At 63.3% G+C, this 57,038-nt stretch carries 49 protein-coding genes and 1 pseudogene (1 of these 50 running past the window's edge); 30 read left to right on the forward strand and 20 right to left on the reverse strand.

From position 1 onward, the window contains the following. From QZ190_RS17810 to QZ190_RS17855, 10 genes and pseudogenes are all read left to right on the forward strand, one after another. Positions 1 to 227: pseudogene (locus QZ190_RS17810) on the forward strand (3-deoxy-manno-octulosonate cytidylyltransferase); the annotation flags it as partial. Between the two features lie 106 nt (positions 228 to 333). Then, on the forward strand, positions 334 to 990 hold the full coding sequence (adk, locus tag QZ190_RS17815; RefSeq protein WP_291919152.1) for an adenylate kinase: 657 nt from the start codon (positions 334 to 336) through the stop codon (positions 988 to 990). Positions 991 to 1,306: 316 nt separating this feature from the next. Then, on the forward strand, positions 1,307 to 1,978 hold the full coding sequence (lexA, locus tag QZ190_RS17820) for a transcriptional repressor LexA (RefSeq protein WP_291919155.1): 672 nt from the start codon (positions 1,307 to 1,309) through the stop codon (positions 1,976 to 1,978). Positions 1,979 to 2,089: 111 nt separating this feature from the next. Continuing rightward, positions 2,090 to 2,413, forward strand: a complete 324-nt coding sequence (locus tag QZ190_RS17825) for a hypothetical protein (RefSeq protein WP_291919157.1) — start codon at positions 2,090 to 2,092, stop codon at positions 2,411 to 2,413. 154 nt (positions 2,414 to 2,567) lie between these two features. Beyond that, a complete protein-coding gene (locus QZ190_RS17830) occupies positions 2,568 to 3,575 on the forward strand; it encodes a D-2-hydroxyacid dehydrogenase family protein (protein ID WP_291919159.1) in 1,008 nt (335 codons plus the stop codon). 133 nt (positions 3,576 to 3,708) lie between these two features. After that, positions 3,709 to 5,229, forward strand: a complete 1,521-nt coding sequence (locus QZ190_RS17835; protein ID WP_291919161.1) for a 3-hydroxyacyl-CoA dehydrogenase — start codon at positions 3,709 to 3,711, stop codon at positions 5,227 to 5,229. Positions 5,230 to 5,233: 4 nt separating this feature from the next. Then, entirely contained in the window at positions 5,234 to 6,013 is a 780-nt protein-coding gene (locus QZ190_RS17840; RefSeq protein WP_291919163.1) for an oxepin-CoA hydrolase, alternative type, read from the forward strand. A gap of 57 nt (positions 6,014 to 6,070) precedes the next feature. Beyond that, positions 6,071 to 6,790, forward strand: a complete 720-nt coding sequence (locus QZ190_RS17845) for a Crp/Fnr family transcriptional regulator (protein WP_062405217.1) — start codon at positions 6,071 to 6,073, stop codon at positions 6,788 to 6,790. 64 nt (positions 6,791 to 6,854) lie between these two features. Next, positions 6,855 to 7,940, forward strand: a complete 1,086-nt coding sequence (locus QZ190_RS17850; RefSeq protein ID WP_291919166.1) for a phosphotransferase — start codon at positions 6,855 to 6,857, stop codon at positions 7,938 to 7,940. A gap of 40 nt (positions 7,941 to 7,980) precedes the next feature. Further along, positions 7,981 to 9,240, forward strand: coding sequence for an acyl-CoA dehydrogenase family protein (locus QZ190_RS17855; RefSeq protein ID WP_090141808.1), 1,260 nt, complete (start codon positions 7,981 to 7,983; stop codon positions 9,238 to 9,240). Between the two features lie 133 nt (positions 9,241 to 9,373). Here QZ190_RS17855 and QZ190_RS17860 read toward each other — a convergent pair whose 3' ends face one another. Then, positions 9,374 to 10,360: an Hsp33 family molecular chaperone HslO gene (locus tag QZ190_RS17860; protein ID WP_291919169.1), complete on the reverse strand. Its 987-nt coding sequence runs from the start codon at positions 10,358 to 10,360 to the stop codon at positions 9,374 to 9,376. 66 nt (positions 10,361 to 10,426) lie between these two features. After that, positions 10,427 to 10,951, reverse strand: coding sequence for a gamma carbonic anhydrase family protein (locus QZ190_RS17865; protein ID WP_089961063.1), 525 nt, complete (start codon positions 10,949 to 10,951; stop codon positions 10,427 to 10,429). Positions 10,952 to 11,037: 86 nt separating this feature from the next. Between QZ190_RS17865 and QZ190_RS17870 the strand changes: the two genes are divergently transcribed. Then, positions 11,038 to 11,814, forward strand: coding sequence for a ferritin-like domain-containing protein (locus tag QZ190_RS17870; protein WP_291919173.1), 777 nt, complete (start codon positions 11,038 to 11,040; stop codon positions 11,812 to 11,814). Positions 11,815 to 11,817: 3 nt separating this feature from the next. Here the strand turns inward: QZ190_RS17870 and xerD are convergent, their stop codons facing one another. Then, positions 11,818 to 12,726: a site-specific tyrosine recombinase XerD gene (gene xerD / locus QZ190_RS17875; protein ID WP_291919175.1), complete on the reverse strand. Its 909-nt coding sequence runs from the start codon at positions 12,724 to 12,726 to the stop codon at positions 11,818 to 11,820. Between the two features lie 10 nt (positions 12,727 to 12,736). Further along, a complete protein-coding gene (locus tag QZ190_RS17880) occupies positions 12,737 to 13,711 on the reverse strand; it encodes a tripartite tricarboxylate transporter substrate binding protein BugE (protein ID WP_291919177.1) in 975 nt (324 codons plus the stop codon). 152 nt (positions 13,712 to 13,863) lie between these two features. Here QZ190_RS17880 and QZ190_RS17885 point away from each other — a divergent pair, with 152 nt between their 5' ends. Then, positions 13,864 to 14,772 (forward strand): AEC family transporter, encoded by a 909-nt coding sequence (locus QZ190_RS17885; protein ID WP_291919179.1) that lies wholly within the window; start codon positions 13,864 to 13,866, stop codon positions 14,770 to 14,772. Positions 14,773 to 14,823: 51 nt separating this feature from the next. Here QZ190_RS17885 and queG read toward each other — a convergent pair whose 3' ends face one another. Then, positions 14,824 to 15,924, reverse strand: a complete 1,101-nt coding sequence (gene queG, locus QZ190_RS17890) for a tRNA epoxyqueuosine(34) reductase QueG (protein ID WP_291919180.1) — start codon at positions 15,922 to 15,924, stop codon at positions 14,824 to 14,826. 45 nt (positions 15,925 to 15,969) lie between these two features. On the opposite strand from queG, the gene tsaE reads away from it, so the two are divergent. Both tsaE and QZ190_RS17900 read left to right on the forward strand, forming a co-directional pair. Next, a complete protein-coding gene (tsaE, locus tag QZ190_RS17895; protein ID WP_291919258.1) occupies positions 15,970 to 16,467 on the forward strand; it encodes a tRNA (adenosine(37)-N6)-threonylcarbamoyltransferase complex ATPase subunit type 1 TsaE in 498 nt (165 codons plus the stop codon). After that, complete coding sequence (locus tag QZ190_RS17900) at positions 16,457 to 17,857, forward strand: N-acetylmuramoyl-L-alanine amidase (protein WP_291919182.1); 1,401 nt, start codon at positions 16,457 to 16,459, stop codon at positions 17,855 to 17,857. The genes tsaE and QZ190_RS17900 overlap by 11 nt, the downstream gene beginning before the upstream one ends. Before the next feature lie 53 nt (positions 17,858 to 17,910). Here QZ190_RS17900 and QZ190_RS17905 read toward each other — a convergent pair whose 3' ends face one another. From QZ190_RS17905 to QZ190_RS17920, 4 genes are read right to left on the reverse strand one after another with little or no spacing between them, the layout of a single operon-like run. After that, positions 17,911 to 18,582: a transaldolase family protein gene (locus QZ190_RS17905; protein WP_291919184.1), complete on the reverse strand. Its 672-nt coding sequence runs from the start codon at positions 18,580 to 18,582 to the stop codon at positions 17,911 to 17,913. Beyond that, on the reverse strand, positions 18,579 to 19,793 hold the full coding sequence (locus tag QZ190_RS17910) for an ROK family protein (RefSeq protein ID WP_291919186.1): 1,215 nt from the start codon (positions 19,791 to 19,793) through the stop codon (positions 18,579 to 18,581). Before QZ190_RS17910 ends, QZ190_RS17905 begins: the two co-directional genes overlap by 4 nt. Before the next feature lie 20 nt (positions 19,794 to 19,813). Continuing rightward, positions 19,814 to 20,254, reverse strand: coding sequence for an RbsD/FucU domain-containing protein (locus QZ190_RS17915; RefSeq protein WP_291919188.1), 441 nt, complete (start codon positions 20,252 to 20,254; stop codon positions 19,814 to 19,816). Continuing rightward, positions 20,248 to 21,045 (reverse strand): ATP-binding cassette domain-containing protein, encoded by a 798-nt coding sequence (locus QZ190_RS17920; protein ID WP_291919189.1) that lies wholly within the window; start codon positions 21,043 to 21,045, stop codon positions 20,248 to 20,250. Before QZ190_RS17920 ends, QZ190_RS17915 begins: the two co-directional genes overlap by 7 nt. Before the next feature lie 167 nt (positions 21,046 to 21,212). Here QZ190_RS17920 and QZ190_RS17925 point away from each other — a divergent pair, with 167 nt between their 5' ends. From QZ190_RS17925 to QZ190_RS17935, 3 genes are all read left to right on the forward strand, one after another. Next, positions 21,213 to 22,217, forward strand: a complete 1,005-nt coding sequence (locus QZ190_RS17925) for a sugar ABC transporter substrate-binding protein (RefSeq protein ID WP_291919192.1) — start codon at positions 21,213 to 21,215, stop codon at positions 22,215 to 22,217. A 160-nt stretch (positions 22,218 to 22,377) separates the two neighbouring features. Further along, positions 22,378 to 23,322: an ABC transporter permease gene (locus QZ190_RS17930; protein ID WP_291919194.1), complete on the forward strand. Its 945-nt coding sequence runs from the start codon at positions 22,378 to 22,380 to the stop codon at positions 23,320 to 23,322. Between the two features lie 21 nt (positions 23,323 to 23,343). Next, positions 23,344 to 24,276 (forward strand): carbohydrate kinase family protein, encoded by a 933-nt coding sequence (locus QZ190_RS17935; RefSeq protein ID WP_291919196.1) that lies wholly within the window; start codon positions 23,344 to 23,346, stop codon positions 24,274 to 24,276. A gap of 71 nt (positions 24,277 to 24,347) precedes the next feature. On the opposite strand, the gene QZ190_RS17940 is transcribed toward QZ190_RS17935, so the two are convergent. Then, positions 24,348 to 25,556: a pyridoxal phosphate-dependent aminotransferase gene (locus tag QZ190_RS17940; protein ID WP_291919198.1), complete on the reverse strand. Its 1,209-nt coding sequence runs from the start codon at positions 25,554 to 25,556 to the stop codon at positions 24,348 to 24,350. A 101-nt stretch (positions 25,557 to 25,657) separates the two neighbouring features. On the opposite strand from QZ190_RS17940, the gene QZ190_RS17945 reads away from it, so the two are divergent. Beyond that, positions 25,658 to 25,930, forward strand: coding sequence for a hypothetical protein (locus tag QZ190_RS17945; protein ID WP_291919200.1), 273 nt, complete (start codon positions 25,658 to 25,660; stop codon positions 25,928 to 25,930). On the opposite strand, the gene recD is transcribed toward QZ190_RS17945, so the two are convergent. From recD to recC, 3 genes are read right to left on the reverse strand one after another with little or no spacing between them, the layout of a single operon-like run. Then, positions 25,918 to 28,101, reverse strand: a complete 2,184-nt coding sequence (gene recD / locus QZ190_RS17950; RefSeq protein ID WP_291919202.1) for an exodeoxyribonuclease V subunit alpha — start codon at positions 28,099 to 28,101, stop codon at positions 25,918 to 25,920. The two genes, QZ190_RS17945 and recD, sit on opposite strands and share 13 nt — an antisense overlap. Next, the gene (gene recB, locus QZ190_RS17955; protein WP_291919204.1) at positions 28,101 to 31,835 is read right to left on the reverse strand and encodes an exodeoxyribonuclease V subunit beta; all 3,735 of its coding nucleotides are present in this window, start codon (positions 31,833 to 31,835) and stop codon (positions 28,101 to 28,103) included. The genes recD and recB overlap by 1 nt, the downstream gene beginning before the upstream one ends. Next, the gene (recC, locus tag QZ190_RS17960) at positions 31,832 to 35,335 is read right to left on the reverse strand and encodes an exodeoxyribonuclease V subunit gamma (RefSeq protein WP_291919205.1); all 3,504 of its coding nucleotides are present in this window, start codon (positions 35,333 to 35,335) and stop codon (positions 31,832 to 31,834) included. The genes recB and recC overlap by 4 nt, the downstream gene beginning before the upstream one ends. 346 nt (positions 35,336 to 35,681) lie before the next feature. On the opposite strand from recC, the gene QZ190_RS17965 reads away from it, so the two are divergent. Next, on the forward strand, positions 35,682 to 36,662 hold the full coding sequence (locus QZ190_RS17965; RefSeq protein ID WP_291919207.1) for a tripartite tricarboxylate transporter substrate binding protein: 981 nt from the start codon (positions 35,682 to 35,684) through the stop codon (positions 36,660 to 36,662). A 2-nt stretch (positions 36,663 to 36,664) separates the two neighbouring features. Here the strand turns inward: QZ190_RS17965 and QZ190_RS17970 are convergent, their stop codons facing one another. Further along, a complete protein-coding gene (locus tag QZ190_RS17970; RefSeq protein WP_367114251.1) occupies positions 36,665 to 36,985 on the reverse strand; it encodes a hypothetical protein in 321 nt (106 codons plus the stop codon). 359 nt (positions 36,986 to 37,344) lie between these two features. Between QZ190_RS17970 and QZ190_RS17975 the strand changes: the two genes are divergently transcribed. The 5 genes from QZ190_RS17975 to QZ190_RS17995 all read left to right on the forward strand — a co-directional run bounded on the left by QZ190_RS17975 (position 37,345) and on the right by QZ190_RS17995 (position 41,705). Then, a complete protein-coding gene (locus tag QZ190_RS17975) occupies positions 37,345 to 37,575 on the forward strand; it encodes a CopG family transcriptional regulator (RefSeq protein WP_291919211.1) in 231 nt (76 codons plus the stop codon). A gap of 9 nt (positions 37,576 to 37,584) precedes the next feature. Then, positions 37,585 to 38,007: a type II toxin-antitoxin system VapC family toxin gene (locus tag QZ190_RS17980; RefSeq protein ID WP_291919213.1), complete on the forward strand. Its 423-nt coding sequence runs from the start codon at positions 37,585 to 37,587 to the stop codon at positions 38,005 to 38,007. 104 nt (positions 38,008 to 38,111) lie between these two features. After that, positions 38,112 to 38,747: a flavin reductase family protein gene (locus tag QZ190_RS17985; RefSeq protein WP_291919215.1), complete on the forward strand. Its 636-nt coding sequence runs from the start codon at positions 38,112 to 38,114 to the stop codon at positions 38,745 to 38,747. Positions 38,748 to 38,870: 123 nt separating this feature from the next. Further along, the gene (locus QZ190_RS17990) at positions 38,871 to 40,544 is read left to right on the forward strand and encodes a long-chain fatty acid--CoA ligase (protein ID WP_291919217.1); all 1,674 of its coding nucleotides are present in this window, start codon (positions 38,871 to 38,873) and stop codon (positions 40,542 to 40,544) included. Between the two features lie 120 nt (positions 40,545 to 40,664). Then, positions 40,665 to 41,705, forward strand: coding sequence for a S1C family serine protease (locus tag QZ190_RS17995; protein ID WP_291919219.1), 1,041 nt, complete (start codon positions 40,665 to 40,667; stop codon positions 41,703 to 41,705). A 186-nt stretch (positions 41,706 to 41,891) separates the two neighbouring features. On the opposite strand, the gene QZ190_RS18000 is transcribed toward QZ190_RS17995, so the two are convergent. From QZ190_RS18000 to QZ190_RS18010, 3 genes are read right to left on the reverse strand one after another with little or no spacing between them, the layout of a single operon-like run. Continuing rightward, the gene (locus tag QZ190_RS18000; protein ID WP_291919220.1) at positions 41,892 to 42,686 is read right to left on the reverse strand and encodes a crotonase/enoyl-CoA hydratase family protein; all 795 of its coding nucleotides are present in this window, start codon (positions 42,684 to 42,686) and stop codon (positions 41,892 to 41,894) included. 20 nt (positions 42,687 to 42,706) lie between these two features. Beyond that, positions 42,707 to 43,708, reverse strand: a complete 1,002-nt coding sequence (locus QZ190_RS18005; protein WP_291919222.1) for an acyl-CoA dehydrogenase family protein — start codon at positions 43,706 to 43,708, stop codon at positions 42,707 to 42,709. A gap of 12 nt (positions 43,709 to 43,720) precedes the next feature. Next, a complete protein-coding gene (locus QZ190_RS18010) occupies positions 43,721 to 44,878 on the reverse strand; it encodes an acyl-CoA dehydrogenase family protein (protein WP_291919224.1) in 1,158 nt (385 codons plus the stop codon). 343 nt (positions 44,879 to 45,221) lie between these two features. Between QZ190_RS18010 and QZ190_RS18015 the strand changes: the two genes are divergently transcribed. Continuing rightward, on the forward strand, positions 45,222 to 46,910 hold the full coding sequence (locus tag QZ190_RS18015) for an amidohydrolase family protein (RefSeq protein WP_291919226.1): 1,689 nt from the start codon (positions 45,222 to 45,224) through the stop codon (positions 46,908 to 46,910). Positions 46,911 to 46,921: 11 nt separating this feature from the next. Further along, positions 46,922 to 47,887, forward strand: coding sequence for a tripartite tricarboxylate transporter substrate binding protein (locus tag QZ190_RS18020; RefSeq protein WP_291919228.1), 966 nt, complete (start codon positions 46,922 to 46,924; stop codon positions 47,885 to 47,887). Positions 47,888 to 47,990: 103 nt separating this feature from the next. Here the strand turns inward: QZ190_RS18020 and QZ190_RS18025 are convergent, their stop codons facing one another. Beyond that, positions 47,991 to 49,190, reverse strand: coding sequence for a CoA transferase (locus tag QZ190_RS18025; protein WP_291919230.1), 1,200 nt, complete (start codon positions 49,188 to 49,190; stop codon positions 47,991 to 47,993). 141 nt (positions 49,191 to 49,331) lie between these two features. Here QZ190_RS18025 and QZ190_RS18030 point away from each other — a divergent pair, with 141 nt between their 5' ends. The 3 genes from QZ190_RS18030 to QZ190_RS18040 are packed head-to-tail and all read left to right on the forward strand — an operon-like array spanning position 49,332 to position 52,864. After that, positions 49,332 to 49,925 carry a lysophospholipid acyltransferase family protein gene (locus tag QZ190_RS18030; RefSeq protein ID WP_291919231.1) on the forward strand — a complete coding sequence of 198 codons (594 nt, stop codon included), beginning with the start codon at positions 49,332 to 49,334 and terminating at the stop codon, positions 49,923 to 49,925. 6 nt (positions 49,926 to 49,931) lie between these two features. Beyond that, on the forward strand, positions 49,932 to 51,845 hold the full coding sequence (locus QZ190_RS18035) for a PhoX family phosphatase (protein ID WP_291919233.1): 1,914 nt from the start codon (positions 49,932 to 49,934) through the stop codon (positions 51,843 to 51,845). Positions 51,846 to 51,871: 26 nt separating this feature from the next. Next, positions 51,872 to 52,864, forward strand: coding sequence for a glycerophosphodiester phosphodiesterase (locus QZ190_RS18040; RefSeq protein WP_291919234.1), 993 nt, complete (start codon positions 51,872 to 51,874; stop codon positions 52,862 to 52,864). 98 nt (positions 52,865 to 52,962) lie between these two features. Here QZ190_RS18040 and QZ190_RS18045 read toward each other — a convergent pair whose 3' ends face one another. Beyond that, positions 52,963 to 55,143: a TRAP transporter permease gene (locus QZ190_RS18045; protein ID WP_291919236.1), complete on the reverse strand. Its 2,181-nt coding sequence runs from the start codon at positions 55,141 to 55,143 to the stop codon at positions 52,963 to 52,965. A gap of 162 nt (positions 55,144 to 55,305) precedes the next feature. After that, positions 55,306 to 56,259, reverse strand: a complete 954-nt coding sequence (locus QZ190_RS18050) for a TAXI family TRAP transporter solute-binding subunit (RefSeq protein WP_291919237.1) — start codon at positions 56,257 to 56,259, stop codon at positions 55,306 to 55,308. A 177-nt stretch (positions 56,260 to 56,436) separates the two neighbouring features. Here QZ190_RS18050 and QZ190_RS18055 point away from each other — a divergent pair, with 177 nt between their 5' ends. Next, positions 56,437 to 57,038: the 5' portion of a D-amino acid dehydrogenase gene (locus tag QZ190_RS18055; protein WP_291919240.1), read on the forward strand. The gene runs 616 nt beyond the window's last position; the window shows 602 of its 1,218 coding nt (coding positions 1–602); it begins with the start codon at positions 56,437 to 56,439; the stop codon falls past the right edge of the window.

Raw genomic sequence — 57,038 nt, forward strand, 5'->3', positions numbered from 1 at the left:
GCCCGCCCCCCCTGCGACATGTGGGCATTTACGCCTACCGCGCCGGTTTTTTGGCGCAATTTCCCCTGCTTCCCCCGGCACCCATCGAGCAACTTGAGTCTCTGGAGCAGCTGCGCGCCCTGTGGCACGGGCACCGCATTGCCGTGTACACCACCGACCAGGCCCCCGGTCCTGGGGTCGACACACCCGAAGATTTGCAACGCGTTCGCGCCCTGCTCGGGGCGTAAGCCTGGCTAGAGCCTTGCGTGATATTCTCACCGCAGTTGTCTGTCACACCATGGGCCCCTTCGAGGCTTGGCAGACCCACTCCATGACAAGCGATAAGGAACTTCCATGAGACTGATTCTGTTGGGCGCACCCGGCGCAGGCAAAGGCACCCAAGCCACTTTCATTTGCCAGAAATACAACATCCCCCAAATTTCGACCGGCGACATGCTGCGCGCCGCCGTCAAGGCCGGCACCCCGCTGGGCCTGCAGGCCAAGGCCGTCATGGAGTCTGGCGGTCTGGTCAGCGACGACCTGATCATCAACCTGGTCAAAGAACGCATTGCCCAAGCCGATTGCGCCAACGGTTTCCTTTTTGACGGCTTCCCCCGCACCATTCCCCAGGCCGATGCCATGAAGGCTGCAGGCGTCAAGCTCGACTACGTGCTTGAAATCGACGTGCCCTTTGACGCCATCATCGAACGCATGAGCGGCCGCCGCTCACACCCCGCCTCAGGCCGGACCTACCACGTCAAGTTCAACCCGCCCAAAGTGGCGGGCGTGGACGACGTGACCGGTGAACCTTTGGTGCAACGCGCTGACGACCAGGAAGAAACCGTCAAGAAGCGTCTTCAGGTCTACAGCGACCAGACCCGCCCCTTGGTGGACTACTACTCCAACTGGGCCAAGGCCGATGCCGCGTCCGCCCCCAAGTACCGCGCCATCAGCGGCACAGGCAGCGTCGAAGAGATCACCGCCCGCGCCTTTGCTGCCTTGGCCCCATAAACCACCGCACGCAGCAACAGGCTGCCGCCACCCATCAAAGCCCCTTTCAGGGGCTTTGTTGTTGGTGCACGACACACCGTGGCACCCAGCACGCCCCTAGGTCTGATGACATCCTGCACCACTGCGCCACAACGCTCAGCCTCTCTGGCCTGCCTTGAAAGCCGCTGGACACGCCCTCGGCTGCGATGCATCGGTCTGGCTTGTTCATCTTGAATTTCAGGCTTTTTTTCACGGCAAGCTTGCACAACCTGGAAAACTGTTTAAAAATACAGGCACTGGATGAAACAACAGCCCCAGTCCCCACCAGGAGACCGCCATGATCGACAGCCCCAAACTCACCGCCCGGCAACAAGAAATTCTGGAACTGATCCAGAACACCATCGCCAACACTGGCGCGCCCCCAACCCGCGCCGAAATTGCCAGTGTGCTGGGCTTCAAATCGGCGAACGCGGCCGAAGAACACCTCAAGGCCCTGGCCCGCAAGGGCGCGATCGAGTTGGTCAGTGGCACCTCGCGTGGCATTCGCCTCAAAGGCAGCTCGCGCAGCAGCTTGCGCGCACCTTCTGATTTGTTCAGCCTGAGCCTGCCCGGCTTGGGTCAGCTGTGTTTGCCTTTGGTGGGTCGCGTGGCTGCGGGCTCGCCCATCCTGGCGCAAGAACACGTCGACCGGACCTACCAGCTCGAAAGCAGCCTGTTTGCCCAGCAACCCGACTACCTGCTGCGCGTGCGCGGCATGTCCATGCGCGACGCGGGCATCATGGACGGCGACTTGTTGGCCGTCAAATCGACCAAAGAGGTGCGCAATGGCCAGATTGTGGTGGCCCGCTTAGGCGATGAAGTCACGGTCAAACGTCTGCACAAAACCGCCTCCGGCATCGAACTGCTGCCCGAAAACCCCGACTACCCGACCATCGTGGTGCACCCCGGCGAGCCCTTTGACATTGAAGGCCTGGCCGTAGGCCTGATCCGCAACACCTTCGTCATGTGACGTTTTCAGTCGTGGCCTCAGGTGGCGGGCGCTGTTCATCAGCCCTGAAGCTGTCGACTTTCTCCATCAATCCTGCCTGTGTCCAACCTCCATGCTTTTGAAAGGTTTCACATGGGAATCGCTCTGCTTGCCCTTTCAGGTCTGTTCAAGAACCTGCCTTCCTTCACCACCCGCACCACCGTGCAGGCTTTGCCCAAAAGGCAAACGGTGCGGCTGCACCCGGAGTGGGCCGTTCGGTCCACGTCTTGCGCACAACCCTCTCACGGCAAGGCGCAGGTGGCTGCACGCCAACCCAGTCTGCGCGTGGTCCAAGTGCACGAAAGCGGTCAAAGTGCTGCAGGCGCAGGACGCATGGTGATCTCAGGACGCATGGCCGACGTCTGCGCCGAACTCGATCGCCTGGTGGCCATGGAAGCGCGCCAGCGGCCTTCCTGAAGCTTGGCCATTGGCCAGCTGAAACCCAGAGCGCCCGACTGGCGCAGTTGGGTTTGAGCTGGTGCTTGGGTTTGAGCAATCGCCACCTCCAAAGCTGCACTGATGTGTGCCTGGCAGCGCCAAGTCGGGCACATGACAAGGCACAATGGCGGACATGAACATTGTGATCCTTGACGACTACCAGGATGTCGTCCGCAAACTCGACTGCGCTGCCAAACTCGAGAACTACCCCGCCAAGGTGTACACCAACACGGTCAAAGGCATTGGTCAGCTCTCAGTGCGCCTCAAAGACGCCGATGTGATTGTGCTGATCCGCGAACGCACCGGCCTCAACCGCGCCCTGATCGAGAAGCTGCCCCGGCTCAAAATGATTGCCCAAACGGGCCGTGTGGGCAGCCACATCGACCTCGCAGCCTGCACCGAACGCGGTGTGGCCGTGGCCGAAGGTGTGGGCTCACCCATCGCCCCCGCTGAACTCACCTGGGCGCTGGTGATGGCGGCCACCCGCAGGTTACCGCAATACATCAGCAGCCTTAAGCACGGCGCGTGGCAGCAATCGGGCCTCAAATCCAGCTCCATGCCGGCCAACTTTGGCCTGGGCACCGTGCTCAAAGGCAAGACCCTGGGCATCTGGGGCTACGGCAAAATCGGCCAACTGGTGGCGGGCTACGGCAAAGCTTTCGGCATGCATGTGCAGATCTGGGGCAGCGACGAATCGCGCGTGCGCGCGGTCAAGGACGGGCATGCTGCAGCCACCAGCCGAGAAGCTTTTTTTCAAAGCTCGGACGTGCTGAGCTTGCACCTTCGGCTGAGCGAAGCCACCACCGGCATCGTCACCAGCGATGATCTGGGCCTCATGAAACCCACGTCCTTGCTGGTCAACACCTCGCGGGCCGAACTGGTCGAAACCAATGCCCTGATCGGCGCCCTCAACCGGGGGCGTCCCGGCATGGCCGCCGTCGACGTGTTCGAGTCCGAACCGATCTTGCAAGGCTCTGCCTTGCTGCGGCTGGAAAACTGCATTTGCACGCCCCACATAGGCTATGTCGAAAAAGACAGCTACGAGCTGTATTTCGGTGCGGCATTTGACAACGTCATCAACTTCATCAAGGGCACGCCCACCAACATCGTCAACCCGGGGGCCCTTCAGGTGCGGCGTTGATGTCCTGCAGGGTCCCAGCCCCTGCGCACTGACGCCATAATCTGCCCTTGGGTGTCCGGCCTGCAAAGGCCATGGCCAACACGACCGGACTGTCCTGCCATCAGGCCTTGTGCCTTGTTTTCACACATTCAACATGACCCTTGCATTCCAACAAGTCGCCATCATTGGCGCAGGCGCCATGGGGCGCGGCATTGCGCAAATCGCCGCGCAAGCGGGCAGCCAGGTCTGGCTGTACGACACCCAGCCCGAAGCCATTGCCAAAGCGCGTGACGCCGTGTTCCAGCAATGGGACAAGCTGCAGGAAAAAGGCCGCCTCACAGCAGAAGCCGTGGCGGGCCACAAAAGCCGCTTGCTGGGTGCCACCAGCCTGCAAGACCTGGCCGGATGCGATCTGGTGGTCGAAGCCATCGTCGAAAAGCTCGACATCAAGAAAAGCCTGTTTGCCGATCTGGAAAAAGTGCTGGCCCCCACGGCCGTGCTGGTGACCAACACCTCCTCGCTGTCGGTGACCGCCATTGCCGCCGCCTTGCAGCGCCCCGCCCAATTTGCGGGCTACCACTTCTTCAACCCCGTGCCCCTCATGAAGGTGGTCGAGGTGATCGCGGGCCTCAAAACCGATCCGGCTGTGTGTGAGCGGCTGACCGAGTTTGCCCGCCAGATGGGCCACACGCCCGTGCAAGCGCAGGACACGCCCGGCTTCATCGTCAACCACGCGGGCCGCGGCTATGGCACCGAAGCCCTGCGCATCGTGAGCGAGGGCGTGGCCGATTTCGCCACCATCGACCGCATCCTGCGCGACCAGGTCGGCTTCAAACTCGGCCCCTTCGAGCTGTTTGACCTGACGGCTTTGGACGTGTCGCACCATGTCATTGAAGCCATCTACCACCAGTACTATGAAGAGCCGCGCTACCGGCCCAACGTCATCACCGCACAGCGTCTGGCCGGTGGTGTGGTCGGCAAAAAGGTCGGCGAAGGCTTTTACAAATACGTGGACGGCGCAGCGCAAGTGCCCGCCGAACCACCCGTGCCCGTGGTGGAAAACATCCCGCCCGTCTGGGTCTCACCCCGCGCCACCCGCCGCATGGAGCTGCTGCAACTGCTCAAGGACCTGGGCGCGAAAATTGAAACCGGCGCATCGCCTTCACCCGAAGCACTGACCATCGTGGCCCCCCTGGGTTTTGACATCACCACCGTGGCCGTGGTTGAGCGCCTGGACCCGGCCCGCACCGTGGGCATTGACATGCTGTTTGTGGATGCGTCTACCAAACGCCGTGTGCTCGCCACCAACCCCGCCACGCGCGCCGACATGCGCGATGCGGCCCATGCCCTGTTTGCCCGCGACGGCAAGGCGGTGTCGGTGATCCGGGACAGCGGCGGTTTTGTCACGCAGCGCGTGGTGGCGACCATCGTCAACATCGCCTCCGACATCTGCCAGCAGCGCATCTGCAGCCCTCAAGACCTGGAGACCGCCGTCACCTTGGGCCTGGCCTACCCCATGGGCCCACTGGCCATGGGCAACCGCCTGGGACCGGACAGCATCCTGGAAGTCTTGTTCAACCTGCAAACCGTTTATGGTGACCCCCGTTATCGCCCCAGCCCCTGGCTGCGCCGCCGGGGTGCGATTGGCCTGTCGCTCATGCACACTGAAGACTAAAAAAATGACCGCCCAACTGCTCAGCACCAGTGAAGGCAGGACCTTGGTCCTGACCCTCAGCAACCCGGAGTTTCGCAACGCCCTCGGGCCCGAGATGTACGCCGCGGGCGTTGAAGCCCTGAGCGTGGCCGAATCGAGTGCCGATGTGCGCAGCGTGGTGATCACCGGGGCGAATGGCATCTTCAGCGCAGGCGGCAATTTGCAGCGCCTGCAAAACAACCGCCAGTTGCCGCCCGAGCACCAAGCGCAAAGCATCGAAGGCCTGCACAACTGGATCGAAGCCATCCGCACCTTCCCCAAGCCGGTGATCGCCGCCGTGGAAGGCCCGGCGGCCGGTGCCGGTTTTTCGCTGGCCCTGGCCTGCGACATGATCGTGGCCGCGCGCAACAGCGTGTTCGTGATGGCCTACAGCTCGATTGCCTTGTCGCCCGATGGCGGCGGCAGCTGGAGCCTGTCGCGCACCGTGCCACGACAGTTGGCCACCGAGCTGCTGATGTGCGGCGAGCGCATCAGCGCCGAGCGCCTGCAGCAGCTGGGCGTGGTCAATCGCCTCGCGGATGCAGGCCAAGCCTTGCAGCAAGCTTTGGATCTGTGCGAACAACTCAACGCCCGCGCCCCCAACGCACTGGCCAGCATCAAGGAGCTGCTCAGCGACGCGGATGGCAGCAGCTTGAACGCGCAACTGGCGCGTGAGCGCAATGAATTTGTCAAAAATCTGCACCACCCCAACGCAGGTATTGGCATTGGGGCGTTTTTGAACAAGCAAAAACCCGAGTACGAATAAAGCGACTGGTCCCCCAGGCGACAAAAATCCGATCATCAGTCACTCAAAGGACAGAGCATGGACGAACCGATTCTGACAATGGAGGAACGAGAGGCGATCAACAGTGGTCGCTGGTTCTCCAGTCTTTCACCTTCACTTCGACACGACATACTTCGATGCGCTTACGTCAAACGTCACAAGGACGGCGATATGCTCGCTGCGCGGGGAGATCCGCCCGAGCAGTGGATCGCCTGCGCCAAGGGCGCGGTGCGTGTGAGCTCGACCTCGGTGTCGGGCAAGCAGATCACCTTGACCTATGTGGAGCCGGGCATCTGGTTCGGCGACGTGTCGATCTTCGACGGGGATCGGCGCACGCACGACTGCTACGCACACGGCGAAACCACCACACTGAACGTGGCCAAGGCCGACTTCAAGAAAATTCTCACGCAGCACGTCGAGTTTTACGACGCCATGCTGCGCCTGCATGCGCGGCGCATTCGCCAGCTCTACGGCTTGGTGGAAGACCTCAACACCCTGCCCTTGCGGGCCCGGCTGGCCAAACAGCTCAACCACTTGCTGCGCAGCTACGGCGTGCCCAGCTTGTCGGACGCCAAGGCGATTCGCATCAGCTTGCAGCTGGCCCAGGAAGAACTGGCCCAGCTGCTGGGTGCATCGCGCCAGCGGGTCAACCAGGAACTCAAGCAGATGGAGCGCGAGCAAATCATCCGCATCGAGCCCGGTGGCCTGGTGGTGCTGGACCGCGACGCGCTGCTGCTGATCGTGAACGCGGACCACTGACACGCCCCATTTCCACCCTCTCGCCGCTGTCTGCGGCGGCCACTGATTTCCGACGGGTCCACCCATGAGTGCTTTTGATCATTTTGTGGGGACCCGGCCTGTCACCGGCACCCACGCATTCGACATCCCTGCCCTGGAGGCCTGGCTCAGCGCCCGGCTGCCTGGTTTTGTGGGCCCCTTGAGCGTGGAAATGTTCAAGGGCGGGCAATCCAACCCCACCTACAAGCTCATCACCCCCTCGCGCCAATACGTGATGCGGGCCAAGCCCGGCCCAGTGGCCAAGCTGCTGCCCTCGGCGCATGCCATTGAGCGCGAATTTGCCGTCATGCAAGGCCTGCACGACACGGGCGTCCCCGTGGCCCAAATGCATGTGCTGTGCGACGATGAATCGGTGATCGGTCGTGCGTTTTACGTCATGGAATTCGTGCAAGGTCGTGTGCTCTGGGACCAGTCCCTGCCCGGCATGACCCCTGCCGAGCGCGGCGCGATTTACGACGAAATGAACCGGGTGCTGGCGGCGCTGCACAAGGTCGATGTGGCCAAGCAAGGCCTGTCCAGCTACGGCAAGCCGGGCAACTACATCGAGCGCCAAATCGGCCGCTGGAGCAAGCAGTACGCCGCCTCCGTCACCCAGCCCATCCCCGAGATGGACCAGCTGATCGAATGGCTGCCCAAAAATATTCCGGCCAGCGCCAAGGACGAGTCGCTGGTCGGCATCGTGCACGGCGACTACCGTCTGGACAACCTGATGTTCCATCCCAACGAAGCGCGCGTGCTGGCGGTCTTGGACTGGGAGCTGTCCACCCTGGGACACCCCCTGGCCGACTTCAGCTACCACTGCATGGCCTGGCACATCAGCCCCGGCACTTTCCGGGGCATTGGTGGGCTGGACTTGGCCGCTTTGGGCATCCCTTCTGAAGCCGAGTACATCCGTCGCTATTGCGAGCGCACCGGCTTCACCACGCCCGAGGCTTTGGCCAAAGACTGGAACTTTTACCTCGCCTACAACATGTTCCGCATCGCGGCCATTTTGCAAGGCATTGCCAAACGTGTCGAAGACGGCACCGCGTCCAGTGAACAAGCCAAAACATCGGGTGCGGGTGCCAAACCCATGGCCGAGTTGGCCTGGCGTTTTGCCTGCAAAGCCTGAACTTTTTTACCCCCCGAACCACAACCCCAGGAGAGAGACCATGGATTTTGAATACACCCCCAAGGTCAAAGACATGCAGGCCCGTTTGTTGGCCTTCATGGACGAGCACATTTACCCCAACGAGGCGCGGTTCTTTGAAGAGATCGCTGAAAACCGTGCCAAAGGCAACGCTTGGGTCCCCACCAAAATCGTCGAGGAACTCAAGCCCAAGGCCTTGGCCGCCGGATTGTGGAACCTGTTTTTGCCCAAGTCCACCCGCGCACCCCAAGGCCTGTCCAACCTCGAATACGCGCCGCTGTGCGAGATCATGGGACGCGTGCCCTTTGCCGCAGAAATCTTCAACTGCTCGGCACCCGACACCGGCAACATGGAAACCCTGGAGCGTTACGCCAGCGAAGAACTGAAAGACACATGGCTTGAGCCATTGCTGCGCGGCGAAATCCGCTCGGCCTTTTTGATGACCGAGCCCGATGTGGCCTCTTCAGACGCCACCAACATCGAGTGCGAGATCCGCCGCGACGGCAACGACTACGTCATCAACGGCCGCAAGTGGTGGTCGTCAGGCGCGGGTGACCCACGTTGCGCGGTTTACATCGTCATGGGCAAAACCAACCCTGACGCTGGCCGTCACGAGCAGCAGTCCATGATCGTGGTGCCCGCCAACTCGCCCGGCATCACCGTGGTGCGCGCCCTGTCGGTGTTTGGTTACGACGATGCGCCACATGGCCACATGGAGGTGGTGCTCAAGAACGTGCGTGTGCCAGCCGAAAACATTTTGCTGGGCGAAGGCCGTGGCTTTGAAATCGCCCAAGGCCGCTTGGGCCCTGGCCGCATTCACCACTGCATGCGCACCATCGGCATTGCCGAACGTGCCCTGGAGCTGATGTGCAAACGCCTGAACGAGCGCGTGGCCTTTGGCCGCGAAGTGGCCCGCCAGACCGTGTGGCAAGAGCGCATCGCAGAGTCGCGTTGCATGATCGAGCAGGCCCGCCTGCTCACGCTCAAAGCCGCGCACATGATGGACACCGTGGGCAACAAGGTCGCCAAGGCCGAGATCGCGATGATCAAGATCGTGGCCCCCAACATGGCCTGCCAGATCATCGACTGGGCCATTCAGGCCCACGGCGGTGGTGGCGTGTCGCAAGACTTCCCGCTGGCCTATGCCTACGCCCACCAGCGCACCCTGCGCTTGGCCGACGGTCCGGACGAGGTGCACCGCAACTCGCTGGCCAAGCTGGAACTGGCCAAACAACTGGCCATGCCGGGCGACGTCCGCATGCCTGTGACACGCGGAAGCTGAAATCCCGCGCTGGCGGGGTCAGGGCGCAAGCCCTGCTCGCCTCTGGCGGCCAACCCGGCTCAGCATCGCTCACGACGGCGTTGCTGGGCCGTGTCTTTTGTGGGGCTGACCGTCCAGAATCAGCGCCGCAGACTCAGTGCACCGAGCCCGCAGACAAGTCGGGCGGCAAGCCCGTGAAAAGCCCTGCCGCATCCACCGGATCAAACCGGTATTGCGCACCGCAAAAATCGCAACCCACTTCCACCTGCCCCTGCTCGGCGATGATGCCTTCGACCTCTTCGGTGCCGAGGCTGCGGATCATGTTGCCCACGCGCTCGCGGTTGCAACGGCAGGCAAAGCGCGGGCCGGTCTCGCCGATGAAGGGTTCGAAACGTGCGAGGGGCTCTTCCCAATACAAACGGTGCAAGATGGTTTCTGCATCCAAGCCCAGCAGCTCTTCACGCTTGAGGCTTTTGGTCAGGATCGAAATGCGGCTGAAGTCTTCGCTTTGGCCCAGCACCGACTCTCGCATGAGTGAGTCGGTCTTGCCGGCCAGGTTGCCTTCGCCTTCGATGGGCAAACGCTGGATCAGCAAGCCCGCCGCCACCTTGTCGTCGGCGGCCAGCACCAGCACGGTGTCCAGCTGCTCGGACTGCAGCATGTAGTGCTCCAGCACCTCGCTGATGTTTTCCAGCTTTTCACCCCGGTCGCCAAACAGCGGCACCACGCCTTGGTAAGGCTGCTGGCCGGGCAAGCGGTCTTGCGGGTCCAGGGTGATGGCGCAACGGCCTTCGTTGTTCACATTCACCATCTGGCTCAGGGTGGCGTTGTCGGCCACCTCGCCCACCTGGGTGCAGGTGGCGCGCAGGCTCAAATCCGGTTGCACCTCGACCACGCCGAGCTTGACCGGACCGTCACCAAAAATCTGCAGCACCAAAGCACCGTTGAACTTGATGTTGCCCTGCATCAGCACGCCGGCCGCGGCCATCTCGCCCAGCAACTGGCGCACGGGCGCGGGGTAAGCGCCGGTTTCGGAGTTGGCAGCGCGCCGAGCCAGGATGTCTTGCCAGGCATCGGTCAGGCGCACGAGCATGCCGCGTACCGGCAGGCCTTCGAAAATGAATTTATGGAGTTCGGACAAAGTGCAATCAACAGCCCCGTGGGGCCGATCCTCAAAAGTTAAAAAGCGTTCGCGACAACCAACCCATCAGCTGATTTTTTTCAGGCCCGCCTTGAAGCGGCGGGCGTTCTCGACGTAATGTTTGGCGCTTTGGCGCAGACCTTCGATTTGCTCGGGGCTGAGTTCGCGCACCACCTTGGCAGGCGTGCCCATGATCATGGAGCCATCGGGGAATTCCTTGCCCTCGGTCACGAGCGAGCCGGCGCCCACCAGGCAGTTCTTGCCAATCTTGGCACCGTTGAGCACCACCGCGCCAATGCCGATCAGCGACTCGTCACCGATCGTGCAGCCGTGCAGCATGACCATGTGACCCACGGTGACGTGCTTGCCGACCTTGATCGGCTTGCCGTGGTCGGCGTGCATCACGCTGCCGTCCTGGATGTTGCTGCCCTCGCCGATCTCAATCGTCTCGGTGTCCCCGCGCACGGTCACACCAAACCAGACACTGGCGTCGGCCGCGATCTTGACCGCGCCCATGACCTGCGCGTTGTCGGCCACCCAGGCTGTCTCGGCAAGTTCGGGGGTTTGATCATCCAGTTGGTAAATGGCCATGGCGGTCTCCTGTCGGTTGGGTTTTCTTGAAAACCTACAATTGTAGGGATGCCCACCACCTGCCGTGGGCGCTGTCAGCGATCACCATGCACACCCTGCGCACCGCCGCCCTGATCCCTTGGGCGCAAACCGACCCGAACCTGAAGGCCCAGGCCACTTTGGCGCTGGACCTGAGCCTGCCCGTGGGCACGCTCGACAGCCTGAGCGCGCCCTCTGTTGGCCCCGGCCGCGCTGCCCGCCCGCTGCTGGTGCCACACACACAGCTCAAAGCCAAATCCATGGCCACGCCCGAGGGCCGGGCCATTTTGGTGCATTCAATCGCGCACATCGAGCTCAACGCCATCGACCTGGCGCTCGACGTGGTGTGGCGCTTTGCGGGCATGCCCGAGGCGTTTTATACAGACTGGGTGCGCATTGCCCAGGAAGAGGCCAAGCACTTCAGCTTGCTGCGCAAGCACTTGCTGGACATGGGTTTTGACTACGGCGACTTTCCGGCCCACAACACCTTGTGGGACATGGCCGAACGCACAAAGGACGACATTCTGGCCCGCATCGGCATCGTGCCACGCACCATGGAAGCGCGGGGCCTGGACGCCTCGCCGGGCGTCAAAAACAAACTGGTCAGCGTGGGTGACCACCGCGCGGGCGAGATCCTGGACATCATTCTGGAAGAAGAAATTGGCCACGTGGCCGCAGGCAACCGCTGGTACCGCTATCTGTGCGAACAGCGCGGCCTGGAGCCGGTGCGCACCTATGCCGAGTTGATCGCGCAATACGACGCCCCCAAACTGCGCCCGCCCTTCAACATGGCGGCGCGGCGGCTGGCGGGGTTTGAAGAGGCCGAGTTGGCAGCCTTGAGCTGAACTTCACCCCCTGGGGTGATGCTGCGCATGCAAGGTCTTGAGCCGCTCACGCGCCACATGGGTGTAGATGGTGGTGGTCGAGATGTCGGCGTGGCCCAGCAGCATCTGCACCGCCCGTAAATCGGCCCCGTGGTTGAGCAAATGCGTGGCAAAGGCGTGGCGCAAGGTGTGGGGCGACAAAGGCGCGGTGATGCCGGCCTGGATGGCGTAGCGCTTGACCAAGCTCCAGAACATGACACGCGACATGGCGGTGCCGGGGGTGCTGCCACTGGTGGTCACAAACAGGTCTTCCGTCTGGCGTTGGCTCAGCATGGCCGGTCTGGCTTGGCCCATGTAGCGCTGCAACCAGTCACGCGCCTCTTCGCCAAAAGGCACCAGCCGCTCTTTGCTGCCCTTGCCCATGATGCGAAGCACGCCTTCGTTGAGCGACACATGCAGGGTTTTGAGGCTGATCAACTCGCTCACGCGCAGCCCACTGGCATACATCAGCTCCAGCATGGCCCGGTCGCGCAGGCCCAGGTCGGTGGCCACATCGGGCGCACGCAACAAGGCGTCGACTTGCGCCTCGCCCAAAGTTTTGGGCACGCGCAGCGCTTGTTTGGCGGCCAGCATGCGCAAAGTGGGGTCAGCTTGTATGAGGCGCTCACGCAGCGCCCACCTAAAAAACCGCTTGAACACGGTGAGCCTGCGGTTGGCCGACGTGGCCTTGGTCTGGCCATGTCGCTCGGCAAAGTAGGCTTGCAGGTGATGCTCCTGAGTCGCGTCCAGCGCCAGCCTGTATGTCAAAAACAGCCAGGTGGCGTAGAGCGACAAATCCAGACGGTAGGCCGCCAGGGTGTTGGCGGCCAATCCGTCCTCCAACCAGAGGGCCTCGGCAAATCGGTCGATGGCACTCTGGCTGGCCTCGTGCATGGACTAAAAATCAGTCCAGCTTGAGTTTTTGCTGGTCCACGACTTTCTTGTAGACCTCGAACTCGGCCTTGATCTGGGCCGTGAACTCTTCGGGCGTGTTGGCCACCACCAAAGAGCCGGTGTCGTTGATGCGCTTGGTCACGCCCGGCTCTTGCAGGGCTTTTTTCACGCCCGCGCTGATCTTGTCAACCACCTCTTTGGGCAGGTTTTTAGGGCCCAGGATGCCGTAGTAAGCCATGCGGTTGACGGGCTCCAGACCGACATCCTTGAAGGTGGGCACATTGGGCAGCTGCGACAGGCGCTGGGGCGCAGCCACCACGATGGGCACCAAACGGCCAGACTGGATGAAAGGCAGGGCTGAAGGCAAGTTGTCAAAAATGATCGGCACCTGGCCGGCCACGGTGTCGTTCAGGGCCGGGCCCGCGCCGCGGTAGGGGATGTGCGTGATGAACACACCCGTCAGGCTTTTCCACAACTCGGTTTGCAGGTGGCCAATGCCGCCCGTGCCCGACGAGGAATAGGAGTATTTGCCAGGGTTCTTCTTCAACTCGGCCACAAAACCCGCGTAATCCTTGGCCGGGAAGCTGGGGTGCACCGCGATCACGTTGGGCGTGGCCGCAATGTTGATGATGGGCGTGAAGTCGGTCAGGACGTTGTACGGAATCTTGGGGTTGATGGCCGGGTTGGCGGCCGTGGTCGACACGGTGGCCATGCCCAGGCTGTAGCCATCGGGCGCAGCGCGGGCGGTTTCGGTCGCGCCCACCACACCGCCACCACCGGCCTTGTTCTCAACGATCACGCTTTGGCCCAGGGCTTTGCCCAGAGGCTCGGCAATCACGCGGGCCACGATGTCGGTGGTGCCACCCGGTGCAAACGGCACCTGCAGGCGAATGGTTTTATTGGGGTAGGCCTGCGCCCACACCGATCCGCTGGCCAACACGGTGACAGCCAAACCGGCTGCAGAAACCAAACTACGACGCTTCATTGATAAAACTCCTTAAAAGATCGAACATGATAGGCAAAAAATGGGGTCTGGCGTGAGGGGGGAAACCCACAAAGCCCGTGCACCACACCAGAAGAAGACGCAGGCGACAGCCCCACCCCAAGGACAAGCCAACACTCGGTTATCCTCGCAGCGTGAACTTTGCGCAACTTCTCTTTCCCGACTTCTCCCTGATTTTGTGCGGCTATTTGCTGTGCCGCTTGACGCCGTTGGGACGCTCAGTTTGGCAGCCGGTCGAAAATCTCGTTTATTTTTTCCTATTTCCGGTCCTGCTGTTTCACTCCATCCTGAAAAGCCCCATCGATTTGAGTGCGGCTTCGAGTTTGATCGGCGCCGGGCTGAGTCTGGGTGTTTGCGCCATCGCCCTGTCCTACAGCCTGCCTTACTGGCCCTTTCTGGGCAAAAGGCTGGACCCACGCGACCATGCGGCCAGCGCACAAGTGGGTTTTCGCTTCAACTCCTTCATCGCCCTGGCGCTGGCTGAGCGCTTGGCGGGCCCCGAGGGCTTGCTGATGATTTCGATGCTGATTGGGGTCTGCGTGCCCTTGTTCAACATCGGGGCGGTGTGGCCCATGGCCAGACAGGCGAACACAGGCTTTTTGCGTGAACTGCTTCGCAACCCATTGATCATTGCCACCTGTTCAGGCTTGGTGGCCAACCTGCTGGGCTTGCGCATTCCGCAATGGCTGGACCCCACCATCGGCCGCATTGGCGCTTCCTCGCTGGCCTTGGGCCTGATGGCCGCTGGGGCCGGCATGCAACTGGGCACCTTGCGCCAAGGCAAGCTGCTGGGCCTGAGCGTGCTGAGCGTCAAACACCTGGCTTTGCCCCTGATCGCGCTGGGCATGTCACAGCTTTTCGGACTCAATCCGGTCCAGACCACCGTGCTGCTGGCCTTTTCGGCCCTGCCCACTGCGTCGACCTGCTACGTGCTGGCCGCCCGAATGGGCTACAACGGGCCTTATGTGGCGGGTCTGGTCACGCTGTCCACCTTGGCCGGGATGTTGAGTTTGCCGTTTGCGCTGGGCGTGCTGCGCGGCTGATGGCCGCCGGCTGACCGCGCTCGCGCGGGCGCAGACCAGACCGCCAAGGGGTCAGGCCCTCGCCAAGGACCAGGCCACCTGCTCTTGCACCACCACATCCGGGTGAGCAGCATGCGAGTGCAAGGCAAGCAACAAAACCTGGCGCTCAGCTTCGGGCAAAGCCGTCGATGCCAAGGCATTGCCTGCGGCCAAAGCCAGATTGCGCAACCAGCGGGCGTGGCCGATGCGGCGGATGGCGCTGCCCTCCGTGCGGCGCAAAAATTCAGCCTCGTTCCAATTCATCAGTTCGGCGATGCGGCCCGCGCCCAAGCCTTCGCGGGCCTGCCAGTCGGGCAAGGGGCTGAGCTGCGCGAATTTGTTCCAGGGGCAGGCCAACTGGCAATCGTCGCAGCCATAAATGCGGTTGCCGATCAGCGGGCGCAGCGCCTCGTCGATGGGCCCGGCGTGCTCGATCGTCAAATAAGAAATGCAGCGCCGCGCATCGAGTTGGTAAGGTCCCACGATGGCCTGGGTGGGGCACAGGTCCATGCAGGCGGTGCACTGGCCGCAATGCGCCGACACGGCGGGGGTTTCGGGCAGCGCCAAGTCCACAAACAACTCGCCCAGAAAAAACATCGACCCGGCCTCGCGTGAAAGGACCAGCGTGTGTTTGCCGCGCCAACCCAAGCCACTGCGCGTGGCCAGCTCGGCCTCCATGACCGGGGCCGAGTCGGTGAACACCCGGTGGCCAAAGGGGCCAATCGCCTCGGCGATGCGGTCCTGCAGTTTTTGCAGGCGCGAGCGCAAAACCTTGTGGTAATCGCGCCCCCGGGCATAGAGCGAGACCACCGCCTCGCCCGGCTGCAGACTGCGGGCGTTTTCGCGGGCCAGCCAGTCGGGCGGCGTGTCCTGCGGCAAATAATCCATGCGGGCGGTGATCACGCTGACCGTGCCCGGCACCAGCTCGGCCGGCCGGGCGCGCTTCATGCCATGGCTTTGCATGTAGCCCATGCTGCCGTGAAACCCTGCGGCCAACCAAGCTTGTAATCCGGGCTCTGCCGAGGACAAATCGATGCCACTCACGCCAATTTGGGACAATCCCAATTCACGCGCCCAGATCTGGATCTGGGGCCACAGTTCAAGAAGGTCGATTTGAGTACGTTCAGCAGTCACCCGCCGATTGTAGAAAGCCCCGCCACCCCAGCGCATTGGGAGGGCTTGTGGCCCAACGAGGCCGCCACGCAGGCCTTTGCCGCGCAACTGGCGCAAGGCCTGCGCCAATGGCCGGGCGGGCGCGATGCGCGCATTGAACTGCGCGGCAACCTGGGCGCGGGCAAAACCACTTTCGTGCGCCACCTGCTGCGCGCAGCCGGGGTGGCGGGCCGCATCAAAAGCCCGACCTACGCCGTGGTCGAGCCGCACCAAGCAGGCACAGGAGAAACGGCCTGGCCCATCTGGCATTTTGACTTTTACCGATTCAACGACCCGCAAGAATGGGAAGACGCGGGCTTTCGCGACATCTTTGCCGGGCCGGGCCTCAAACTCATGGAATGGCCCGACAAAGTGGCCGGGCAGCTGCCCCCGCCCGACTGGGTGATTGCGCTCGAAGCCATCGACGAAGACCAGCGCCAAGTGCGCATCAGTGCGGGCACAGCGCTTGGCCAGCAATGGCTGCAGGCCTGGCCCCTTGCAGGAGCACATGACCATGCGGTCTGACCGCCGCAGCCTGCTCAAGGCGGGCTTTCTGGTGCTGAGCCTGGGCGCCGCGCAGCTGGCGCGTGGGGCCAACATGCTGGCCGTGCGGGTTTGGCCCGCCCCCGACTACAGCCGCGTCACGCTCGAATCGGACGCGCCCATCCAAAGCACACAGACCTTCATCGCTTCGCCGCCGCGTCTGGCGGTGGACATCGAAGGCATGCAACTGAACGCCGCTTTGCGTGAGCTGGTGGGCAAGGTGCAGGCCTCGGACCCCAACATCGCCGGCATCCGCGTGGGCCAGTACAGTGCCAACGTGGTGCGCCTGGTCATCGACCTCAAACACCCCATTGCGCCCCAGGTCTTCAGCCTGCAACCCGTGGCCCCTTATGCACACCGCCTGGTGCTCGACCTCTACCCCAGCCAGGCCATTGACCCGTTGGAGCAATTGATCCAGGAACGCATGGCGGCCCAAACCCCGTCTGCCGTTGGCAACCTGCCCGGGGCCTCCGCCACGGTCAACGACCCCTTGGGTGATCTGATCGCCCGGCAAACCCAGCCCGGTGCAGCCGCTGTGCCTGTGCCCCTGCCCGCACCGACGACCCGCCGCCCCGACATGAGCGCCAGCGACGGCCCCTTCATGGACAACCCGACTCGCCCAGGCAGGACACCCACCCTGCCCCGCACAGACCGGCTGATCGTGGTGGCGCTGGACCCGGGCCACGGCGGCGAAGACCCCGGTGCCATAGGCCCGGGCGGCACCCGAGAGAAAGACGTGGTGCTCAAGATCGCCAAAATGCTGCGCGATCGCATCAACACCAGCAGCGTGGGCGGCAGCCCCCTGCGGGCCTTCTTGACACGCGACGCCGACTTCTTTGTGCCCCTGCATGTGCGCGTGCAAAAAGCACAGCGCGTGCAAGCCGATCTGTTGGTCAGCATCCACGCCGATGCTTTCTACACCCCCCGCCCACAAGGCGCGAGTGTGTTTGCGCTCAGCCAAGGCGGGGCCAGCAGCGCCGCCGCCCGATGGATGGCGCAAAAGGAAAACAAGGCCGACGTGATCGGCGGCGTGAACCTGGGCGGGCAAGACAGCCAGGTGCAACGCGCCTTGCTCGACATGAGCACCGCTGCGCAAATCAAGGACAGCCTGACACTGGGCAACAGCTTGCTGCGCGAGATCGGCAGCGTGGGCAAGTTGCACAAACCCCGCGTGGAGCAAGCCGGTTTTGCCGTGCTCAAAGCCCCCGACATCCCCAGCGTGCTGGTCGAGACCGCCTTCATCAGCAACCCGGAAGAAGAAGAAAAACTGCGCAGCGAGGCCTACCAAAAGCAACTCACCGATGCCCTGCTGCGCGGTATCCTGCAGTATTTCTCACGCAACCCGCCGCTGGCGCGCAACCGGGGCATTTGACCCGCCATGTCGGCGTCCAAGGCACCCAAGGCCCCGAAATCCGCAGGTCGGGCCTACAGAACAGACGCCTGACTTGCCGCCACATCCCGATCGAACTGCGCCATGGCTGCCAGCGTCAAAGGGTCGGTGGCCAACTCGGCGGCAAACTCAGGGCGCACCGTCACCGCATGCGCACCCGCAGCGATCAGGCGCGAGAGCACGTCGGCCGACTTGATGCTGGCAGCCAGCAGCTGCAGACCGTCGGCCTGCACAGCCACACAAGCGCCAATCAGTGACCACACATCGCGCCCATCGGCTTGCAGCCGCCCCACATAAGGGGCCACAAAATTGGCCCCTTGCGCCTGCGCCCACAGCAACTGCATCGGGTTGGACAAACCCGTCAACAGCGTGGGCACGCCCCAGGCTTGCACCTCACGCAGCACCGGCTGCCAGTCGGGGTGGCAGGGCAGCTTGATCGTCAAGCGCACACGGGCCTGCACCGCAGCGGGCAACAGCACTTCAAGCCATTGCGCGGCTTCGCCCACATCGGCGCGCGGCAGCTGCAGCATCAGCTCGGGCAAACGCGCCTGACCCGCCTGCGCCACCAGCTGCAAATAGCCGGGCAGGCTGACGGGCAAACCCGCTTGCATGACCAGCGTGGGGTTGGTGGTCACGCCTTGCACGGGCGGGCAGCCGGGGGGCAAGGCCCACTGACGGGCGTCGGCGCTGTCGAGGTAGAGCTTCATGCGGCGTCCTGCTTGAGAAAAATGTCCTTGTCCGGGAAAAACTGGCTGTGCAGCGGCAGCAAGGCACCGCCCAAAGCGCGGGCGTGCGCCCCTACCTGCCCCGCCAACAATTGCGGCTGGTGCATGCCGTCAAAACGGTAAGCCTTGAGCGCCTCTTGCGTGGCGGTCATCAGGGCAGTCATGAGCGGCGCGCCCAGCGAGCCGTCCATCACCACCGCGTCCAGGTCGAGGAATGCGGCAGAACTGGCCACCGTCATGGCCAGCGCTTGGCTGGCCTGCGCGATCCACGGCGCGGTCAACTCGGCGTATTCAGCGTTCATAATGGCCCCTTCGTGCTTGAGCAAGGGGTTGTGCCCCGCCGCCAACAAGGCTTGCTCCAGCTGCCAACCCGAGGCTTTTTGCAGCAACTGGGGCGGCATGCCCGAGCCAGCGGAGGCCAGACCGACGGGTAAGGAACCAATCGCCCCGGCATTGCCACGCTCGCCGTTCATGATGTGGCCCGACAACACCAGGCCACCGCCAATGAAGGTGCCCACAAAGACGTAAAGAAAACTGCGCACACTGCGGCCATGGCCTTGCAGCAACTCGGCCACGCAGGCGGCGGTGGTGTCCTTGGCAAACACCACAGGCAAATGGGTCAGGCGCTGCACTTCAGCCGTCAGGTCGATGTGTTCCCAGCGGGCCAGGGCTTGCGCGGCTTGCCCACCCATGATGTCGGCCCATTTGTGCAGCGACAGCGGGGCCGTCAGGCCCACGCCCACGGTGCGCTGCCACAACTCGCCCATGCGTTCTTTGAGTGTTTGCAGGCCCTCGGCCATGGAGGCGAACAACTGGTCTGGGTCGGGGTAGTCGTAATGCACCTCCAAGCGTTCCACCGGTTGACCGCAAAAGTCGGCCACCAGCAGCTCCAGGTTGCGCCGCCCCACCTGAATGCCCACGCTGAACGCGCCTTGCGGGTTGAGCGACAGCGGCACCGAAGGCTGACCGATCTTGCCGCGCACCCGGTCTTGTTTGAGCAGCAGGCCGTCGTCGAGCAAGCGCCCCACGATGATGGCCACGGTTTGGGTGGACAGCTGGGTCAGGCGGGCCAAGTCGGCCTTGGGGATGGCCCCGTGGTGCCGAATGGCCTGCAGCACGATGCGCTCGTTGAACTGGCGCATGCCGACGTGGTTGGAGCCGCGCATGGCTGCGCTGGAGGTGGCGCTGTTCATGAAAGCCTGTGGTGCCTTGGTCAAACGAGAATCACGCCCTTGCAGAACAAGGCGTTGCCATAAGCCGTGCCTTCACCGCTTTGCACGATCAGGCTGGCCCCTTTGATTTTCTCGTAAAAGGCGTAGCGCTCGACGGGCTCGACCTGTGCGGGCTTGAAGCCTTCGGCCACGACCAGATCCACCACCGCCTGCTGTGCCGCCGTGCGGTGACCGTCAGCGCTGTGGCACACGCGCATGAAAGCGGCCGGTTGCGCCACATCGACGGCCAGCGGCAACACCGACAGCACCGCTCGGCTCACGCGCTCCAAACTGTGTCCGGGAATGCGCACCACCGGCTTGCCCTGACTCAAAAAGTCGGCCGTGAAGTTCGCGTCCACCACCGCCACCCATTCGCCGTGGCCCATGGCGCACAGGTGCATGAGCAACTCGGGCGTGAGCAGCGGGTCGATGCCTTTCAGCATGTGACGGCCTCATTGACTTCTGAAGACCGCAAGCCAGCCGGGTCGATCGCCCCGGTGATCAGGCCCACGATTTCTTCGGGGCTGGTTTCATGGGTCAGGCGGCTGCAAATGATGCGGCCTTGGCGGAACACCCAGATGCGGTCGACCAAGTCGAACACTTGGCGCAGGTTGTGGCTGATGATGACCAGCGGAATGCCTCGCTGCTTCAAACCCTTGATGATTTCTTCGACCCGGGCCGTCTCTTGCACACCCAAAGCGGCCGTGGGCTCGTCCAGGATGATGAGTTTTTTGGCAAAACCAGCCGCGCGGGCAATTGCCACACACTGGCGTTGGCCACCCGACATGCCGCGCAGGCTCTCGGACATGTCTTGAATCTTCACGCCCGTGGTGGCCAGCATGGCCGCCGATTTCTCGCGCATGGCCTTGTGGTTCAGGATGGACAGTGGCCCCAGATTCAGGCGCGTGATCTCGCGGCCCAAAAAGATGTTGGCCGGCACATCCAGGTCTTCGGCCAGCGCCAGGGTTTGGTACACGGTCTCGATGCCCTGCTCGCGGGCATCCAGCGGCGAGTCAAAGTTGACCTTGCCGCCATCCAACAAGATGTCGCCCGAATTGGGCTGCTCGGCCCCGGTGATCAGGCGCACAAAGGTGCTTTTGCCCGCACCGTTGTCGCCCACGATGGCGGCGTGCTCACCCGGCAGCAGGCGAAATTGCGCGTCGGTCAGCGCTTTGACGCCGCCGTAATGCTTGGTCAGTTTCTGAATTTCAAGAACAGGTGTGTGTGTCGACATGGCGGCTACTTTGACAGTGAATGGACGCAAGCATGCCGGAACACATGCCGATGCGCATTAGTAAAACTACTAGGTTTACTTAGTCGACTTTTTCGTTTCCAATCCGTTTGCGGTCAGAAAACGCGCTTTCACGACCGAACACAACCTCAACAACGGAGATAAACCCCATGATCAGCAAACGCACACTCGGCCGCATGGCCCTGGCCGCCACCGTCGCCGCCAGCTTGATGGCCTGCGGCAAAAAAGAAGAAGCCAAGCCCGCAGCCGCCGCGCCAGCTGCCAGCGAGCTGACCATCGCCTACATCACCAACGGCAACACCAACGAGGGCTGGACACTGATCAACGGTGGCGCCCAAAAAGCGGGTTCCGTGCCCGGTGTCAAATTCATTGAACTGGCCGCTGAAAAAGGCGAGCTGTCCAAGCAGCTGGCCATCGTCGAAGACATGATCACCCGCAAGGTCAGCGCCATTGCCATCGCCCCGGTGGACTCCGCAGGCATCGCCCCGGCTGTGAACAAGGCCCTGGCCGCAGGCATCCCCGTCATCGCTGTGGACACCGGCATCACCGGTGCCAACATCACCTCGTATGTGGCCACAGACAACATCAAAGCCGCCAACGTGCAGGGCAAGTGGGCGGCCGAGCAAATCCAGGACGGCGACACCGTGATTTATGTCACCGGTGATCTGGGCCAGTCCACCGGACAAGAGCGCAAAAAAGGCTTTGTGGACGCGCTCAACGAAATGCGCAAGAACGTGAAGATCGTGGAAGTGGCCACCACTTGGGACCAGACCATGGCCCAAAACGGCGTGGAGTCGGCCCTGCGCGCCAACCCCAAAGCCAAGGTGATTGCCTGCGCCTGGGACGGCGGTGCCTTGGGTGCCAAAGCCGCTTTGATGGCCGCAGGCAAAAAGCCCGGCGCGGTCATGATTGCGGGCTTTGACGGCTCCCCTGGCGGACTGGACATGATGAAAGACGGCTGGCAACAAGCCAACGCCGCGCAGATGCTGGCCAAGATCGGTGAAGTGGGCGTGCAAACCGCCATTGCCGCAGCCAAAGGCGAAAAAGTCGAAGCCCGCATCGACACCGGCTCCTTTTTGGTGCTGCCTTCCAACGTGGACCAGTTCGCTGCCGACTCCGGCGTGGGCCAGTTCATGAAAGTCAAGGCCAAATAAGTCAAGGCCGAGAAATGGCCCGCCCGGACCTGCGTGTTCGGGCTGGCCTTTTGATGTAGGAGCCCACCCCTTTGGGCGAATGAGCGTTTGTTCGCCCACGACCATTCGCCCACAGGGGTGGGCTGCTACAAAAGAGACATGCAATGAACATCGAGAATTTATGAAATCCATCACCCGACAAGAGTGGTTCGGAGCGCTGGTCGCAGTGCTTGTTTTGGGCGTCTTGCTCAGCTTGGCCTCGCCCTACTTTCTGACCACCGGCAACCTGTCCAACATCCTGGTGCAGGCCTCGGTGATTGCCCTGCTCGCGGGTGGACAAACCTTTGTGATCCTGACCGGCGGTGTGGACCTGGCCGTGGGGGCCCTGACCGCCTTGGCGGGGGCCGTGGCGGGTTACATGATGGTCAAACTGGGCGTCAACCCCTACCTGGCCATGCTCGTGGCGCTGGCCATTGGCGCTGCCGTGGGTCTGTTCAACGGCTACCTGGTGGCCTTCGTCGGCATCCCGGCCTTCATCGTCACCTTGGGCGGCCTGACCCTGTGGCGCGGCCTGGCCTTTGATTTGACCGGCGGCTTTGACAACGCGGGCCTGCCCGCACCCTTCCCTTTCATCGGCTATGGCGATGTGTTCGGCATCCCCATGCCGACTTTGATCACGGGCATCTTCTTTGTGGTGATGGCCTTCGTTTTGTCGAGCACCAAGATCGGCCGCTATGTGTATGCCATGGGCTCCAACGAAATGGGCGCGCGCCAAGTGGGCATCAACATCCGCTGGTACAAGCTGGGTGTCTACGTCATCTCGGGCCTGGCCTGCGCCATGGCGGCCATCGTGCTCATGGCCCGCATGGATTCGTCGAGCGGCAAGATGGCACAAATGTTTGAGCTGGACGCCATCGCCGCTGTCATTTTGGGTGGCACCTCGCTCTTTGGCGGGCGCGGCAGCATCTGGGGCAGCTTGTTGGGCGCGGTGCTGATCACCATGATTCGCAACGGCATGAACCTGATGGAAGTCTCGCAATTCAAGCAAATGATGGCCATCGGTGCGGTGGTGATCATCGCGGTGTGGATCGACGTGGTGCGACGCAAACACCTGCTGAAAAAATAAATTCTTCTCTTTGCCTCTCTCATGACCACTCCGATTTTTGTCCTGGGCGAAGCCCTGATGGACTGCATCGCCCAGCCCGACGGCCAACTGCGCCCCCTCATGGGCGGCAGCCCCTTCAACCTGGCCCGTGCCGCTGCGCTGCGCGGTGCCTCGGTGGCCTACCTCAACCCCTTGTCGAGCGACTTGTTTGGCCAGGGCATGGCCGGGCGGCTGCAACAAGACGGTGTGCAATTGAGCGGCGGCAGCACGGTTTTGCCCACGTCGCTGGCCGTGGTGCAAGTGTCCAACGGGCAACCGAGTTACGGCTTTTACCGCGAAGGCATTGCCGATCGCGACTACACGGTGGACGGCATCCTGGCCTTGTTGCGTGCGCAAAAAACACCGGGCATTTTGCACACCGGCTCCTTGCTGCTGATCCCGCCGGAGCACCACAAAGTGCTGGCCATCTTGCAAGCCGCACGCACCATGGGCTGGACCATCAGCGTGGACATCAACCTGCGGCCCCAGGTGGCGGGCGAGTTGACGCCTTACGTGGCCGCCCTGAAAGACGTGATCGCCCTGACCGACTGGCTCAAGGCCAGCAACGAGGACCTGCAGACCATGGGTTTTACCGATGTGCGCCTGGCCGAATCTGCCCGCTTGGTGCAAGCCCTGCGTGCGGGCGTGCCCCAGGCCGCGCTCAGCCGCGTGGCCCTGACCTTTGGCGGCGACGGTGCGCACCTGGACATCGCAGGCCACCACCACAGCCTGCCCGTGCCACCCACCCAAGTGGTCGACACCGTGGGCGCGGGCGACACCTTCTGGGGCAACACCTTGGCCGACTGGGCTCTGCAGCCCGATGGCGCGGCCGAGCGCGTGGCCACCACCTTGGCCCTGGCCATGAAAGCCGCGGCTCTGAACTGCACCCGCCAAGGCTGCCAGCCACCGCGCTGGGATGAAGTGCAAGCGGCCTGAAGCGAGCCGGTATTCAGGGGCCTGGGGGGCCTGGCACGGGGTAGCCCCTCAGCAGGGCACCCAGGCCCCGTTCAAACCGCTGCCGACGGGTTTTGGCGCAACCAGGTCTTGAGCCGCTCCACGCCTTGCGCCAGGCGCGCCAGGTCTTTGGAGGCAAAGCACCAACGCAGCCAGCCGGCCGCTTCGGGCGCAAAGGCTTCGCCGGGGGCCAGGCCCAGACCGGCTTCGGCCACCAGGCGTTTGGCCGTAGCCACCGCATCCGGGTGCCCGTCGAGCCTGAAAAACGCGTACATGCCGCCTTTGGCCGGGGCCAGTTGCACGCCCGGCACGGCTTGCAACAGCGGCACCAGGGTGTCGCGGCAAGCTTTGAGATGAGCCACCACGCGGGGCGTGATGTCGGCCGTGTTGTGCAGCGCCACCACGCCCGCCTTTTGGGTGAACACCGATGCGCACGAGGTGTTGAACTCGATCAGTTTGCCCATGTGCGGCGTCATGGCGGTAGGCATGACCAGCCAGCCCAGACGCCAGCCGGTCATCAAAAAGCTCTTGGAAAAGCTGTGCACCACCACCAGGCGATCCTCCGGCTCGGCCACGTCCAGAAACGACGGTGCGCAGCCATTGGCCGTGTCGGTTTCGTAATACAGACGCTCGTACACCTCGTCGGCCAGCACCCAGGTGCCGGTGCTGCGGCAGTGGGCCAATATTTCGGCCTGCTCGGCGCGGCTGAGTGTCCAGCCCGTGGGGTTGTTGGGCGAGTTGACGATGAGCACTCGGGTGGCGGGCGTGATGGCGGCTTTGAGCGCCGCCATGTCGAGCTGCCACTGGCCAGCCACAGGGCGCAGCGACACGCACTTCAAATTCGCGCCCATCACCAAAGCCTGCGCCGTCAGGTTGGGCCACACGGGCGTGACGGCGACCACTTCGTCGCCCGCGTCGATCAGCGCTTGCGCGGCCAGCATCAAGGCGTTCACGCCGCCCGAGGTGATGGCCAGGCGCTCCACGCCTATCGCTTGGGTTTGTCCGTGCAGGGCAGTCATGTAGTCCGAGACCGCCTGGCGCAGTTCAGGCAGGCCCAGGTTGTGCGAATAAAAGGTCTCGCCTTTTTGCATCGAATTGATGGCCGCCTGGCGCACGATGTCGGGCGTGACCTCGTCGGATTCGCCAAACCAGAAGGCCAGCACATCGGGGCGGCCCATGCCCGCGTTGGCGACTTCGCGGATGCGGGATTCTTCCAGGTCCATGACGGCCTGGCGCATGAAAGGGGGTGTTGGGGTATTCATCCGAGCATCCTAACGGCTGCCCTGCCCCGGCCTTGTCGCGCTTTGCACAGCCGCGTGTTTTGCCTATGATGACCGACACAAAAAGCATCAGGGAGACAAGCATGGAACCCAAAATTTTGATCCACACGCTGGCCCGTACGGTCCTGACCTTGTGCCTGCTCGGTGCCTCGCCCAACAGCTGGGCGGTGGAGACTTTCACCGCCACCACGGGCGCTGACAAGCCCGCAAAGGGCAAAAAACCCAAACAGGCCAAAGCCCCCAAGGTCCCTACCGACAAAGGCTCGGCAGAAAACAAGCCCGAGCGCGACAAACGCCTGATGCGCGAATGCCGGGGCAGACCCAACGCCGGGGCCTGCGAAGGCTACGCCAGCTGAGTGTTTGAGGCTCCGGCCTGCACCAGCGACGCAGCCCACCTCTGCGCCAAACCGCTGGCGCGCACGCTGGGGCGGTGGATGGCCGCTTCGAGCAAACCAGCTTCGGCCTCGACCAGGGTGAACTGCTCGCGGGCCCGGGTGATGCCGGTGTAGACCAGCTCTCGGCTGAGCACCTCGGCACCGCCCGGGGGCAACACCAGCGCGGTGTGCTCGAACTCCGAGCCCTGGCTTTTGTGCACCGTCATGACAAACGCGGTGTCGACCTGGGCCAAGCGCATGACGCTCACCGAACGCAAGGCTTCACCGTCCAAAAACCAGACCTTGGGCTTGCCTTCGGTGCCCGGCAACACCACGCCCACGTCGCCGTTGAAAACGCCCAACTGCGCATCGTTGCGCGTGACCATGACGGGCCGCCCCTCGTACCATTCGCCTTTGACTTGCAGCAGGCCCGCATCGGCCAAGGCTTTTTGCACCGCCGCATTCAACGCCAGCGTGCCCCAGTCGCCTTGGTGCACCGCGCACAAAATACGAAACCGTTCGAAAGCCTTGAGCACGCTGCGCACCCAGTTGGCGTGGCTTTCGCTGGACACCTCAGCGCCCTGCCCTGCCGGGCCAGTTTGCATGAGGCGCAGGTAATCGGCATACGAAGGCTTGCCCGCTGCGCCCAGCGCCAGGGCGCAAACGGCTTGGGGGCTGCTTGGCTGGAGGGCCAGCAGGGGAGAAAGTTGCTCTGTGGAAGTGGTCTGCGGCCGCGATAAATTTCCAGCCAAGCCATCGCGGCCAGACGCCGCTCCTACAAAGACGTCGCGAGCTGCAATGGCATCGCCCCGGTTCACGGCCAGGGCCAACTGGCCAATGGCGCCTTTGAAGCGTCGGCTTTGGCGCAGCATCACGGTTTGCTGGGCCAGCACGGGGGCCGGATCGGGCAGCACAAATTCGGCAGCCAATGTCTGCCCGGCTGCGTGCAGCACAAACTGCGCCGTGGCCGCGCTGTAGCGGCCCGCTGCCGCGTCTTGGCACAAGTCGCCCAGCACAGCCCCGGCCTCGACCGAGGCCAGCTGGTCTTTGTCGCCCAACAGCACCAAGCGCGCCGTGGGCGGCAAGGCCTGCAGCAACGCGTCCATCATTTCCAGGTGCACCATCGAGGCTTCGTCCACGATCAGCACATCCACATCGAGCGGGTTGGCCGCGTGGTGGCGAAACTGGCGTGTGTCGGGCCGCGCCCCCAGCAGCGAATGCAGCGTGCGCGCCGGGCCCATGCGGGCAATCAACGCACGCAGGTCCAGACCTGCATCGGCAGGCACAGGCAAGCGGGTCAGTGCATCGTCGATCGACTGCTTCAGGCGCGCCGCCGCCTTGCCCGTGGGCGCAGCCAGCGCCACGCGCAGCGGCGGGCCTTCGGGGTGCAGCGCCAGCAGCAGCGCCAGCAAACGGGCCGCGGTGTAGGTCTTGCCTGTGCCGGGCCCACCGGTGATGACCGACAGCCGTGCGCGCAGCGCTACGGCGCAGGCCACTTTCTGCCAATCGGTGGTATTGGGTTCTTCGAGGTTGGGCACAAAAAATCGGTCCAGCCATTCGCGTGCCGCCGCTTCAGGCACGGCCAGGGGCTCGCTGGCACGCTGCAGCAGGCTTTGGCCTACGCGCTGCTCATAGCCCGCATAACGGCGCAGGTACAAAAGTGGCACATCGGCCGATCCGCCCAGCACCATCGGCTGGCCTTGGTCGGGGGCGTCGGCCAAGCGCACACAAACGCTGGACGAGTGGCCTTGCAAATCGGCTTGCAAAGCGGCTTGCCAATTGGCCAGCGTGCTGGGCAGGTGCGCCCACATGGCCTTCAGGCCCTGCGCACCGTCCGCCGCCGCCGCAGGCCAGCCCAGCAAGGCCACGGGTGGCTGGCACAGCTCGGCCACGGCCAGGCAGGTGTGGCCACGCCCTTCCATGTGCGCCAAGATGGCCGCAGCCACCAACAAAGGCGCAGCGGCCCCGGCATCCAGGCGCAGCACTTGCGCGGCGAAAGCGCTGTCGATGTGGCGCAGCAGGCCTTGACCGGTCCACAGGTTCAGCCATTGCACCGTTTGCGCGGCGGTCAGGCCTTGGGCGGGCAGGTCCATGAGCCAGTCCATTTGCGCGGCGGGCACGGTCGTCATGCGTGAGGTTTTTTTCAAGCTCATCACGCCACCTCTTCGTTCAGCATGGCGTCCAGGCCATCAAGCAGCGCCAATGGCGCGGGCAAGGTACAGCAGCCACCCGCAGGCCCGTCGATGCCGCGCAAAAACAAATACACCGCGCCGCCCAGCTGCTGCGCCGGGTCGTAGGCAGTTCCTAAACGGGCGCGCAACAAGCGGTGCAGCGCCAGCATGTACAGCGCGGCCTGCACCTCGTAACGGTGTTGGGCCATGGCCGCATCCAGGGCCTGTGCGGTGTAGGCCGCGTCATCGGTCCCCAGGTAATTCGATTTGTAGTCGAGCACCCAGTAGCGGCCTTGATGCTCGAACACCAGATCGGCAAAGCCCATCAGCATGCCGTGCAGTTGCGCGTCGGGCAGTTGCGGGCGGCTCACTCCGGGCAACAGGTGCTGCTGGCACAGGGCATCGACCTGGCGTGCATGCAGGCGCTCGGCGGGCAACCAAAATTCCATCTCGGGCAGCAGGTCACCCAGCGCGTTCAGTGGCGCGTTCGGACCGCGCAAAGGTTGGGTCACGACTCGGCTGAGCCACTGCAGCACGAGGTCGGCCTGGGCTGCATAGCCTGCGTTCTCGCAGCGGTATTTCAGGCGCTCGGCCTTGGACGCATCGAGCGCAAAGCCATCGGCCGCCAACCATTCGAGTTGGTCGTGCAAAAAGTTGCCTGCCGTGGGGCCTTTGGCAAAGCCATGCCACGGGGCCAAAGCACCGGGGCTGGCCACCGAGGCCATGGGCATGGCCGCATCCTCAGGCGGTTCGTCGTCGGCGGGGCGCGGCGGATTCAGGTGCAAGACCAAGGGCGTCAGGGTCTGCGAAGACAGGTCACGCGTCAGGCGCGAAAAACTCGCGATCGTCCACGACTTGTCGATGCGGGCGGTGCAACTCAGCGCCTCGCGCAGTGCGGTGGTGTGCGCTGGTCTTTGCCACAGTGTCAGCGGCACCCGGGTGGGAGCGACTTGCATGTGCACCGACAAGGCCTGGCCTTGCGCATCCGTCTGCAGGGCTTGCAACTTGTTCAGCCAATCGGCGGCTTCTAATTCATCACCGCTGCCCAGCAAATGCCCGGCGGCACTGCCATGGTTCACGCAGGTTTTGCCGTTGCCGCGCTTGACCGCACTCCAGCCCACCCACAGCGCGTGGCGCGCCCGCGTGAGCGCGACGTACCACAGGCGCAGGTCTTCACGCAGGCGGTCGTGGTCCGCGAGCTTGGAGTCTTCCTTGTCAAAGTCCAGCGTCCAGTGGCGGTTGCCCTCGCCCTCGCCCTTGCCCTCGCCATCACGACCCTCCAACTGCAGCACGGCGGCTTTGTCGGCCGTGACCACGCGGTGGCTGTGCGCAAAGGGCAGGCACACCACCGGGTACTCCAAGCCCTTGCTGGCGTGGATGGTGATGAGCTTGACCAAGTCCGCGTCGCTTTCAAGCCGCACGGTTTGTTCTTCGCCACCGCTGGTGTTGCCCGACTGCGCTTCGTCCATCTGCTGGGCCAACCAGCGGATCAGGGCCTGCTCGCCATCGATCTGGCTGCTGGCCGCTTGCAGCAATTCGGCCAGGTGCAGCACATTGGTCAGACGGCGCTCGCCATCCGTCTGGCCTCGCCAGCGCCCGGCCAACTTCAGCACATGCAGCGACTGGCGCAGCATGGCCAGCACGCCCTGGCTTTGCCAAGTCTGGTGCAGTTCGCGCATTTGCTCGGCGCGGGTGTCCAGCAGTTCGTCTTGTGTGGCCAGGTCGTACAGCTCGGCCAGCGACAGGCCCACCGTGCGCGTGCCCAACGCGGCGCGCACGCGGCGCATGTCTTGCGGCTCGGCCACGCCGCGCAGCCACAGGCACAGGTCTTGCGCTTCGTCGCTGGCAAACACCGAGTCGCGGTCTGACAAATACACCGAGGCCACGCCACGCACCCGCAGCGCGTCGCGCACGGCTGCGGCCTCTTTGCCGGTGCGCACCAGCACGGCAATGTCTTTGGGCTGCAAGGGTTTTTCGCCGTTTTGTGCATCGGCAAAACGCGCTTGTGGGTCGTTCAGCCAGGCCACGATTTGCTCGGCGCACAGGGCCGACAGATGCGTCTGTGCATCGCGTGTGCTGCGCAAAGTGGCGTCGTGCACCACGGTCATGGCTTGCACATCGCCTGAGCTTGTTCTGAAGACTTCATCGCGCCCCTTCGCGCCCACGGGCTGGAAGGGCAGCGGATCTTCACCGCCTTGTTTGTAGCCAAAGGCGTCTGGCGCCATGTCGAACCAGCGGTTGACCACGGCCACCACCGCTTGCGTAGAGCGAAAGTTGGTACCCAGCACATGGTGGCGACCGGTGGTGGCGCGGCGCGCGGCCAAGTAACTGTGGATGTCCGCACCCCGAAAACCATAGATGGACTGCTTGGGGTCGCCAATCAGCAGCAGCGCGATCTCGGGCAGGTTCTCGGCCGTGCGGTAGATGCGGTCAAAGATGCGGAACTGCAGCGGCGAGGTGTCCTGGAACTCGTCAATCATCGCCACCGGGAACTGCTCACGCAGGCGCTGCGCCAAGCGCTCACCCGATTCGGGGTCGGCCAGCGCGACATCCAGGCGCTGCAGCATGTCGGCAAAGCCAAACAGACCGCTGCGCCGCTTGAGCTCGGCCATGCGCTGCAGCACATGGGTGCGGGCGTGCAGGCGGGCAACTTGGGTGGGATCGGGCAAGGCAAACAAAGCGGCTTGCAGATCGGCGTAGGCTTGGCTTTCGGGCGGCAAATCCACGGGCGCTTCGCCGGGCTTGCGGCATTCGAGCAGACCTTGGGGCGTGAAGCGTGACCAGCCGGCTTTCATGGCTTTTTCCAGGCGCTTGCCATCTTCTGGCCCTTGCGCCCAGTCTTTGAGCACAGCCAACCACTCGGCGCATTTTTTGTACGTCAGCTTGCGTCCATCCCAGCTGGATTTGTGATGCTCCAGCTGCGCCTCGATCCAGCCCAACAAGTTGTCGGCCTTTTCAATCCACCCCTGTTTCAGTGCCTGCAGTTGCGAGTCGCGCTCGGCCATGGCCGCGCCGAACACCTGCGCCAGCGTGCCGGGTTCGGCATCGTCCAGCGGCACTGCTATCAGGGCGCGCATGTCTTGTTCAAGCGCGGGCACATCGCGCCAAACGCCCAGCACCTGGGTCACCAGGACCGTGCCCATGGGGTAGAGCTGCTGCCGCCAGTAGTCCTGCACCGCTTCGAGTCGCAGCGCGGCTTCGTCGCCCACCAGGTTTTCTTCAAACAAGCTGCCGCTGTCAAACGCATGTTCGCGCAGCATGCGCTGGCACCAGGCGTCGATGGTGTACACGGCCGCGTCGTCCATGGCCTGCGCGGCCAGCGCCAAGCGGTGGGCGGCTTGCTCGCGTGGCTCGCCTTCGGGGTATTCGTCCTTCAGTTTTTGCAGGAAGGCGTCGTCGGTTTGGGCCATGCCCCGAAACACCTGCGCGGCCTCGGTCAAGCGGGCGCGGATGCGGTCCGACAACTCGCGTGTGGCGGCGCGGGTGAAGGTCATGACCAGCACGTCTTGCGGCAGCATGGGGCGCACAGGTGCCGTGCCCTCTTGGCCGTGGCCCAGCACCAGGCGCACATACAGCGCGGCAATGGTCCAGGTTTTGCCCGTGCCAGCGCTCGCCTCGATCAGGTGGCTGCCGCGCAGTGGAAAGGTGTGGGCATTGAGGGCGTGGGGGGCGACAGCATTGGAGGCGACGGCATTGGGGGCGTGGGTGGTGCTCATGCCAGCTCTCCCTCTTCGCTGTCGTGGGGCGCATCGGGCAAGGCCTCGATCTCGGCTTGCTCGGCCCAGGCCTTCAAGGGCGCGTAAACGGTTTGGGCCAAGCGCTCGAAAGCGCCCGTCTCCAGCAAGGCTCCGATGTGGATGTAGGTGCGGGCCAGCGCTGGGTCTTTGTCTTTTTCGGCGCGTTTGAAGTCACTGCCCTCGTAGGCATCGGCCAGCGCGTTGAGGTTGTCCGGGTCTTTGAGCCACTGCAACGCCACACCGGGCGGCAGCGGCAGCGGCCAACACATGCCCTCGGCCCAAACGGCCAGCAGCGCGGTCAACTGGGCGCGGGCGGCCTCTGGCTCTGGCTCGGTCATGCGCAGCACGGCGTTGCGGCCCACCACCACACACTTCAAGGGCTGGTCCATGGCGGCAGCGGCCAAAGACAGCAACCAGATGTCGATCAGCTTGTCCGGATGGACCTGTGGTGTTTTGGTTTTCAGGTTGGCCAAATCGCTGGCGCGAAGGTGCAAGGACATGTGCCCCACCTCACCCATACGCACATCGCCCAGCGCGTCCTGCAAGGCCACTTGGGGGTGGGCCAGATCCACCAGCAGGCGCTCGGCCGCATCGGGGTAAGCCTGCCGCTCGCGCAGCGCTGCGCTCAGCATGGCCTGCAGGCGGGTCTTGAGATGCTCCGCGGCGAGCTTGCCCACACCCGCCAGCGGCAAGGCCCCGGCTTGGCGCAGGCGCTGCACCACCAGCTGCACATGCGCGGGCAAGGTGTTTGCACTCAACTCGGTCGGCACATGCTGCAGCTCGTGGTCGATCAACTGGTACAGGTCCAGACCCGCCAATCCAAAGAGTTCCTCGTCGTGCAACTCGCTGCGCTCGTCTTCCAGGTGCACCTGCAGGCGTTCGCGAAAAAAAGCGCCTACAGGTTTGCGCAAAAACCGGGCGAGTTGGGTGAGGGTGATGACGGGCACGCCCTGCGCGGATTCGAGCGGTGGCAAGAGCGAAACCGGTCCTTCGAGGGGTGCCTCGCGGGGTTGGGTGTCCTGCGCCGCGCGCCACTCCTTGGCATAGGTCAACAAACCACTGCCCTCTTCAAAATAGGTGCGGCTGAAAGCCTGCAGCGGATGCACAGTGGTCAGACCTTTGGCCGTGCCCTTGCCCCAGAGCAAGTCGATCTCGTCGCGCAGTTGCGACACCAGCACCGAAGGGGGTTGTTCGCTGTTGTCGCGCACGCTGCGGCCGCTCCAGCTGACATAAAGCACTTGTCGCGCCGACAGCAAGGCTTCGAGCATGAGCTGGCGGTCGTCGTCACGGCGCGAACGGTCGCCGGGGCGGCTCATGCCGGTCAGGCCCATCAGGTCGAAGTCGGCGCGCGGGCTGCGGCGCGGGTAATCGCCATCGTTCATGCCGAGCAGGCACACGGCCTTGAAAGGGATGGCCCGCATGGGCATGAGCGTGCAAAAGGTCACGCCCCCGGCCCGAAAGCGCTGCTCCAGCCGGGGTGTTTTGAGCGCCTCGAGCCAAGCCGAACGGGCCACGGCCAACGGCACGGCCTCTGCAAAGCCAGCTTGGCCACAGGCGCGCACCCAATCGGTCAGCGCTTGGTCCAAGGCAGACAGCGCGTTGCGGTCGTTGTCGTCACGCGGCTTGAACATCGCGGCCAGCAAGGCGCGGCCACGCTCGGCCCATTGCGCGGGCGTGGCGTCTTGTGTGGCGGTTTGCCACCAGTCGATCAAAGCTTGCAACAGGTGCGCCAGCGACCCGGCCAGCTCGGCATCGAGCCCGCCCACTTCGGGGTAAGGCGTGGCCCCGGGTGCATCGGCATCCACAGGGTCTGCCCCGCAGGCATAACCCATGAGCATGCGCTGCACACCAAACAATGCAGAGTTGTCCTCGCCGCACATGCCCAGCCCCAAGCCTGCGCGGTGCGGGGCCGACAAGCCCCAACGGATACCCGAGCCCGCCATCCAGCGGGTGAGCGTGGGCAAGCCTGCTTCGCTCAGGCCAAAGCGGGCAGCGAGCGCTGGCACCTCGAGCAGCTCGACCAGTTCACTCATGCGGCTGCGCTGCTGCGGCAAAGCCAGCAACCATTCGACCGCGTGGATCAACGGACTGATGGCCTGTGCACCCAGGTCGGCAATGTCATAGGGGATGAACCGTGCATCGGCGCGCTTGTACTGGCCAAACACGGCGCGGATCGCCGGGGCCATGATTTCGATGTCGGGCACCATGACCACCACGTCGCGGGGTGACACAGGCTGATCGCCCGGCGGGTTGTGGAACCATTGCAGCAGTTGGTCGTGCAGCACCTCCAGCTCGCGCACCGGGCTGTGCGCGATTTTGAAAACGACCGACTGATCGCCCTGGTCCCATGGCTCCACAGGGGCACCGCCGCTGGAAGGCTCCAAGTCGCGAATGCGCCGCTGCAACTGGGACAACATGCGCGTGCCGTCTTCGCCGGGCACATCGTCAAAAAAGTCCAGTCGTGGCCACTGCGTGACTTGCTGGGCCGCCTGCAGGTCGTCAAAGGCGTCAAGCTGGCGGATGAAGTCACGCCCCTGCCGCCCCCAGGCGGCCAAGAGCGTGGGCGCGTGCAAATGCATCTTCGCCAGCGGCAAAGCGGCCAACGCCTCACCCCGATACTCGTGTCGACGTCGCTCGGCCTGCAGCCACTCGCGCCCGTCGATGATGTCGCCCCAGTGGTACTGGCATGGGTTGGGCACGGCCAGCATCACCTGGCTGTGTGCGGCCAAGGCCGCCAATATCTCCAGCAGCTGCCCGGGCATGTGGCTCATGCCAAACACAGACACGCGTCGCGCCACCGGGCTGGCCAGCGGCTGGCCCGACTGCAGGTGCGCCAGCGCCCGCGCATGCAGCGCGGGGCGGGTGGCTTGGCGCTGGCTGTCATCCAAGGTGGCGAGCACGCGCCGCCACAACTCGGCCTGCCAGAGCTGGTCTTCGCCCAGCGCATCGTGGCCAGCGGCCTTGCGCAACATGTTGCGCCCGGCGGCCCAGTCTTGCAGCCAATCGGGGCGGTAGATTTGATACTGGTCAAACAGGTCGGCCAGTCGGCTGGCCAGTTGCAGCAAGCGGTCGGGTTCGTCGCCGCGCAAAAAGCCTGCCACGGGTTGGAACACCGGGTCTTGCAGGCAGCTGGGCAGCAAGGCCATCAGCCGCCAGGTCATGGGCAGTTTGTCGAGCGGTGAGTCGGGCGGCACATTCTGCGTGCCCAGCACCTGACGGTAAGTGCGCCACAAAAAGCGCGAGGGCAACTCCACCCGCGTGGCCGCACACACCCCACCTTGGCGGGCCAGCTCGATCTTGATCCACTCGGCCATGCCGTTGCTCTGCACCAGCACCACCTCACTCTCGAGCGGGTGCAAAGGGTGCGTGCGCAGCCAAGCCGTCAGGGTGTCGGCCAGCACCTCGGAGCGGTGGCTGTGCAAGGCGATGAAGCCGGGGGAAATGGAGGAGACAGGCATGCGGTGAACAAGTGCAGACATGGAAGCGAAGGGACAAGAATAGCCGCAATCGTGCCCGCCACCAGGCTCATGGCAAGAGCCCTGCACTGCCCAATTTTTAAGCACCAGCCGCCACGCCAGTCAGGATGCGGCTTGGCGCAGTTGTTCAAGGACTTATCCACACCTTTGGGCACGGTGTTTGGGGGTAAACCAGCACTGGGGGAAACCTCCCTTCATCACACAGGCATACCAAAGTCGTGGCATCCAGGCGCACTGGCCGCGGCCCCAGCACTCGGGTCACTAAGTGCTGAGCGCCGTAAGGGAATACGCTGAAGGGAAAAACCGGCAGCCAGACCATACTTTGCTCATCGATACACAAGGAACCCCCATGACCGTCTCCTGGATCAAACGCACGGCCTGCCTCACGGGCGCACTGTTGGCCGTAGGCCTGCCCCTGGGCGCTTGGGCGCAAGCCTGGCCCAGCAAACAGCCCATCAAATTGGTGGCCGTGTTTCCGCCCGGCGGATCGGTGGACCAAGTGGCGCGCATTTTGTCGGGCCCCCTGTCTCAGCAACTGGGCCAAAGCGTGGTGGTTGAAAACAAAGGCGGTGCCTCGGGCGTGATCGGCACGGCGGGCGTGCTCAGCGCCCCCGCCGATGGCTACACCTTTGCCGTGGTGTTCGACACGCATGGCGTCAACCAAAGCCTGATGCCCAACATGCCCTATGACAGCAAAAAGGACCTGACCCCTCTGGTGCTGGTGGGCACTTCGGCCATGATGCTGACCACACACGCCAACACCGAATACAAAACATTTGCCGACGTGGTGGCCGCAGCCAAGGCCAAAAAGAACGTCTCTTATGGCTCCATTGGCAACGGCAGTCTGGCGCATTTGGCCATGTCTTTGTTGGGCAAAAGTGGTGGCATGGAATTCAACCATGTCCCCTTCAAGGGGGGCGGCCCCTTGATGAACGACGCCATCGCAGGGCACATCCCCCTGTCCATGGCCACCGTCTTTCTGAACAAACCGCACATCGACAGCAAGCGCTTGAGGCCCCTGGCCGTCACATCGGCCAAACGTGTCGCCGATTTTCCTGACGTGCCGACCATTGCCGAAGCAGGCTTTGCGGGCTTCGAAGCCCCGGCTTGGTGGGCGCTGTTGGCCTCGTCCAAAACGCCCCCGGACATCATCAAACGCATGAACGAAGAGCTGAACAAGGCGCTGGCCAACCCTGATGTCTCCAAGCGATTGGTGGCTCAGGGCATTGAGATTTCAGGCGGCAGTGTTGAAAAAGCCAAGACCTTCATCGACGGCCAGATCGACACTTGGGCCAAAGTGGTGCGTGACAACGGCATCAAACCCGACTGAGCTCAAGCCGCCGCATCCGGCGGCGGCGCGTCGACCACCAAATCTGCGTTCAGTGCACGCACCCGGTGGTCCACGTAGTACCCCCCAAACTCGGTGTACCTGAGCAGCACGCGCTGGCAGCCGCTGCACGCAAACACATCACAGCGGTTGTAGGGGAAAAATTCGGGCGCAATGGGCGCAAGCGGGCTCTCGTAGCGGGTGCCCTCGGGGTGGAATTCTTCAAACGTGGGCTCGCTGCCCAGCGCCGTGTCGCCATCGTCTTGTGCTGCGCGCAAACTGCCCATGGCGGTCATGTGCGGCGCGGGCCAACGGTCTTCCGTCATGCTCTCCCAACCGGCACAGGGCCCCAATGCACAGTCACATTTTTGGGGAGAAGCCGCCTTGGCCAAAGCTTTCAAGGCTGGGGCGTCAAGACGGGTTGGTGGTTTCATGGCCATGGGGTTCCAAGGGTTGCCTGCACGCATGTCGAACGGTGTCGCACAGGCCATACAAAAGTTTGAGTGCTTGAAATCTAGCAGTTTTACTGCCCTGCGTACCACCCTTTCGGACAGGTCGATGGTGACAGGCTCCACAACTGGGGCACCCTGTTTGCCCTGTCTGTTGATCAGGGGTGTCGAACCAGGGTTGGGATTCCGGCTCAAAACACATATACTCCCACATATACTTTTCACCGGAGTTGAACATGGCACAAATCACGCTGTATTTGGACGATGCCACACAAGCTTTGGTCGATGAAGCCGCCAAAGCCAATGGGGTGTCCAAGAGCCGTTGGGTGGCGGACATCATCCGCACTTATGCGGCGCACGATTGGCCGCAAGACTGCCTGGCGCTGGCAGGCCGTTTTGCAGACTTCCCCCTGAGGGAAGAGGCACCCCACACCCCGCCTGCCGATGTGCCGCGCCTGATTTTTTGATGCCCGGCCATGTTGATCCTCGACAGCAACACCATCAGCTATTACTTCAGAGGTGACCCCCATGTGGTGCCTCGCCTGCAAGCGGTGAGGCCGGGCACGCTGGGCGTTCCGGCCATTGTGGCGTACGAGTTGCGCTATGGACTCATGCGCTTACCCCAAGAAGCGGCCGAACCCCGCTTGGCCGCCTTGGCGCAATTTCTTCGACCCCTGCAAATGTTGCCCTTTGACGATGAATGTGCCCTACAGGCCGCCAAAATTCGCATCGCTTTGGAATCGGCAGGCACACCCATCGGCCCACACGACACCTTGATAGCGGCCACCGCCATGCGCCATCAGGCCACACTCATCACGCGCAATGTGCGCGAGTTTTCTCGGGTGCCGGGCCTGCAGTGGATCAACTGGCACGACGACAGGCCAGCCCTTAAACCCTGAGCGAACTCCATGGCCTTATGCCAGTTCGTCCCACACCACAGCTCAACGACCCCTTTGTCATGCACATGACTGGTTTGACCCCGACCTCAACTTAAAGTCCAGTGATGATGCATTTCTACGAACCCCACCTGGGCCACGGCCTTAAACACGATCCGTTCAACGCCATCGTGGGTCCCCGCCCCATTGGTTGGGTGTCAAGCCGCAGCGACAGCGGCGTGCTCAATTTGGCCCCCTACAGTTTTTTCAACGCCTTCAACTATGTGCCGCCGCTGATTGGTTTTTCCAGCATCGGGCGCAAGGACTCGCTGAACAACATCGAAGCCAACGGCGAATTTGTCTGGAATCTGGTCACCCGCCCCCTGGCCGAAGCCATGAACCAGACCTGCGAGGGCGTGCCCCCCGAGGTGGACGAATTTGCCCTGGCCGGTCTGACCCCTGCACCCTCGCGCCTTTTGAGCGTGCCCCGGGTGTTGGAGAGCCCGGTCAGCTTTGAATGCCGCTGCACCCAAATCCTGCAAATGCAAAACCTGCAGGGTGAGAAAGTGGACACCTGGATGGTGTTTGGCCAGGTGGTTGGCGTGCACATCGACGAGCGCCTGATTCCCAACGGCATTTACGACACCGCCAATGCTGGGCATGTGTTGCGCGGGGGTGGCCCAGCCGATTACTTCACCATCGGCCCGGAACAACTCTTCAAGATGTACCGACCCGAAAGCGGCGCACGCGATTTACCCAAGTGACTTGCACCCCGTGAGTTGCCCCATTGAACGAGCGCATGTGACACGGGCCTTGGGTTTTCCCTAGCCTGCACGGCGTGCTGTGGGCCGCATGATTTGGGTAGACAAGTTCAACCTCAGCCCGTCATGACCACACCTTCTTCTGCATCCCCCACCCAGTCCCCCATCTGCAGCACCATGATGCAGATGCCCCTGTCGCTGAACCACTTGCTCGAACGGGCGGGCACTTTGTTTGCCAGCAACGAGATCGTCTCGCGCCTGCCCGACAAGTCGCTGGTGCGGCACAGCTATGGCGCGTTTTACCAACGCACCAGACAGCTGGCGCAAGCCCTGCAAAACATGGGCCTGCAAAAAGGCGATCGCGTAGCCACGCTCTGCTGGAATCACCACGCGCACCTGGAGTGCTATTTCGGCATCCCAGCCGCAGGTGGCGTCATGCACACACTCAACCTGCGCCTGTCGCCCGAAGAGATCGCCTGGATCGCCAACGACGCACAAGACAAGGTGCTGATCATCGACGACGTGTTGCTGCCGCTGTACCAACAGTTTGCGCACCTGTACCGCTTCGAGCGCGTGATCGTGTTCCCGTTTTCCGGGGCAGCGGTGCCCGCTGAATTCACCGATTACGAGCAGCTGCTGGCCAGCACCGACACACAGGGCTTTCAATACGCCCCGCACGCCGAAGACGATGCGGTGTCCATGTGCTACACCTCGGGCACCACGGGCCGGCCCAAGGGCGTGGTGTATTCGCACCGCTCGACCATCTTGCACACCCTGGTGGGCTGCTTGGGCGACTTTTGGGGCCTAAAAGGCAGCGACGTGATCTTGCCTGTCACGCCCATGTTCCATGCCAACAGCTGGGGCATCCCTTATGGCGCGGTGATGATGGGCGTGAAGCTCGTGTTTCCTGGCCCGCACCTGCACCCGGAAGACCTGCTGGACCTGATGACGGCCGAGCCCCCCACACTCTCGCTGGGCGTGCCCACCATCTGGATGGGTTTGATCCAGGCTTTTGAGGCCGCACAAACCACCCAACCAGACCGCTGGAAATTGCCCGCTGGCATGCGCTCGCTGGTGGGTGGTGCGGCCGTGCCCGAGGCGCTGATTCGCGCTTTTGACCGGCACGGCATCTGGATTTTGCAAGGTTGGGGCATGACCGAAACCTCGCCTTTGTGCACCGTGTCTTACCCCAAGTCGGAGCTGAAAAACGCGTCCATGGACGAGCGTTACCGCCGCGCCGCCATGGCGGGCGTGCCCGTGCCGCTGACGGAGCTGCGCATCCGAGGCGAAGACGGCCAGGACGCCCCCTGGGACGGCCAGCATGTGGGCGAGATTCAGGTGCGCGGTCCCTTCATTACCGGCAGCTACCACCAGGTGCCGGTGAGCGAAGACAAGTTCAGCGCCGACGGCTGGCTGCGCACAGGCGATGTGGCCAGCGTGGACGCCTTGGGTTTTGTGCGCATCACCGACCGCACCAAAGACCTGATCAAGTCCGGCGGCGAATGGATCAGCTCGGTCGATCTGGAAAACGCCCTGATGGCCCACCCCGACGTGGCCGAAGCGGCCGTGATCGCCATCCCCGACCCCAAGTGGAGCGAGCGGCCGCTGGCCTGCATCGTGCTCAAACCAGGTCGAGCGCAAGGTCAGGCGCCTCGGCCCGAAGACTTTGCCGCGCACCTGCTGCAGCACGGCTTTGCCAAGTGGCAGGTGCCCGACCGCTATGAGTTCATCGACGCCGTGCCCCGCACCTCCACGGGCAAGTTCTACAAACTCAAACTGCGCGAGCGTTTTCCCGCCTGAGCAGGCGGACAGCGCTGAGCTCAGCCCTGACGCCAGTAGGCTCTCCGGACACAGGGTTAAGAGGCACGGCCCACAATGGGTTGGCGCTGCTTGAGCGCTACTTTTTTCCAGGGGATGACCATGCGCCACCCGTTTGTCATGGCAATGTGCGCCAGCCTGTTTTTGTGCAGCTTGGCCTGGGCGCAAGCTGCCGGGCAGCCTGGCACCGCACAAGACAGCCCCAACAACACCCCACTAGCCTTGCCGCCCGAGCCGCTGCAGCGGGTGCTGCAATCGGTGGTGACGGTGCAAAGCCGCAGCGACGCGCAGGCCAACACCAGCCGCACCCTGGGCCAGCGCCGCGAAGGCTCAGGCGTGGTCATTGGCCCCGACCTGGTGCTGACCATTGGCTACCTGCTGCTCGAAGCCGAAAGCGTGGACCTGATTGACCACCAGGGCCGCCGCATTCCGGGGCAAGTGCGGGCCGTGGACAACCTCAGCGGCCTGGGCCTGATCCGCTCACTCGTGCCGCTGCGCCTGGAGGCCGTGCCGCTGGGCGACTCCGACACCCTGCCCACGCCCGGCAAGCTCTGGACCCTGGGCCAAAACGAGACCGAACCCACCGCGCTGGAGCTGGTCTCCAGAAAAGTTTTTGCGGGCAGCTGGGAATACCTGCTGGAAGCGCCCTTGATGACGATGCCAGCGGTGAACAACTGGAGCGGCTCGGGCTTGTTTGACGCCCAAGGCCAGTTGGTGGGCATTGGTTCCTTGTTGGTGCAAGACGTGTACGGCGACCAAGTGCCGCTGCCGGGCAATTTGTTTGTGCCCGTGAACCTGCTCAAAGACCCCCTGCCCGACTTGGTGCGCAGCGGCAAACGCCCCGGCCCGGCCACGCCCTGGCTGGGCATCACCAGCCAACGCCTGCCGAGCGGCGGCTTGGGGGTTTTGCGGGTGTCGCCGGGCAGCCCAGCCGCCGAAGCGGGCATCCAAATGGGTGACACCTTGCTGGCCCTTCAAGGCCAGTCGCTGGATGACCTGCCCGACTTTTACCGCCGCCTGCGGGCCTTGGGGCCTGCAGGCAGCCGCTTGACCCTCACGGTGCGCAGCGAGGGCCAAAGCCGCGAGGTGGAGTTGCTCAGCACCGACCGCGCAACGGCACTGAAAAGGCCTAGCGGGATTTGACCTGCGACACGTCCTTTTGACGTCTTCATCCCAAGCCGTTCCAGCTGTTTGAATGCGCCCCGTGGACAGGGGCGTCGCACACACAACGAAAAACATCGCCCACAGGGGTGGGCTGCTACAACGGCAAGCTCACAGCGCATTTTTGCAGGAGCCACACCCTGTGGGCGATAGATGTGGCACACGCCTTCAAGCCGAAAACTTGGGCGGGCGCTTTTCAATGAAGGCGTTCACCGCCTCATGGTGGTCGTCGGTCATGTGGGCAATAGCCTGGTAGCCCGCCGACATCTCCAGCAAGGATTCCAACGAGCTGCGCTCCCCCTCGCGCAGCAAACGCTTGGTCATGCGCAGCACCGCGCCCGGGTTGGCCGCGATCTTGCGCGCCAGCGCCAGCGCCTCGGGCATCAATTGATCGGGTGCCACCACCCGCGAGACCAGCCCACAGGCCAGCGCCTGCTCGGCCGACAAAGCCTCGCCCGTGAAGGCCATCTCGGCCGCTTTGGATGCGCCCACCGCACGCGGCAGAAGCCAAGCACCGCCGTCGCCCGGCACGATGCCCACTTTCACAAAACTCTCGGCAAAGGTAGCCTTGTCGGAGGCGATGCGGATGTCACACATGCAGGTCAAATCCAGCCCCGCGCCAATGGCCGGGCCGTTGATGGCAGCGATCACGGGCACATCCAGGTTGTAGAGCGCCTTGGGCAAACGCTGGATGCCATTGCGGTACTCCTCGCGGATGACGTCGGGCATGAGCTGTTGCGTTTGGTAGCGCAGCATGTCCTTGACGTTGCCGCCCGAGCTGAAGACCGGGCCTTCGGCAGTAAGGATGACAGCACGGACGCTGGTGTCCTTGGTGATGTCGGCACAAGCCTGCACAAACTCTTCGACCGCCGTGTTGCCCGTCAAGGCGTTGCGGGTCTCGGGCTGGCTCATGGTGAGGATGGCGATGCTGCCCTCCCGGGTGATGTTGAGAAAAGCGTTCATGGGGTTTCCTGTCGAAAAAATCAAAGCACCGTGTCGGTGAGTGTGCGCATCAGGTCCAGGCTGAGCGGCTCGGGGCTGTCCAGCAGGGCCTTGCCCAGCACATCGTGCCAGTAGGACTCTGACCCAGCGGCTTGCCGCCAAGCGTGCAGCCTGCGGGTGTACAGCTGCAGGTCAAACTCGCGTGTGAAGCCGATGGCACCGTGGATGGAATGACTCAGGCCCGCCACTTCAAGCGCTGCCTCGCTGGTGCGGGCCTTGGCCATGGCCACGCGCAGGCGGTCGGGCACTTGGCCCGCTGCGCGCAAGCCCAGCTGGGCGGCCATGCGGGCGGCAAACGCATGCTCGGACATGACGCTCAGCTGGTGCTGGATCGCCTGGAACTTGCCAATCGGTTTGCCAAACTGCTGGCGGTCGTTGGCGTATTGCAGCGTGCGGCTGAACACGGCCATCAGGGCACCGGCCAGTTGGGCCGCGTAAAGGGCCGCCTGCAAGGTCATGAGGTCGTGCGTTCCGGGCACCGCTTGGGCAGCGTCCCAAGCCGCTTGGGGCCAGCTCATCTGCGCGTCCAGGCAAAACCCGACCACTTGCACCTGAGCATCGGCTGCAGGCAACAGACGGCAAGCGCCACCAGACGAAACCAGCACCCAGTCGGCTTGTGTGCCACAACGCACTTGTGCGCAGTGCAAAAGGCCATCACCGGCCAGATGGCCCATGCCGAACACCACCGAGCCCTTGGGCGCAGACACGCCTGCATGAGCCATCAGGCCCCGCGCCAATAAGGTCTCGCCCAAAGGCACGGGCACTGCATAGCTGCCGCAGAGCTCCAGCACCGGGTAGACATCGGCCAAAGCCAGACCTGCGCCGCCCGCAGATTCGGGCACCAGCGCATCGGCAAAGCCGGCGTCTTCAAGCGCTTGCCACAGCGCGGCACGCGTTTGGCCCGCTTCGATGGCGCGCACCACCGCAGGCGTGCAGTGGTCGGTGAGCAGCGCCTTGACGGCATCTGAAAAAAGATCGTCCATGGTGTTTCCTTTTCAGCGCAAGCCTAGGCCACGCGCGATCATGCCGCGCAGGATGTCGCGTGTGCCGCCGCGCAGCGAGTAGCTGGGCGCCACCTGCGTGATGTAGATGAGCGTGTTGAGCAGCTCGGCGGGCACTTCGGTGTCGGGGCGCGAGAACAAGTCGTCGGCAATCGCCGCTGGAATCAGCTGCTCCACGCCTGTGCCCAGGTCTTTGACCAGAGCGGCTTCCACCACCGGGCTTTCACCCCGCGTGAGTTTTTCGGTGATGGCCACCGACATGGCGCGCAGCGGTGCCAGCTGGCTCAGGATCTTGCCCGCAAGGCGTTGCGCCTGCGGCGTGCGGCCTTGGGGTGTGCGCACGTAGGCCAGCCACTCGTCGAACAAGGCGATGCTGGAATACAGACGCTCCGGGCCGCTGCGCTCGAACGCCAGCTCGGCCGTGACCTGCTCCCAGCCGCCGCCTTCGTCGCCCACCAGGGCGTCGGGCCCCAGCTGCACATTCTCAAAAAACACTTCGCAAAAATGGCTGTCGCCCGATTGGTCCGTGATGGGCCGCACCGTGACGCCCGGCAAGGACAAGTCCACGATCACTTGCGACAAGCCCTTGTGGCGGTCACCCGCTTCGCCACTGGTGCGCACAAGCGCGATCATGAAGTGGCAGTTGTGGGCATTGGTGGTCCAGATTTTTTGGCCGTTCAGCAACCAGCCCGCCGCATTGGGCGTGGCTCGGGTGCGCACGCTGGCCAAGTCCGAGCCCGAGCTAGGCTCACTCATACCAATGCAGTAAAAAGCCTCACCCCGGCAGATGGCGGGCAAGTAACGCTGCTTTTGAGCTTCGGTGCCGTACTTGAGCAGCAAGGGGCCGCTTTGGCGGTCGGCGATCCAATGCGATCCCACGGGCGCGCCAAAGTTCAAAAACTCTTCCACCAGCACATAGCGCGCAAACGCGCTGAGGCCCGCGCCACCATAGGCTGGCGGAAAGGTGATGCCCAGCCAGCCCCGGCGGCCCAGCTCGCGGCTGAAAGCCGGGTCATAACCCATCCAGGAGCGTGCCCGCACATGGGCAGGTACACCGCGCATGGCCTCCACCAGAAAGGCCCGCACCTCCTGGCGCAGCGCTTCGTCTTGCGCCGGAATGGCCGACGGGTTCAGCGAATCGAGCTGGCTCATGCCCACACCCCTTTTTCAAACAACGTCTTCATGCTCTCTCCATCCATGGCCAACAAACCGCCCCGCCACGCATGGCGGCCCCTGGTGCAGCGCATTATTTCGACGGTTTGTGTTTTCACCTAGTGCTGGCTTTGCTTTGCGCGACACCCACGGGCTGTTCATGGTCAGGCACCGGCTGCTGTTCTGGGCGCGCCTTGTGATGCAGAACCATGGAAACCCTGACAACTCAGGAAAACCCTGATATCCGCTGCGCGACAGCCTGCAGCGGGCAACTGCCTATAGTCCGAAAAACGTTGGGCATCCCCCTCGCGTGAGACGTTCACAGCAGCAAGGTTTTAGACAGATGCATGACTTGATCATCCGCAATGCGCAGGTTTTTGACGGCACGGGCCAGCCCGCAAGACAGGCCGATGTGGCCGTCTCGCAAGGCCGCATCACCCACATCGGCCAGGTGGACGGCCTTGCCCGCGAGATCATCGACGCACAAGGCCTGGCCTTGATGCCCGGCATCGTGGACCTGCACACCCATTACGACGCGCAAGTCACCTGGGACCGCACCATGTCCCCCTCCCCCGCCTTGGGCGTGACCACCGCCGTGATTGGCAATTGCGGCTTTGGCATTGCGCCCTGCCCTGCGCCGCTGCGCGAGACCATGCTGAAAAACCTGTCGGTGGTCGAAGGCATGGACCTGCAATCCTTGCTCACCGGCGTGGACTGGCAGTTTGAGTCCTTTGGCCAATACATGGACCAGCTACGCCGCATCGGCCCTTACGTCAACACCGCCGTGTTTGCAGGCCACTCGGTCATACGCACCGCCGTGATGGGTGCTGATGGCTCGGCCCAAGTCGATCCCACAGAGGATCAACTGCAGACCATGCAAGCCCTGGTGCGCGACGCCATGGACCACGGCGCCATTGGTTTTGCGTCTTCGTTCTCACCCAACCACAGCGGTTTTGGCGGCATCCCCATGCCGTCCACCATTGCCACTGAAAGCGAGCTGCGGGCTTTGGCCGGGGTGCTGGGCGAGAAAAACAAAGGCGTCTTCATGATGGCCACCGGCACCCGTGCCAGCCCCGACGTGATGGAGTCCATCGTGCAAGACACAGGGCGGCCTGGCTACATCTCCACCGTGCTCACCGTGTACAACGAGGGCAACCCCGGCTTGGGGGCCACCTATTACGAGCGCTGCGCCCAAGCCCTGGCGCGCGGCCACGAGCTGTATGTGCTGACCAGCTGCCAACCGCTGTCGTTTGACTTCACCTTGACCGACCCCTACGTGCTGCTCAGCCACTCGGCCTTTGATGCCGTCAAAACCGCCACACCAGAGCAATTGCCCGAGCTGTACCGCTCGCGCGAATTTCGCGACACCTTCCGGCAGAACCTGCGCGAGCCCAAGGCGGGCATCCTGTTTCTGGGCAACTGGCGGCACATCGAAGTGGGTGCCACCGTAATCCCGGCCAACCAGGCGCTCGAAGGCGTGAGCATCCAGGCCCTGGCCGATCAGCGCGGTCTGGACCCGGTGGACGTGTTCTTTGACCTGGCCTTGTCTGAAGACCTGGGAACGCATTTTGTTGGCAAGTTTTTCAACAACAATGACGACGGTGTGGCCCCCTCGCTCAAACACCCGGCCAGCGTGATCACGCTGTCGGACGCGGGCGCCCACCTCACCTACATGTGCGACGCGGGCTTTGGCCTGTACTTTCTCGCGCACTGGGTGCGCGACACCGGGCACTTCAGCCTGGCCGAAGGCGTGCGCCGCCTGACCAGCGAGCCCGCCGACCGATTCCGCATTCCCGACCGTGGCCGCCTGCAAGTGGGCCTGCCCGCCGACCTGCTGCTGTTCGACCCGGCCACCGTGGGCATCTCCAAACCCTTGCCGCGCCAGGACTTGCCTGGCGGCGGCACGCGCATGGTGCGCGAGGCGACAGGGGTGCATGGCGTCTGGGTCAATGGCGTGAAAGTACATGACGGCCAAGACTACATTGACCACCCCCATGGGCCCGGCCAAGTGCTGGACCATTTCAATTCCTGAGGAGCATTGACATGACCACTTTTCTTCGATTTTTGACGGGTCTTTTTCTGGCCTTCATGGCCAGCAGCATCTGGGCCCAAAGCTGGCCCAACAAGCCCGTGCGCATGATCATCGCCTTCCCGCCCGGCGGCCCCACGGACCTGGTGTCACGGGTGTTGGCGCAGCGCCTGTCAGAGCAACTGGGCCAACAAGTCATCGTCGACAACAAGCCCGGTGCAGGTGGCAACCTGGCGGCCGAACTGGCGGCCAGAGCCACGCCCGATGGTTACACGATTTTCTACAACACATCGGCCATCGTGATTGGCCCGGCGCTTTACGGCAAGGTGAATTACGACACCCTGAAAGACTTTGCGCCCGTGGCCCTGACGGCCAGCGTGCCCATGGTGCTGGTGGTCAACCCCCAGCTGCCCGCACGCAGCGTCAAGGAATTTTTAGACCTGGCCAAATCACGCCCGGGTGCGCTCAACTACAGCTCTTCGGGCACCGGCACCATCACGCATTTGGCCAGCGCCATGATGTCCACCCAAACCGGCGTGCAGACCCAACACATCCCCTACAAAGGCAGCGCCCCGGGCTTGGTGGATCTGGCAGCGGGCCAAACGCAATTCATGATCGACACCATCAACACGGTCTTGCCTTATGTGCGCGACAACCGCCTGCGCGGCCTGGCTGTGACCAGCATCAAGCGCTCCAGCCTGCTGCCCGATCTGCCCACACTGGCCGAATCGGGCATGCCCGGCTTTGATGCCGCCGCCTGGCAAGGCATCGTGGTGCCCACCGGCACGCCTGCCGACATCGTGCAAAAGCTCAACACCGAAGTGAACAAGGCGCTGGCTCACCCTGATTTGCGCGCCCGCCTGGCCGCACAAGGCGCTGAAATTCTGGGCGGCACACCCGCCGAGTACGCCGCCCACCTGCGCACCGAAATGCCGCGCTGGGCCAAGGCTGTGAAAGACTCGGGCGCCAAAGCCGAGTGACCCTCGGGGCCACCAAAAACAGGTAATTTCACTGTAAGAGCCCACCCCTGTAGGCGATGCCACGCTGTCAACCAGCGCAGGCCATCGCTCACAGGGTGGGCTTTTACAAAACTGCGGGCACGATCGCCAGCAGCGCTTGCACCGCCTCTTCGCTCAGACCCGCTTCACGCAACACCTCGGCGCTGTGCTGGCCCAAACGCGGTGCCGGTTTTTGCACGGGCAAACCCGGTGTGCCGGAAAAGCTGACCGGCACACCAATTTCATGCACTCGCCCTTCACTGGGGTGATCCACTTCCTGCAGCATGCCCACTGCATGCAGATGCGGGTCTTGCAGCAAGCTGTCGATGTTGTGCATGGGCATGCAGGGGATGTCGGCCTCGTTCAGCCGCGCCATCCAGACCTCGGTGCTCTGCGTGGCCATGGCCTGGGCCACCAGGCGGTACAAGTCGTTGATGTGCCGGGTGCGCGCGCCAATGTTGGCAAAACGCGGGTCCTGTGTGAACAGATGGCCCTGCCCGATCAGGTCCAGAAACTTTTCCCAATGCCGGTCGGTGTAGATCAACACGCACAAATGCCCATCCAGGGTGGGGTAAGGCCGGCGCTCCTTCACCAACAAGCGGGGGTAGCCGGTCTCGCCCAAGGCCGGCTCAAAACTGGCCCCGGCCATGTGCTCGCCCAACACATATTGCGCCATGGTCTCGAACATGGGCACCTCCACCGCCTGGCCCACACCGGTTTGGTAACGGGCAATCACCGCCGCCAAAATGGCGTTCGAGGCCATCAGGCCCACCGTGCGGTCGGCCAGGGTCAGCGGCACATAACGCGGCTCACCGCCACTGGCCCGGCTCATCAAACTGGGCACGGCTGCAGCGCCCTGAATCAGGTCGTCGTAAGCAGGCTTACCCGCATAAGGACCCTTCTCGCTGTAGCCATACAGACCGGCATAAATGATGCGGGGGTTGATGGCTTTGAGCCGCTCGTAATCGATGCCCAGCCGCTGCATGGCCTGCGGGCGGATGTTGTAGACCACCACATCGGCCGTCTCCACCAGCTTGAAGAACGCTTGCAGGCCCTCGGGCTTTTTCAGGTCCAGCACCAGGCTGCGCTTGTTGCGGTTGACGTGCAAAAAAATCGAGCCCATGCCGGCATGGCGCATCGGACCAATGCCGCGCACCGTGTCCCCGGCGGGCGACTCGATCTTGACCACATCCGCCCCCATGTCGGCCATCAGCTGCGTGGCAAAGGGCCCCATCAGCACACTGGTCAAGTCCAGGACCCGCAATCCACTCAATGCACCGCCCATGCTGCTTTCCTTCCAGGTTGGGCTGGCATTATCGGTGCCACACATGCGCCCATGTGTCTCGCAAGGGGCCGCCGCTGCCCCGCCAATATCCGCACAATGTGTGACAACGCACAGACGCCGCTTCGGCGATACTGCCTCACCATGCACCGCACCATTTTCACCACCCCGGTCGTCAACACCTTGCTGAGGTGGTTTTCCATCGGTTTTTTACGCCTCAAAGGCTGGCGTGTCGAAGGGGCCTTGCCGCCAGCCGGACACAAAAGCGTGCTGATTGCGGCACCGCACACCAGCAACTGGGACCTGCCCTACACCCTGATGGTGGCTTTTGCCCTGCGCCTGACCCCTTACTGGATGGGCAAGAAAAGCATTTTCAGCTTCCCCTTTGGTCCCCTCATGCGCTGGCTGGGCGGCATCGCCGTCAACCGCGAACAATCGACCAACCTGGTGGCCGCTTCTGCACAAGCCTTGGTGCAAGCACAAGGGCCTGTGCAGCTGATCGTGCCCCCCGAGGGCACACGCAGCAAAACGCGCTATTGGAAAACCGGCTTTTATTACATTGCCCTGCAGGCGCAAGTGCCCATCGTGCTGGCCTACATGGACTACAGCACCCGCCACAGTGGCCTGGGGCCCGTGTTCACCCCGACGGGTGATGTGGACGCAGACATGGCGAGCATCAAAGCCTTTTATGCGCCCTTCAAAGGCAAAAACCCTGACCAATTCAACAGCAAGGAGTAAAGCATCATGGCCAAAGACTTCAGCACCATGGAAGACAGCAACCGCTCGTCCAATCCCGACATCCACCAAGTCATTGCCGCCTCACGCCGCCGTTTCTTGCAGGGCGGTGCGGCCGTGACGCTGGCCTCGGTGCTGGCCCCCTTGGCAGGTTGTGCGGCCCTGGGCCAGGCGCAGCCCAAAATCGGCTTCAAAGGCATCCCGGTGGGCATGGGCGACCGGCTGGTCGTGCCCGAAGGTTATGTGGCCACCGCTCTGGCCGCCTGGGGAGAACCGGTGGGCATTGCGCGCAACATGCCCGCCTTCAAGATGGACGGCTCCAACACCGCCGATGACCAAGCGGTGCAAATGGGCATGCACCACGACGGGCTGGCCTACTTTGCGCTGGACGGTTCGCGCCGAGGCCTGCTGGCCATCAACCACGAATACACCGACGATGGCTTGCTGCATGTGGGCGGCTTCAACGCCATGAACGCCGAGAAAGTGCGCAAATCGCAAAACGCGCACGGCCTGTCGGTCATCGAAGTCGAGCTGAACAACCAGCAGTGGCAGATGGTGCGCCCCTCGCGCTACGCCCGCCGCCTGCCCATGAGCGCGCCTTTCAGCGTGGGTGGCCCGGCCGCTGGCCACCCCCTGATGCGCACCGCCGCCGACCCCGAAGGCCGCACCGTACTGGGCACCCTGAACAACTGCGCCAGCAGCAAAACCCCATGGGGCACCTACCTGTCGGGTGAAGAAAACTTTGCCTTTTACTTTGGTGGAGCCGACAAGCCCACTCCCGACCAAAGCCGCTGGGGTGCCCGCAAAGATGGCCTCTACGCCTGGGACAAACACGATGCCCGTTTCGATCTGAAACAAAACCCCAACGAATACCACCGCTTTGGCTGGGTCGTCGAACTCGATCCGATGGACCCCACCAGCACCCCCGTCAAACGCACCGCACTGGGCCGGGCCGCGCACGAAGGCGCCTGGGTGGGGGTGACGCGCGATGGCCGCGCCGTGGTCTATTCGGGCGAAGACGCGCGCTTTGAATACATCTACAAATTTGTCAGCCGCGACAAAATCGCGCCCGCTGGCAACGGCCTGACACAAGCCCAAGCCAACCGCGAACTGCTGGACCACGGCACCTTGTACGTGGCCCGCTTTGATGCCGATGGCCGGGGCCAATGGCTGCCGCTGGTGCACGGCCAAGGACCGCTGACGGCCGCCAACGGCTTTGCCGACCAGGGCGAAGTCGTCATCAAGGCCCGCCAGGCCAGCGACCTGTTGGGTGGAACCAAAATGGACCGCCCCGAGTGGCTCACCATCGATCCGGCCAATGGCTGGGTGTATTGCACCCTGACCAACAACAGCCAGCGCGGCACCGCCGGCAAGCCGGGCGTGGACGCGGCCAACCCCCGCGCCAACAACGTCATGGGTCAAATCATCCGCTGGAAAGACGAAGGCGACTTTGACGGCCGCCGCTTCGAATGGAACCTGATGGTGCTTGCAGGCGACCCGGCCAACGAACGCGCCGAAGCCAAAGGCAACATCAAGGGCGACATTTACGCCTGCCCTGACGGCATCGCCTTTGACCAGCGCGGCGTTCTGTGGATCCAGACCGACGCGCACGCCACCCAGATGTACCAGGGCGAGCTGGCCCGCATTGGCAACAACCAGATGCTGGCCTGCGATCCAGCCACAGGCGAGACCCGCCGCTTTCTGACCGGCCCCACCAACTGCGAAGTCACGGGTGTGGCCCTGACGCCGGACGGCACCACCATGTTCATCAGCATCCAGCACCCGGGCGAAACCCCCTCCGACCGCAGCGACCCGGCCCAGCCCGGCAAATTCTCCAACTGGCCCGATTACGCGGCAGGCGGCCGTCCACGTTCGGCCGCTGTGGTGATCCGCAAACTCGACGGTGGTGTGATCGGCACCTGACCCCACTGCACACGCCAAGGCTGAGCATGCAACTCAAACGAATCTGGGGCCTAGCCCTCCTGAGCGGGGCCTTGCTGCTGGCGGGTGTGCCCAGCCTGGCGCAACGCACCGTTGACCTGCAAGGCCACCGGGGCGCACGCGGCCTGTTGGCCGAAAACACCCTGCCCTCATTTGTCCTGGCGCTGCAAGCGGGCGTGAGCACGCTGGAGCTGGATGTGGTGGTCACGCGTGACGATGTACTGGTCATCAGCCACGACCCGGCCTTGAACCCCGACATCACCCGCGACGCGCAAGGCCGCTTTCTGCAAAGCAAAGGCCCCGACATCCGGCAGCTCACGTTTGAACAACTGCAAAGCTACGATGTCGGGCGCATCAACCCCGCCTCGCGCTACGCCCAGACTTTTTCAGCGCAAAAGGGCCAGGACGGCGTGCGCATTCCCCGGCTCAAAGACCTGTTTGAGCTCGTCAAAGCCCAGGGCTACACGCAAGTCCAATTCGCCATCGAAACCAAAATCACCCCGCAGCGCCCGGACCAAACGCCCGACCCCGAGCGCTTTGCCCAACTGCTGCTCCAAGAAGTGCGTGAGCACGGCCTGCAAGACCGGGTGCAAATCCTGTCGTTTGACTGGCGCACCCTGCAAGCTGTGCAAAAACTCGCACCCGGCATGCCCACGGTGTACCTCACAGCGCAGTTGCCCACACTGGACAACCTGGGCATCCCATCAGGCCAGCCCTCGGCCTGGACTGCGGGCTTTCAAGATGCCCAACACGGCTCGGTGCCGCGCATGATCAAAGCCGCCGGCGGCTCGCACTGGTCATCGTTCTGGCGCGAGCTCGATGCGCAAAAGGTGCGCGAGGCGCAAAGCCTGGGCCTCCAAGTGCTGGCCTGGACGGTGAACGACCGCCAGAGCATGGGCCAGATGCTGGACCTGGGGGTGGACGGCCTGGTGACAGACCGACCGGACATCGCCGCTGAGCTGCTCAAGGAACGCGGCATCCGCTGGTCCAGCCCGCGCTGAAGGGCAAGCTGAAAGGCCTGCAGCCCTCACGAGCACAGCGCCTGACACCATCGCCTGACACCAGCACCGAACTTCAGCGCTGGGCACCCGAATTGGCGTCAACGGTCGCGGTGAACCCACTGGTGGATCAGCACCGGCAGCATCAACACCAACCCCAGCAAACTGATTTTCAGGCCCGGCGCAATCAGGCACAGGGCACCGATGGCGCACAGGGCGCGTTCCCAACGGTTCATCACGGTCATCAGGTAACCACTGAGGGCCGCAGCCAGCGCCACGATGCCCAGCACACAACCGGTGAAGGTGATGGCAAAGTCGGCCCAGGTGAAGCCCTTGGCCACCAGCAGCAAGGAGGGCGAGAACACAAACACAAAGGGCACCAGCACTTTGGCCAGCCCCAAACGGAAGGCCATGTTGCCGGTTTTGAACGGGTCACCCCCGGCCATGCCCGCCGCCGCATAAGCGGCCAGCGCCACCGGCGGCGTGATGTCGGCCAGCACGCCGTAATAAAACACAAAGAAGTGGGCCACCAAAGGCTCCACACCCAGCTGCACCAAAGTGGGTGCGGCCACCGTGACCATGATGATGTAGTTGGCCGTGGTCGGTATACCGCAGCCCATCAAGATGCAGACGATGCCCGTCATGAACAGCGCGGCCAGCAGCGTCAAGGACTTGCTGTCGGCCATGAAAGCGGGTAACCAGTCCATCAAGAAAGCCGAGATCATCTGCGCCCAGCCGGTGATGATGAAGCTGATCTTGAAACCCACACCTGTGAGCGTGACCACACCAATCACAATGCCCACCGTGGCCGCCGCAGCGCCCACCGCCAGCGCGTACTTGGCCCCGGTTTCAAAGGCCTCCAGCAGCACGGCATTGTCAATGCGACCCACCAGGCCTAGCCACTTTTGCCCGGCCCAAATCAAAGCCACACCCAGCGCCAAAAAGCCCAGCTTGATGGTCTCGCCGTCGCTGCCCCAGTCCACAAACGCCACCAGCGCCAGCAGCACATGCAGCACCACCAGCATGAACCAGTTGGTGCTGCGGTTGCCCCACACCGTGGTGCTCAGGCCCACGATCATGCAAGACGTGATGCCGGTGAACGCTGCCAAATAAGGCGTGCGGCCCGACACCAAAATAGCGATCAGCAGGGCCAGTGGAATCAAGGTCGGCCAGCGCTGCTTGAAGGACTCGCGCAGCTTGGGCATTTCCTCTTCGGTCAGACCACGCAAGCCATAGCGCTTGGCCTCGAAGTGCACCTGCATGAACACGCCAAAGAAGTGCATGAAGGCCGGCACAATGGCCGCCGCGATGATGGTCTGGTAGGACACGTTCAAAAACTCGACCATCAAAAACGCCGCCGCGCCCAACACGGGCGGCGTGATCTGCCCGCCTGTGGACGATGCGGCCTCGACCGCGCCCGCAAATTCGCGCTTGTAACCCACTTTGATCATGGCCGGAATGGTGAGCGAGCCCACCGTGACCGCATTGGCCACCGAAGAACCGCTGAGCGTGCCGAACATGGCCGAACCAAACACACTGACCTTGGCCGGACCACCGGCATAACGCCCAGCCACGGTGGAGGCAATGTCCAGAAACAGCTGCCCCAAACCAATGCGCGTGGCCAACACGCCAAACAGCACAAAGTGGAAAACATAAGTCGCCACCACGCCAACAGCCACGCCATAAATGCCTTGACTCGTCAGGTACTGGTGGTTGATCATCTGGCTCCAGCTCGCGCCCGCGTGCTTGAGCAAACCCGGGAAATACGGCCCGGTCAAGGCATAGGCCGTGAAGCCCAGCGCGATCAAAGGCAAGGGCCAGCCCATGGAGCGGCGGGTGGCCTCGAGCAAGGTGACAAACAGGACCGAGCCCATGACCACGTCCATCGTGTCCGGGTTGCCTACCCGAAAGGCCAGGTCGTCAAACACGTAAGGGATGTACATCACGCTGGCCGCGCAGGCCAGGCCCAACAGCCAGTCGATCAGTGGCACACCGCCAATGCTCAGGCGGCTTTTGGACACGGTGCTGCTGGCGTCTGACTTGGTCGCCGCAAACACCAAAAAAATCAACCCCAGCACAAAGGCCAGGTGAACACCCCGGTGGGTGGTCTCGCGCAGCAGACCAAAACCGGCTGTGTAGAAATGGAAACCCGACAAGATGATGAGCAGCCATTTCACGATCACCGTGGCGGGCGGCAGCGTGGGCCGAAAGCGCATTTCGGGGTCGAACTTTTCTTCGAGTTCCTGCAAATTGCGCACATTGCGCTCGAGGGCTTCGGCCATACCTGTCCTTCACAACACAAAGCCCTTGTGGGCCTTGTTCACAACACACAGGGCGCCGTGGCGCCCTGTTCAAACATCATCGCCCACCGCGTGGGCTTGCAGCAAAAACGGCTTGGCGATCAGGCCCGTGTGAACCCCACACTGGGCCTGATGCGCCCCGCATCACTTGATCAGACCGGCTTCCTTGTAGAACCGCTCGGCACCGGGGTGGAAAGGAATGCCCACACCCTTGACCGCGTTCTCCTTGGTGATGAACTTGCCTTTGGCGTGGCCTGCAGCCAGGGTGTCCTGAGCGGCTTTGCCATACAGGGCCTTGGTGATCTGGTACACGGTTTCCGCGTCGGCCTTGGCACTGGTCACCCACTGAGCGCCCATGGCCATGGTCTGCACGGCGGGCACGTCCTTGTAAGTGCCTGCAGCGATCGTGTCCACGGCCAGATAAGGATTGGTCTTGCGCAAAGCATCGGCCTGGGGGCCGGCCAAAGGCACCAGCTCGATGCCGGTGCCGCTCGATGCCAACTCGGCAATCGCGCCAGCGGGTGCACCGCCCACAAAGAAGAAGGCATCGAGTGCGCCGTCTTTGAGCTTGTCACCGGCCTGGTTGGGCTTGATGTACTCGGGCTTGATGTCGCTTTCTTTCACGCCATAAGCGGCCAGCACAATGCGGGCATTGACCAAAGTGCCGGAACCGGGCTCGTCCAGCGCCACGCGCTTGCCCTTGAGGTCAGACACCGACTTGATGCCCGAGCCCTTTTTGACCACCAGGTGAATGCTCTCGGGGTAGAGGTTGGCGATCATGCGCAGGTCGGTGACCTTGGGCTTGCCTTCGTAAACGCCGGTGCCGGTGTAGGCCCAGGTGGCCACATCCGACTGCGAGAAACCCGACTCCAAAGCACCACCGGCCACGCCGTTGACGTTGGCCACAGAACCGTTGGTGGCCTGGGCTGTGGCGACGATCTTGCCGGGCTGGCTGACCGCGTTGGCGATCATGCCGCCGACGGGGTAATACGTGCCTGCCGTGCCGCCTGTACCGATGCGAAAAAATTGTTGCGCTTGCACAGGCGCAGCGATGGCCGCAGCCAGACCCAGAACCATAAACAGTTGACGACGCTTCATGATGAATCCTTTTTTTGCCGATCAGCGAGTTCTCAGCGGTTGAAAAAAACACAGCCGCAGGTGTATCACATCTTGTCGCTTTTGCTGCCCCGAAAGTGACGGCCTAAGGGTAGACTCTGATATCGATCCCCCTAGGCAAGGCAGTGGGAGACGTTTTTCAGCCAAAGGGGGCAGTCAATGCATGTGTGTGTCATGGGCGCGGGGATTGTGGGCCTGAGCACGGCCTATGCGCTCACGCAAAGAGGCCACCGTGTCACAGTCATTGACCAGGCCGAAGCGGGCCGGGGCGCCAGCGGCGGCAACGGGGCCCAACTGAGCTACGCCTATGTTCAACCCATGGCCGACCCCGGCATCTGGGCCCAATTGCCCAAGTTGCTGCTCTCGCCCTCCTCGGCCCTCAAAATCCGGCCGCAATGGGACCCGGCGCAATGGTCCTGGCTGCTGCAATTTTTAAAGGCCTGCAACACCACCCAGTCTCAGAGCACCACGGCGCAACTGCTGCGCCTGGCCGCCCAAAGCCGCGCCACCCTCGACCTTTGGCGCACGCAAGAAACGCTGGATTTTGATTTCTCCAGCAGCGGCAAGCTGGTGATGTTCCGCTCAGTCGCCGCTTTTGAGGGGGCTCGCCAACAATTGGCTTTGCAGCAGCGCTTAGGCGGGGCACCACAACAGGCGGTGTCCAGCGACGAAGCCTGCGCCATCGAGCCGGCCTTGGCCCCGCGCCGTGATGCCTTTGCAGGCGGCATCTACACCGACAGCGAATGCGCCGCCGACTGCCT

The sequence above is a fragment of the Limnohabitans sp. genome (assembly GCF_017848645.1).
GTDB lineage: Bacteria > Pseudomonadota > Gammaproteobacteria > Burkholderiales > Burkholderiaceae_C > Limnohabitans_A.

Coding starts and splice junctions, on each gene's coding strand:
- adk (WP_291919152.1), top strand. CDS start 334: ATGAGACTGATTCTGTTGGGCGCACCCGGCGCAGGCAAAGGCACCCAA.
- lexA (WP_291919155.1), top strand. CDS start 1,307: ATGATCGACAGCCCCAAACTCACCGCCCGGCAACAAGAAATTCTGGAA.
- QZ190_RS17825 (WP_291919157.1), top strand. CDS start 2,090: ATGGGAATCGCTCTGCTTGCCCTTTCAGGTCTGTTCAAGAACCTGCCT.
- QZ190_RS17830 (WP_291919159.1), top strand. CDS start 2,568: ATGAACATTGTGATCCTTGACGACTACCAGGATGTCGTCCGCAAACTC.
- QZ190_RS17835 (WP_291919161.1), top strand. CDS start 3,709: ATGACCCTTGCATTCCAACAAGTCGCCATCATTGGCGCAGGCGCCATG.
- QZ190_RS17840 (WP_291919163.1), top strand. CDS start 5,234: ATGACCGCCCAACTGCTCAGCACCAGTGAAGGCAGGACCTTGGTCCTG.
- QZ190_RS17845 (WP_062405217.1), top strand. CDS start 6,071: ATGGACGAACCGATTCTGACAATGGAGGAACGAGAGGCGATCAACAGT.
- QZ190_RS17850 (WP_291919166.1), top strand. CDS start 6,855: ATGAGTGCTTTTGATCATTTTGTGGGGACCCGGCCTGTCACCGGCACC.
- QZ190_RS17855 (WP_090141808.1), top strand. CDS start 7,981: ATGGATTTTGAATACACCCCCAAGGTCAAAGACATGCAGGCCCGTTTG.
- QZ190_RS17865 (WP_089961063.1), bottom strand. CDS start 10,951: ATGGCCATTTACCAACTGGATGATCAAACCCCCGAACTTGCCGAGACA.
- QZ190_RS17870 (WP_291919173.1), top strand. CDS start 11,038: ATGCACACCCTGCGCACCGCCGCCCTGATCCCTTGGGCGCAAACCGAC.
- xerD (WP_291919175.1), bottom strand. CDS start 12,726: ATGCACGAGGCCAGCCAGAGTGCCATCGACCGATTTGCCGAGGCCCTC.
- QZ190_RS17880 (WP_291919177.1), bottom strand. CDS start 13,711: ATGAAGCGTCGTAGTTTGGTTTCTGCAGCCGGTTTGGCTGTCACCGTG.
- QZ190_RS17900 (WP_291919182.1), top strand. CDS start 16,457: ATGCGGTCTGACCGCCGCAGCCTGCTCAAGGCGGGCTTTCTGGTGCTG.
- QZ190_RS17905 (WP_291919184.1), bottom strand. CDS start 18,582: ATGAAGCTCTACCTCGACAGCGCCGACGCCCGTCAGTGGGCCTTGCCC.
- QZ190_RS17910 (WP_291919186.1), bottom strand. CDS start 19,793: ATGAACAGCGCCACCTCCAGCGCAGCCATGCGCGGCTCCAACCACGTC.
- QZ190_RS17915 (WP_291919188.1), bottom strand. CDS start 20,254: ATGCTGAAAGGCATCGACCCGCTGCTCACGCCCGAGTTGCTCATGCAC.
- QZ190_RS17920 (WP_291919189.1), bottom strand. CDS start 21,045: ATGTCGACACACACACCTGTTCTTGAAATTCAGAAACTGACCAAGCAT.
- QZ190_RS17925 (WP_291919192.1), top strand. CDS start 21,213: ATGATCAGCAAACGCACACTCGGCCGCATGGCCCTGGCCGCCACCGTC.
- QZ190_RS17930 (WP_291919194.1), top strand. CDS start 22,378: ATGAAATCCATCACCCGACAAGAGTGGTTCGGAGCGCTGGTCGCAGTG.
- QZ190_RS17935 (WP_291919196.1), top strand. CDS start 23,344: ATGACCACTCCGATTTTTGTCCTGGGCGAAGCCCTGATGGACTGCATC.
- QZ190_RS17940 (WP_291919198.1), bottom strand. CDS start 25,556: ATGAATACCCCAACACCCCCTTTCATGCGCCAGGCCGTCATGGACCTG.
- QZ190_RS17945 (WP_291919200.1), top strand. CDS start 25,658: ATGGAACCCAAAATTTTGATCCACACGCTGGCCCGTACGGTCCTGACC.
- recD (WP_291919202.1), bottom strand. CDS start 28,101: ATGAGCTTGAAAAAAACCTCACGCATGACGACCGTGCCCGCCGCGCAA.
- recB (WP_291919204.1), bottom strand. CDS start 31,835: ATGAGCACCACCCACGCCCCCAATGCCGTCGCCTCCAATGCTGTCGCC.
- recC (WP_291919205.1), bottom strand. CDS start 35,335: ATGTCTGCACTTGTTCACCGCATGCCTGTCTCCTCCATTTCCCCCGGC.
- QZ190_RS17965 (WP_291919207.1), top strand. CDS start 35,682: ATGACCGTCTCCTGGATCAAACGCACGGCCTGCCTCACGGGCGCACTG.
- QZ190_RS17970 (WP_367114251.1), bottom strand. CDS start 36,985: ATGACGGAAGACCGTTGGCCCGCGCCGCACATGACCGCCATGGGCAGT.
- QZ190_RS17975 (WP_291919211.1), top strand. CDS start 37,345: ATGGCACAAATCACGCTGTATTTGGACGATGCCACACAAGCTTTGGTC.
- QZ190_RS17980 (WP_291919213.1), top strand. CDS start 37,585: ATGTTGATCCTCGACAGCAACACCATCAGCTATTACTTCAGAGGTGAC.
- QZ190_RS17985 (WP_291919215.1), top strand. CDS start 38,112: ATGATGCATTTCTACGAACCCCACCTGGGCCACGGCCTTAAACACGAT.
- QZ190_RS17990 (WP_291919217.1), top strand. CDS start 38,871: ATGACCACACCTTCTTCTGCATCCCCCACCCAGTCCCCCATCTGCAGC.
- QZ190_RS17995 (WP_291919219.1), top strand. CDS start 40,665: ATGCGCCACCCGTTTGTCATGGCAATGTGCGCCAGCCTGTTTTTGTGC.
- QZ190_RS18000 (WP_291919220.1), bottom strand. CDS start 42,686: ATGAACGCTTTTCTCAACATCACCCGGGAGGGCAGCATCGCCATCCTC.
- QZ190_RS18005 (WP_291919222.1), bottom strand. CDS start 43,708: ATGGACGATCTTTTTTCAGATGCCGTCAAGGCGCTGCTCACCGACCAC.
- QZ190_RS18010 (WP_291919224.1), bottom strand. CDS start 44,878: ATGAGCCAGCTCGATTCGCTGAACCCGTCGGCCATTCCGGCGCAAGAC.
- QZ190_RS18015 (WP_291919226.1), top strand. CDS start 45,222: ATGCATGACTTGATCATCCGCAATGCGCAGGTTTTTGACGGCACGGGC.
- QZ190_RS18020 (WP_291919228.1), top strand. CDS start 46,922: ATGACCACTTTTCTTCGATTTTTGACGGGTCTTTTTCTGGCCTTCATG.
- QZ190_RS18025 (WP_291919230.1), bottom strand. CDS start 49,190: ATGGGCGGTGCATTGAGTGGATTGCGGGTCCTGGACTTGACCAGTGTG.
- QZ190_RS18030 (WP_291919231.1), top strand. CDS start 49,332: ATGCACCGCACCATTTTCACCACCCCGGTCGTCAACACCTTGCTGAGG.
- QZ190_RS18035 (WP_291919233.1), top strand. CDS start 49,932: ATGGCCAAAGACTTCAGCACCATGGAAGACAGCAACCGCTCGTCCAAT.
- QZ190_RS18040 (WP_291919234.1), top strand. CDS start 51,872: ATGCAACTCAAACGAATCTGGGGCCTAGCCCTCCTGAGCGGGGCCTTG.
- QZ190_RS18045 (WP_291919236.1), bottom strand. CDS start 55,143: ATGGCCGAAGCCCTCGAGCGCAATGTGCGCAATTTGCAGGAACTCGAA.
- QZ190_RS18050 (WP_291919237.1), bottom strand. CDS start 56,259: ATGAAGCGTCGTCAACTGTTTATGGTTCTGGGTCTGGCTGCGGCCATC.